The organism is Ferrimicrobium sp. (assembly GCA_022690815.1).
Classification (GTDB): domain Bacteria; phylum Actinomycetota; class Acidimicrobiia; order Acidimicrobiales; family Acidimicrobiaceae; genus Ferrimicrobium.
Genome location: JALCZJ010000011.1, coordinates 1 through 57671, shown reverse-complemented (window position 1 = coordinate 57671; position 57671 = coordinate 1). Strand labels below are relative to the sequence as shown.

The window sequence follows — 57671 nt, the reverse complement described above, 5'->3', positions numbered from 1 at the left end:
GTGCCACCAGCACGGCCAAGTCCACCAGCACGTCTACTGGCACGGCCAAGTCCACCGGCAAGCCCACGTCCACTGGTACAGCCAAATCCACGGGCACTTCGAAGTCGGCCGGTGCCAAGTCGTCTACGGCGAAGTCGTCGACTAGTAAGAAGTAGAAGTAGCAGGAGGGGAGATGCGAGCAGTCGTTCTCGTCGGAGGAGAAGGTACTCGACTCCGTCCTTTGACGTTCCACACTCCAAAGCAGATGCTGAGGGTGATTGGGTTCCCGATGTTGGAGCGTGTCCTACATCGACTCCGCGGTTTTGGGGTCGATGAGGTGGTTCTTTCGCTTGGTTACCAACCTAATGCATTCCGTCTCGCCTATCCGACTGGAGAGGCTGCTGGGGTTCGCCTGACCTATGCGATCGAAGAGGAACCCCTCGACACTGCTGGTGCAATTCGTTTTGCAGCCGAGAGTGCCGGCATCGATGAGACATTCCTGGTGGTAAACGGCGATATTCTCACCGACTTAGATGTGAAGGATTTAATGGATTTCCATCTCGATCGTCGGAGTTTGGCAACGATCGGTCTGGTTCGTGTAGAGGATCCGAGCCAGTTTGGTGTGGTGGTAAAGGATGAGCATGGGCGTGCTTTGCGTTTTGTCGAAAAGCCCCCGATCGAATCCGCTCCCTCGCACGACATCAACGCTGGTATCTACATTCTCGAGCCCGGTGCTCTTGAGATGATCCCGCAGCTTGGCAGGATGTCTATCGAGCGTGAGTTGTTTCCCCGGCTCGTAGAGCAAGGTAGCCTTTATGCTCGGGCCTACGAGTGCTATTGGCTCGATGCAGGTACCCCGGAGAATTATTACCGAGCTATTCGCGATATCCTCTTCGGTGCACGCATCGGCGAACTTGTCCCTCCTCGGGCGTGGTACCCAGCCCCAAATCAGCCTGATGACGCCAATGGACATTGCTACATCGGCTCGGCAGTTGAGCTGAGTTCCCGATCGCAGGTGGCTGGCTCCGTGATTGAGGATGGTGTCGAGATCGCTGACGGTGCAACCGTCATTGACTCGGTCGTTCTCGAGGGGGCGCACGTTGGCCCCGGAGCGGTCGTTCGGGGCTCGATCGTCGGAGCCCGGACAATTATTCCAGAGGACGTATCGCTTGATGACCTCGCCATCGTGGCCGAAAGCACGGAGCTGCGCCCGGGTGATTCATTGGTAGGGGCCGGACGGTCGTAGATGACGCCACCCATACTTGTGACTGGTGGGGCTGGCTTCATCGGTTCGCACCTCGTTGAACGGTTAATCGACGCTGGTTACGAGGTAGACGTTGTCGACGACCTCTCGACGGGTTCGCTGGCTAATTTGCGTGTGGCGCGTGGGAAGGGTAATCGCGGATTGCACTTTCACAAGCTGAACATTGTCGATGGAGACCTTGGCGCCCTCATGAGTCGCCGCAAACCTGCAGCCGTCATCCATCTTGCTGCCAGAGCAAACGTGCGTGAGTCGATGCTCGACCCACTAGGTGACTTATCGACTAATCTCGTTGGGTCGCTCCGCGTGTTTGAGGCGGCGAGGCAGACTGGTGTCGCGAAGGTGATCTTCGCGACCAGCGCAGGTGTCTATGGGGCCGTCGAAGCATCAGCGTTGCCCATCAAGGAAGACGTCATACACTGCCCTGATTCCTTTTATGGGCTGTCCAAGGATGCTGTCCTCGGCTATCTACGACTGTATCGAGCAAACTTTGATCTTGAGTACACTGCCCTGATTCTGGCGAACGTCTACGGACCACGACAAGGAATGATGGGTGAAGGCGGTGTTGTCGCCAAGTTCGCCCAAGCGATTGCCTCGGATCGAGCGGCGACCATCATCGGTGACGGCACCCAAACGCGTGATCTTATCTACGTAGAGGACGTGGTGGATGCGTTCTATCGTTCACTCGAGCACGGCGGTGGTTTGACTTTGAACATCGCGACTGGTGTGGAGACATCTATCACCGCGCTCCACAAGGAAATGTATCGCATTGCCGGGTGTGATTATCGTGAACCTCGTGTTGTTGACCCTATCCCTGGAGAGATCCAACGATCTGCGTTGGATCCCCGGCGGGCAGGTTGGTACCTGCGATGGCATGCCACTACCACGCTGGAGCAGGGCCTCGAGGGGGTTCTCGACTGGTATGGTGCGTTACATTCGTGATCGTCTGCTGCGTGCTATCGAAAAAGGTCGAAACCGTAGCCTCTGACCACATCGGCGCTGATTGACCCTTGCGAGTCTGGGCGCCAGCTGTATCCCCTGACGACTACGAAGGGAGTCCGACCGTCTTTGCGTTTCACAAGGTCTGCTGCCCCAGCGATCTCGTCGGCGATGCAGATCTCTGTTGCCTGTAAGGTGTCGCCGTTGTGATCGCAGGTGCCACGTAGGTCGAGGATTGGGGCTAAGCCGGCGACCCCAATCGCGACATCGGTCACTCCGGACCTCCAGGTTCTGCCAAACGTGTCGGTGATGATGACAGCTAGTGTTCGTTGGGTGCGATGCCCCAGTTTGGCCAGCAGGCCTCGAGCACTGCGATCAGGGTCGAGCGGCAAGAGCGTTACCGTCCCGGTGTCGGTGTTGGACCGGTCGATGCCAGCGTTTGCGCAGATAAATCCGTGGCGGGTCTCCGTAATGGCGAGCGAACCTCGCCGACGCAGAACGCGAGCTGATTCTGATCGCACGAGTGCGTCAAAGGTTTGCTGATCATCCGGAGCACAGGCGACGACGCGCCCTTCGGCTTTTGAGACGACCTTCTGGGTCACGACGACGATATCGCCGTCGATCAGCTCGAAATCGCGGACGATGAGATCAACGAGGTCCTCACCTTCGGTGATGTCTTCGCTCGTCTGGATGGTGAAGAGCTCAAGACCTTTGGGTGTCATCGGCTCGCCGTCACGAACGTAGCGAGATCGACGGCGGCGGCAAGGTCGGTCATCAGTGTATCGGTGGTGCGCACGGTGAGTCCCAACGCACGGATCGACTCGGCGAGATCGGTGTCGGCGGTGTCCAAGATGAGCTCACTCGCGACGCCGAGGTAGAGGTTCGCGACGGTTCGCGCGTCGTGCTGATGCATGAGGGACTCGAGTAGGTCGGCGAGAGGTCCTTTGACCGCCTCGCCGGCGATGATTGGGGAGACGGCAATGACATCGCCAGCATGAGCTCGTTGGGATAGCTGTTCTTGGATGCCGTGCAAGGCGAGGATCGGCCCGATGGAGAGGATCGGATTCGACGGTGCGATGATGATCAGCCGGGCGTCAGCCAGGGTTTGGATCACAGCCTGGGTTGGTTGTGCCCTATCGATCCCTGCATAGCGCACTCGCAACACTCGTGGTTGATGGGAAAAGCGCACAAAGTACTCCTGGAAGTCGAGCTCGACGATCTCGTCCGCTCCAGTATCATCAGTAGGAAGCTGGACCGTGACCTTGGTCGCTACTTCATCATCGGTCATCGGTAACAAAGTGGCGTCGATCCCAAGACGTTCGACGATCTGTTGCGTGACGGTGGTCAACGATGCTCCGGAGCGGAGTAGTTGGGTGCGCAACATATGGAGTCCCAGGTCTCGATCGCCTAGGGTAAACCACGGATCGTCACCGAGGAGTTCAAGCGTTGTGCGAGCGGCGAAGGTCTCATCGCGTAGGCCCCAGCCAGTAGCTGGATTGACCATGTCAGCCAGCGTATAGGTGACGGTATCGAGGTCGGGACAGATCCTTAGGCCATAACGCCACCAGTCATCCCCGGTATTGACGATCGCCACAATCTCCTCACCCAGTTGCGCGTTGATCAAGCCTCGCAAAAATTTCGCGGCCCCGACGCCACCGGCCAGTACTGCTATCACGCTGTTGGTCTCCTGATCTTTTCTACAAGCGCCCCCACGCCGTCAAACGGGGCGATATCGCTTCAGTCTATCGAGCGTTGGATTCAGCGTGTGAGATCAGCCGGTTCCGCCAGAGACGTTGCAATGGCTTTGTTGATTCGCTACTAGCGTGGGTCTGCGCACTCGATGACGGCCAACGTCAGCAGCGCATTGGAAGTCGAGCCGACCGAGAGCTGGAGGTAGATCGTCCGAGTTGCAATCGAATTGACTGCGGTGGTGGGTCGCCGTAGCGGTATTGGTGAGTTTGCCTATCATATGGCGGCATCGGTCACGGAGCACGTCGACGCTAGCGGCTTCATGATATCCATGCGTGGTCGCCAGCAGTTACGCGCACTGCTTCCACCCGGAGTTTCCCATCTCGACCGGGTGTTGCCAGCGCGTCCGCTCATGGCAGCCTGGGAACGCTGGTATCGTCCGGATCTTCGCTACTTGTTCCGTGGCTTTGATGTGGTGCATGGAACGAATTTCGTCGTCCCTCCGATCGCTGGGATTGGTCGAGTCGTGACCGTTCACGATTTGACACCCCTGCTCTCGCCGCGATTCTGTCGCTCGGACGTGCTTGCCTTCCCAACCCTGGTTCGTCATGCCATTCATTCAGGAGCCTATGTACACACCCCGTCTGCGTTTGTGCGCACGCAGGTTCTTGACTACTTCGGTGCTGACCCGTCGATGGTGGTGGCGATTGCCCATGGCGTCACGCCGCTTCCCGAGAGCACGTCGGTGACATCAGCTATATCCTCGAGACTCGCCGGTCGCCCCTTTGTCTTGGCACTCTCAACGCTTGAACCGCGTAAGGGGCTCGCCTACCTGGTAAAGGCTTTCGCCTCGATCAGTGCCAACAACCCGGATCTGCGTCTGGTCTTGACTGGACAGGCTGGTTGGGGTATCGATGAACTCTTAGGGCAGTTACGTGAACCTTCGCTTAAGGATCGCGTCATTTTGGCTGGATACGTGTCCGAAGACGACAGGGCGTGGCTTCTTCGCAACGCTTTGGTGTTTGCCTACCCAAGCCTCTATGAAGGCTTTGGGCTCCCTCCCTTGGAGGCGATGAGTGTTGGCACGCCTGTGGTTACGACGTTGGGAGGCGCCATTCCTGAAGTAGTGGGTCCGGCTGCTGTCCTGGTTGCACCCGGCGCGATCGATGAGCTTGCCGATGCGTTGGTCGAGGTCATGGATTCTCCGTCGAAACGTGCATCCTTAATCGAGTTGGGATATGAGCGAGCAAGCCAGTACTCATGGGAGACCAATGGTCAAGAGATGGCGAAGCTTTATGCTCAGGTGACTCGGCGATGAAGTCCGGACTTTTGCTCGTTGATCAGCTGACACGTCCGGTTTCCGGTGGCATTGGCGTCTATATCGGCGGTGTGCTGCAAGGTCTCATGGAGCTCGGCTTCGATGATCGACTCACCCTCTTGACGTCGCGAAGCAAGGAACGTGTGGTCCCTAAGGTTTGGCGTGGAGGCCACCGTCAGATGCCCTTCGATCACCGGATTCAGCAACGATTGTGGGATCGCACGCATCGATTGCCGCAGGGGGATTGGGGATTCTATCATGCGTTCTCTCTCGGTGGACCTCGCATGTCGAGGTCCACCCCCACTGCGGTGGCGATTTATGACCTGCTCTTTCGCACGGCTAGGGAGACCTTCCCTGCGCGAGCTCGTGATTGGCACGAACGAAGATTCGATCAAGTGCAACAAAGCGAGGCCCGAGTGGTGACGTTGGCCACCGAGACGGTTGAACTACTCGTTGGGGCGGGCATCGATCGGCACCGCATCGTCGTTATACCCCCGGGCATCGACCATCTCACTCCAGCGGATCCTGAGGCCACCACAGCACTCCTTGATCGGCTTGCTATCGATGGGCGCTATCTCATGGTGCTTGGAACGATTGAGCCACGGAAAAATCTCCCCCGCATTCTCGTGGCGTATCAGCAGTACCGTGCACGGGCCTTCGACCCAGCCCCCTTGGTCATCGTAGGCCCAAAGGGATGGGGTAGCGAGCTAGTCCTGCCCCGAGGCGTTGTCGTCGCCGGTCGAGTCAGTCCCGGCGTGGTGACCGGACTCTTGGCGCGCGCGCAAGCCCTGATCTATGTACCGCTTCAGGAGGGTTTTGGCCTGCCGGTGATCGAGGCTCTCGCGTCAGCAGTGCCGGTCATCACCTCCGCCAACATCCCGGCTGCGCGTTATGGTGGGCTCGGCGTGGAGCCGACCGATGTTGACGCGATTGCTGAGGCGATCGATCAGATCAACGAGGACGAGCCCTTGCGATCGAGGCTCGTGACCCATGGGTTACTGGCCGTGGACGGGCTATCCTGGGTTGAGGCTGCTCGACAACATGTTCAACTATGGGAGGAGCTGGCGGAGTGAACCCTGTAGCTATCGATGCGACATCAATACCCAGCGACCCAACCGGGGTCGGGCGGTATGCAAAGGAGCTGGTCTCTGCCATCTACCATCTCGATGATCGGCCACCCATCTCCTTGTTGACGACTCGAGCATCGCTTCGGTTGTTTGCACTGCCACCTCGAGGAAACTACGAGAATCTGATCGCCGCCCCTAACAGCCGGCCACTTCGCCTGCTCTATCAGGAGCGCAGTCTCGGTACCATTGCGATCAAAGGAGGGGCTCGTGTCTTCCATGGCCTGCACTATCAGGTTCCTTCCTCTCGCAATCGCCTCAAGGTTATCGCTACCATCCATGACCTGACGTTCTTTGACAATCCAGAGTGGCACGAGCCCGCAAAGGTGCGTTACTTTCAGCGGGCCATTCGGCTCGCCATCAAGCGTTCTGACGCACTGATTGTCCCTTCGCAGGCGACGGCAGAGCGACTCACCCATCACTTTGCTACGACACCACCGATTCACGTCATCTACCATGGGGTCGATCCACTGCTGGTGCCGGAGCATGGAGGTGACGAGGACGACGCGGTTGAGCTGTGCTCGTTGGGCACGATTGAGCCAAGGAAGAACCTTGCCAAGGTGCTGGGAGCCTTTGACATCGTGGCTGATCGACACCCGGATTGGCGACTGCGCATCATTGGCAAGCGCGGCTGGAAAACGTCGGACTTTGACGAAGCCTTGGCAGCGATGCGCAATCGTGGCTGCGTCACGGTCGAAGGCTATTTGGATGAGAAGGATCTCCGCCATGCCCTGCGGCGAGCACGAGCAATGATCTATGTCTCCAACGCCGAGGGGTTTGGCCTGCCAGTCCTTGAAGCCCTTGCATCCGGGCTGAACGTAGTGACGAGCAATCGTTCGGCGATGGCCGAGGTTGCCGGCGAGTATGCGTGGCTTGCCGATCCCGACGATATCGATTCGATCGCCTCGGGCATTGAGACGGCAGCCATGACGGCCCGCACTCCGGATGAGATCGAGCGCCAGGTGGGGTGGGCACGGAGCTTTACCTGGGAGCGCGCGGCCCGCGAGACGACCGGACTGTATCGCCAGCTGCTCGAGGGTTAGCGGCGGATGCGGGCGCTCGTGACAGGTAGTCGTGGTTTTGTTGGGGGTTGGCTCTGTCAACATCTGCTCGATAGTGGGGATGAGGTTATTGAAGTTCCCGACGGGGTGGATCTCTGTGACCAGACAGAACTTGCTGGGTCGCTTGCCGATGTCGAATTCGATGTCTGCTACCACTTGGCGGCCCTGTCTCACGTCGGTCAGTCGTGGTCTGATCCGGAGCTCTATTATCGCAACAACGTGCTGAGCACGGCGAACCTCGTGGCTGTTTTGGCACGTAAAGCGGGACCACCCCGATTGATCCATGTCTCTTCATCCGAGGTCTACGGGCGGGTGCCGGTTGGCAACCTTCCGATTCGTGAGACGCAGCCGCTCCGACCGGTCTCTCCGTATGCCGCCTCCAAGGCTGCAGCGGAGCTGGTCGCTTTGCAGGGCAGCTGGGGCCACAGGATGCCGGTTGTCATCGCTCGTCCGTTCAACCATACGGGGCCTAAGCAATCGAGCGACTTTCTCATTCCAGCGCTCGTAACTCGGATACTGGCGGCCAAAGCTAGCAGGCAGAGGATCCTCAAAGTGGGTAACGTTGGGGCCCGGCGCGACTTCTTGGACGTGCGCGATGTTGTACGTGCCTATCGCGGGCTCGCGCTGACGGGCATCGCTGGCGAGGTTTACAATGTCTGCAAAGGGCAGGCGGTGAGCGTTCGCGACATCGCCGAGCTGGCGGCTAGTGTCGTCGGTTGGGAGGTGGTTCTTGAAGTGGATCCGCAACTCTTGCGGCCAGACGACGTGGAGTTGGTGGTTGGAGATCCCACCAAGTTGCACCTGAGCACGGGGTTCACGCCAGAGCTGTCGTTGCGCTCAACCGTCGAGTCCCTGGTCGCCCAACTCCTTTAGGAGAGACGTAACTGATCGCTAGCGCGAAACCGGCGACTAGCGTGTAGCTTCTGATGCAAGCACCTCCTAACGTGGCAGTGGTTGTCGTCGCGCACGATCCTGGCGGCTACTTCGAGGATTGCCTAGCGAGTATCGCCTCGCTGAGCTATCCGGACCTCGATGTCGTCGTGGTCAATGTTGATCAGTCTGAACAGGTACGCCTGCTGACGAACCGACTGCTCCCTAGCGCCCGCGTCCTCGATTTGCCTGGCAATCCGGGTTACGCTGCGGCAGCGAACGCCGGTGTTGAGCAGGTCGCTGACGCTGCGTTTTTGCTCCTGTGTCACGACGATGTCGCGCTGGCGCCGAATGCACTAGCTGCGATGATGGAGGTGGCCTATGCCACCAATGCTGGCCTGGTCACCCCGAAAGTGGTCAGTTTTGATTCTCCTCGCCAGATTCTCGAGCTGGGGAGCGATTTGGATTTTCTGATGGGGACCACGCCACGGGTGGAGGTTGGCGATCTCGATCAGGGTCAATACGACGAGATCAACGACGTGGCGGTCGCCGCCAGCTGTGTCATGCTGATTCGAGCTGATCTTTTCGCCACGGTGGGGGGCTTTGACGCCGACTTTGGGGGTGTCTACCAAGAGGTCGACCTCTCGTGTCGCGTCCGTATGGCGGGTGCGCGGATCTCCACAGCGCCACATGCCAAGGTCCGACATCGGGCGGTTTCGACGTCGGGTAGGCGATCGCCAAGACTGCGTGCGCTCGAGCGTGGGGTCGTTGTCGACGAGCGTGTTGCACTCTCGCATGCCGAGCGAACCAGGCTCAAGCGCTACCATCAGGCTCGAAGCATCGCCAAGCTCGAACAAGGGCCAATTCGGGTCCTCGCGATGTCAGCCTTCTTGATCGAACGATTGCTTGAAGCGTTGTTCTTCCTGGTCACGGCTCGCCCGCGGGTGGCGTGGGGCTGCCTGAGTGCTTTTGGCGTGCTGGGTCAGCGCAATGAGCTACGTCACGCACGCGAAGCGATCACCGAGCAAGGGCTCGACCCCAGTCTGCTCGTCTTCTCTGGTTCGTGGCTGACGTTGCGTAGATTTGTCTCTCACGCAAGGACACACCCCGATGTGGTAACGCCTGGGGCTGGTGGTGATTCGGAACAACCCGTAAGTGATGATCGTCCTAGCTCTCTTGGGCGTTGGGCGCTGTGGGTGGCTATTGCGTTGAGCATTATTCTGGCGCGTTCCACGCTATTCGAGGCGACGCCATTGTTCGGTTCCTTTACGCTCTACTCGTCGCCACTGCGTCTCCTCGGAGACTACTTCTCGGGTCATGGGGCGAGCCATCTCCTCGGCGTTGCCGTTCTGCCGACGTCGGATCTTCTCTTTGGCCTGATTGGTTTTGTGTTTCTTGGGCACACGGCCTTTGGGGTCTGGCTGTTGCTCATTGGCGCGATGATTCTAGGGCCGAGGGGTGCCTATCGGGTGGCACGTCGCCGGTTACCTGATGGCTATGCACGGGCTGCGGGTGTACTCTATGCACTCTCACCGGTCATCGCTATTGCGTTGGTTCGAGGTTCGATTTATGTGATCTTTGCCTATGCCCTGGCCCCACTGCTGCTCGGCGCCTCCATGGATGCGATCGCCGCCCAACGAAGGTCGCGTCGTGTGATGCGAAGGTCGAACCTTCGGGTTGCGGCGGTGTTTGGGCTTACGATCGCCCTCGCTCCCCAGCTGGCGGTCGTCTGGCTGGTTGCGACGTTGGTGCAGATAATTGCCTATGCCGTGGCGTCTGGCTTCGATCGTGCACGGAGGCTGGTCGTCGTCCTTGGCTACTCTCTGGGTATCGGGTTCCTCGTCAACCTGCCATGGATCGTCGCACTCGTGTGGGTGCATCCGGGCACGGAATATCTCTTCACGGGGTTTGTGACCTCCGCAAGCTCTACTGTGGGCACGATTTTTGGTGCGTCTGTCGTTGCAGGGCTGTCGAGCTGGCTCCTCGGAGCCATGGTGCTCGCGCTGATGGTGGCTGTCTTCGGATTTGGTCAAGGACGAGACACTTCACTTCTTGTTGCGACCATCGGCGTGGTCGGATACCTGATCGTTGCCGTGTTTGCTGGAAGAGGCCTCTTTGGTGGCTCCCCGGTTGCACCGGCCTATCCGCTGATCATGGCGGCACTCGTCGCCTCCATTGCTACTCCTGGAGCGATCCATCGCATGCTCGGGCGGCTCCGATCCTCCGGACTTGGTTTCCGTCACGTGATGGCCGGGGTCGTAGCCCTCGCCCTTGTCGTCACCGTCCTTGGCTCGGCCTTGGGGGCCTTGCGTGGACAGCCGAGCTCGGGGCGCACCACGCGAAGCACGCTGCCCTTAGTGGAGGGACTGGTACGAAATCCTGGGTCGGTGCTTTGGGTCGAATTGGGTACTGGACCAAGGATCGTTACGGGCGAAAAACTTACCAATGGCGTCTACGTGGGATTGACGAAAGGGGTCGCGCCGACGATCGTCACGGCGGGTGCGCCCCCGGTCACCCACGGCCAAGCCGTACTCGATCACCTCGTGAGCTTGGCACTTGCCGGTAGGACGGTGCGTCTTGGTGATGATCTTGTCGCCGATGACGTCAGGGAGGTCGTTGTCGTGGGCGCACCCGGCACCGTAGCGGCGGACGCCTTCATGACCGCCTTTGGTCGCCAACTTGACATGTCGCAACTATTTTCCCAAGGCGGCATTTCTGTCTATCGACTGACTGCACGTCTTTCAGAGCCTACGGTGGCTCCTGTCTCCTCAAGTCCTTGGCTGACGCTGGGCCTCGTGATCCAGATGGGTGCGATCCTTGGGGTGTTGCTGGGTCTCTTTGGACGACGTTCGTGGCTTCGTGTGGGTTCTAAAGCACCAAAACGACGTCCTTCGCCTGCGCCGACTGGTGCACCGGTGGACGCGACGGTGGGAAGCTAGCGCCCATGAAGACGCCAAAAACTATCTTGGTCCTCATGTTGGTGATCCTGCTGGCGGCCGTCGGCTTGACCACCTCGTTTGCGAAGCGCCGGGCGAGTTTTGCCGTCGCAAATGTGCCCTTTGGAGTCGGAAGCCTGGCGGTTCCGACGGCAGTGCCAGAGGCGACGTCTGTGAGCTGGTACTGTACGATACCGCCATCGATCGGCGCCATCACGACGGACGGCGTAGTTCTCGAAAACCCGACACGCTTTGAACGACACATTCTCATCAGCTCCGAGGTCGGTAAACACCTCGAGCATGGCATCATGTTGGCACACTCTTCATTGCGACTGCTGCTCACGCCAGGCCATGGAAGGGTGATCGTCTCTTCCGGTGGGGTTGTGGCCTTTGTCGAGACGCGGACGACGCCGTCAGCCGTTCCCCAGATCCGTCCGTGCAGTTCGTCTCCTAGCACGAATTGGACTTTTGAGGGTCTGTCGACGCGTACCGGGACACAGTCGGCGATCTCGGTCTACAATCCATTTAAGGTTGAGGCGGTCGTTGATTTCAGCTACTACTCGTCTCAAGGCGTCATCGCGGTGCCCTCTGTCGAGGGACTGATCGTCAAACCGGGGAAGGTTATGACGCTCAACGTCGAGCGCTTCGCCCCGAACGCCGCCGACATCGCGGCGACGGTCACCGCTCGGTCTGGAAGCGTCGTTGCCGTGGCGAGTACCGCTGCGCCAAACACGCAGGAGGTGCTCGGGGATGCCGCACCGTCGACTCAACTCTATTTACCCTACATACCGGTTACTGGCTTAAAGGCACTCGCGCTCCATCTGGTGAATACCTCAGCGGTTGCTGACCCGGTGACGATCTCGTTAGCTGGCTTCGATGGAACGAGTGATGTCGCTGATATGGGAACCATGCATGTGGTGGAGCGGGTGACGATCCCCGCGAATTCGCCATTGACGATCGATCTCACCTCGATAGCGACCGCGACCAGCACCGGTGCGGTTGCAATCAAAGTCGCGGCGCGCATTGCGATCGACGGACTTGGTTCGATCCAGACGTCGAATCCAGCGACGCCATTCTATGAGATCACTCCCGTCTTCTTCCATGCTGCGCGTTGGTGGCTTAGCTGTATTGCGAATCCCCCAACAAATAATCCTGATGTGGTCTCGAGCCGGGCGAGTCTCCTCTCTGTCATCGGTGGTAGTTTGGCTGGCGGTCATCGACAGCGATCGACCTCGACCAATATCCTGAGGCCATCGGTTGGACCAATCGGGTTTACATCGACGACACCATCCCTCTATGAGCTGCACTTCTCACATGTCGTCACCGCAGGGGTGGTTCCGTTCATCGAGGGGTGTGCGACTCTCCCGGCGACATAGTTGCGAAACCGGATTGTCCTTGCCGGGGTTGTCTTCGAACACGTTCTCGTTGGTTTGGACCGCTCACGTGGACGATGCCAGATGTTTGCCAATCACTCGATGGCTGAGAACCCGATCGCCCACAGCTTTTCGTAGCCGATGCGCCCGATGGCCTCGATGATCGCAGGAGGCTCTATTACAAGGTTTGGCTCGGCCTCGAGGAGGGCAAGAGCCATGGCGTTCGGCATTGGATAGGTCCCGCCCTCCTCGGCGACACTGATGAACAGGTCGGTGAGATTGGGTGTCTCGTTGCTGAGTGGACCATGGGCACCCCAGCAGCGTAAAATCACAGTGATGATCGCGATGCGAGAGAGGCGGCGCTGTACGTTGAGGGTGGCGCTCCTGCGGTTCGGGTTGAGCGTAAAAGGCGCTCCGAAGTAGTCGGCTTGTTCGATGGTGACGAGCCCAACACTGTCAACGAGGTAGGCGTTAAGGGCCGCAAGCGTGGGCCCATCCTCCCAGGCGAGGACCGGTGATCCAGAATCGTCAAGCTGGGTTTGGGATTCGAGGAAGGCTTGTGCTTGCTGATAGACGCGGTCATGGTCTCTGGCGATGCGACCTAGTTGCATGTCTCTATGCTAGTTGGGTTTGGTGAGTCTTAAAAAAGTCGCTTGCTCGCTGGTGATATGGGCCACAAGGTTGAAATCTATTGGGGTGGTCAACTTCTGATCAACGAGGGGAGGAGAGCTGGCGCCGACAACGAGGTGGCGAAGCGTCATGCAGAACTCATCGACGAGCCCGCGGTCGAGTAAGTTGCCAAAGAGTGTCGGACCTCCTTCGCAGAGAATCCCTCCTGGATGATCAGGATCGACTCCGAGCAGGTTTGCAAGCCCTTCGCCGTCGATGGAGGGCGGGATTTGGCGATAGTCAAAAGCGGTTTGCTCGCGAGCTGCTTGCGCACTAGCTGGCGCTGCTCTTACCGTAGTCGCTGTGGCCTGGGTCGATGGCGTCGAACTTGGCGCTCGTTGGTTCGAGGCGATGACGATCCGCAAGGGTCTGACCATACCCAAGCGTTGTCTCAGCAGTTCGAGTTCACGGCTGAGTTGTGGTGCTCGATATTTTTCGGTTCTCGCGGTGCCGGCACCAACGAGAATGACCTGCGCGGTTGCGCGCAAGAAGTGAAAAATCTGTCGATCCAGCGGGGTCGAGAGGCCATGTGAGCGCCCTTCAACGGCGATCTTGCCATCAAGGGATACCACCATGTTGATGCGAAGCGCTTGAGGGCTGATGAGCGGATAGAGCTCAAGAAGCTGATCGTAGCTGAGAGGCTCGCGGCCGTCGGCGTGATGGGATATGGTCATCGGGGTTCGCACGATCCATGTTGTGTGGGAATCACTACTAGCGCACCCTAGCAGGTCGCCCTAGGTACAGCAGTCAGAGCAAGGGTCGGGTGCTTGGCTGGTCCACCGCGGCCATAGCATGGTTTACATGGAGAAACTTCTTGGTCACCCGGCAACGGCGCCGACGCAGGACGAGCTCGTCGCGTCGCTTGTTCCACCCAAGAACTTTGCTCATGCCAGCTTCGCCTCCTATCGACCGGATCCAAAGTTCCCGGCACAACAACATGCCAAAGACACCCTGATTGACTTCGTTGACCAGCGCTCGAGGCCAGCTCCGTCCAGGTGGCATCTCCGCCGGGAAGCCAGCACCGACGCACCGATTGGTTGGTATCTTGACGGAGGCTTCGGGGTTGGCAAGACGCATCTGTTGGCCGCCACCTTCCATGCCTGGGAGGGGGTGAAGTACTATGTCTCCTTTTCTGGGTTGACCAGCCTTGTTGGCGCCCTCACTTTTGGCGGCGCTCGCGAGCTGCTTGCGGAGGCGACGCTCGTCGCGATTGACGAGTTCGAACTCGATGATCCCGGTGACACGGTGTTGATTAGCCGCCTCTGCGAGGAGCTTATGGCAGCCGGCTCGAACTTGGTTGTCACCTCGAATACGTTGCCGACACGCCTCGGCGAGGGTCGCTTTGCCGCTCAGGATTTCTTGCGGGAGATTCAAGGGCTCGCCGCTTCGTTTCAGGTTCTCACGATTGAGGGCGGCGATTTTCGGCGACGTGCGTTTCGTTTTGACACGCCGGTTGACGATCCGAAGCCGCTTGGATCCGATGCCGTCACCGTTGCACTTTCGACGCTGTGCGACGAGCTGAGTCGCGTGCACTCAATCCGATACCGTGGCGTGGTTCGTGAACTTGGTGGTGTCGAGATCGTCGATGCCCAGCCAATCAAGAACCAGGTCGACGCGCTGCGACTGTGTAGCCTGGTGGACGTACTCTATGACTTCGGTGTGCCGGTGCGGATCCGGGGTATCAGCTTGGATGAACTTTTCCCGCCGAGCTTCTTGGCCGGTGGGTTCCGACAAAAGTACGGGCGGTGTCTGTCGCGACTCTTCGAACTCGCCACTGTCTCCGAGTTAGCCGAGGGGAATCCTGAAGGTAGCACGAGACCCACCGAGGGGACTCGCCACGATTGAGAAGGTCCCCCCGTGACTGGTGGCCTTGGTTGCGAGGTTTTTGAGTCCATGGCCTTCGTGCGGACCATTATGGATGCCGATACCGTCGTCAGTGGCGATAATGGTCAGGCTGTCTGACACGGTGATGTCGAGACGGACTTCGCTGGCTCGGGCATGTTTGATGATATTGGTCACTAGTTCGCGAATGACGTTGAGGGCGAGCGTCTTGGTCGTATCCGTCAAGATGGTGTCAACTGGTCCCGAGAAGATCACATGATGGGCGAGATTAGCGATGACGCAGAGTCGTGATACCAGGTCGAGGATGGTCGCACGTGGCGAGTCGCCTCGGGTCGCCTCGAGTTCGAAGATGGTGGTTCTGATCTCGGCGATCGCAGCGTCGAGATCGCTGATCGCCTGTTGAACGAAGGTCTGAGCGCGAGAATCTTCGAGGCTTGGAAGCGCTGCTTGGAGTTGGAGGCCCACCGCGAAGAGCCGCTGAACGATATCATCGTGGAGTTCTCGAGCGATACGGGCACGATCATCCTCAACCTGTGCGCGCGAGAGCGCCTGGCGCAGCAGGAGATTGTTGATAACTGCCGCCGCACCAGTCGCCAACGTCTCAAGGATTGCCAGATCGATCTCGTCATAGGATTTGCCATCGAGTCGGTCGGTAACATAGATGTTGCCAAAGACCTGTTCGTTGGTGATGATTGGCACGCCGAGGAACCGATGCATCGGAGGGTGATGGTCCGGGAAGCCGACAGACCTGGGGTCGTCGGCGATGGCGTCGGAGGAGATTGGTGACCTCGAGCTGATCACAGCCCCGAGAAGGCCATGTCCAGATGGGAGTGCACCGATACGATGGCGATCGGCGTCCTCGATGCCCGAGGTGACAAAGTCGAGGAGCCTCTCACGATCTTCGGGATCTAAGACGCCAATTGCTGCGTAGCGAGATCGTGTGAGGTTTCGAGCGTGATCGGCGAGCAGCGACAAGGTCTCGTCCATGTCGAGCTTGCTGACTACGTCAATCAGCGCGGCAAAGATGTCCTTGAGGCGGGGTTCGTTGAGGAGTCGGTCCACCACGACTAGGTTAGTCTCCAAGTATGGGTCTGGCGCGGAGGAGAAAACTGGATGATTTTATTTCAGGAGCACGAACTGCAAGCAGAGGTACCCGACTTCGAACACGGTGGTTTCCGTCCGGCGCGGTTGGTCCATCGGGTCGATCCACTCTTTGGACATGGGACGAGGTTAATTGAGGGCGCCAAGTTGACACCTGGTCCGGTTGAGCTCGGTTCGGTGGTGGAGCGCAGCGGCTTTTGTCCATTCTGTGCCGATACGATCACAGAGGCGACCGCCCCATTTTCGCCAGAAATCGCAAGGAATGGAAGAATCATCGTAGGCAATGCTTGGGTCGTCCCGAACGTGATCGCCTACTCTAGCGTGTCTGCGGTAGGGGTCTACGACGTCAGCCGGCATTTTCTCCCACTCACAGCCATGACGTCAGCGATCGTCTACGACGTCTTGCTCGCGATCGCCCAACACGGCAAGGCGGTTCGCCAACAGAGGCCCGAGTTGATCTACTCGTCGATCAATGCGAATTATCTTCCACCCGCGGGTAGCTCGTTGATCCACCCTCACATCCAATCGTCTCACGATAGCGTACCCCTAGGCGCACAGGCGAAGCTGCTTGCGGCCTCGAAGGAGCATCTATCGACGTATGGGACGCCGTATTTCGAGGAGCTGATCGCGCTTGAAGATGCGCAGAGTCAGCGGATCGTTGCCCATATGGATCCGTTTGCCTGGTTGGTTCCCTTTGCTCCATCCGGATTTTACGAGGCTTGGGCGATTGCGCCATCCATCGGCGATATTGTAGAGTTGAGCGATCCAGATATCTACCAGCTCGCCACCGGCTTGGCCCTGGTGCTTTCGACGTATGAACAGATCGGCGTGCAGTCGTTCAATTTTTCCTTGATCGGGGCAACACCCGAAAGCAAGGAGTTTGGCGCAGGGCTCCTGTTGCGGATCGTCGCGCGTGCCCCAATGGATTCCTATTACCGAAGCGATGTGACCTACTTTGAGCGTCTGTGCCTCGAGTCGATGATCGACTACTCGCCAGAGGAGTGGGCACAGACGCTACGTAGTAACTTCGGAACTACGATGACGGGCTGAGTGTCCACGCTTGATCCACCAGTGCTGGCGCAGTGCTCAATAGAGCATGCAGGGCGTTGATGAGACCAAGCACGCGCTCTGATCGAGCGAGACGGTGGATCGAGAGCAACAATGCAGGTTTCGGTGCGCACTCATGGGCGACTCAGGTGCGAGGCTCCGCATACGGGTCGCCGTTGGGTAGCTTGAGGCCGTAGGCTCAAGGTGGCCGTTGTGTGACTACCGCGGGATCGACGTGTACTTAAATTCGTTGAACTCCGGGTAGTTCGTCATGGTGTCGAGCACGCGGTCGATCGTTGCTCGAGCTACTTTGGCGTCGCCGTTGGGTCGATGCATGACGCGAACGAAAGCCGCCTGGTCATTGACGAAGAAGGTTGGTACGCCAAAGACGTGGTGCTCCTCGACTGAGCCGAGATGAAGGCGCTTGAAGTCGGCCAGAATCCCTTCGGATTCGATCAGATCGCGAACTTTTTCTGGTTCGACGCCGTGGCTCTCGAGAATCGACGCCAGAACCGTCCAATCGGTAATGTCGAGAGCGCGATCATGGCGTGCGGCGAATAACGCTAGGTGAGTGGCTCCGAACCGCTCCGGAAAGAAGCGCTGAACCGTCATCCCCGTCATGACGGCGAGCAGCTCGTTATAGCGGGCAGGGTTTGACCAAACATCGGGCTCGCCCTCCTCGATATGCACCTGGTTGAGCGAGAAGGGGATGAAGTCGACCTGGTAGTCAGCGCCATCCGCCAGGGCCGTAATGAGGTGCTCGTGCATATTACGGGCGAAGGGGCAGCGGTAATCCCAGTTGATTGCGAATTGCATGGTCGTCTCTCCTTATGGTTGCTTTTACAACCAGTCTATGGGCTTCTCGCGAACTCTTGTTCTTTGGCCAAATCCGGCCCTTGCGTCATTGGTTGCGATCGGCCGATAGCGGCCATAGATGTCGGACGAGCTGAGCAAAGGCCAATCCGATGATTGCACCGCCGATGACGTCGGAGGCATGATGGATGCGCACGTGGATCCTTGAGAGTGCGACCAGCGTCGCGAGTGGGTAGAGCGCAAAGCGTTCCCAGGTGCGTCCTGAGAGCAACGATGCCGCTGCGAAGGCTGCGGTGGCGTGGCCGCTTGGAAAGCTTGACGTGCGCGGATATCGGAGATGGTGAGGGTGTTCAAAGGAGGCATCGATCGGACGCCGCCGCGAAAAGAGCGACTTGATACCGATGTTGATGAGAACAGACTCTACCCCAAGGGCGATCCCGGCACGTAACGCGCGTGGGCGTCGGCGTGACGTGATGGCCAGTGCCGACGCGATGAGCTCCCAGATGAGCGAGTGGTCGGCGAGTGTGGAAAGTGAGTAAAAAAGTCGGTTCAGCTGTCGACGTTGCCTGAGAGGCTCGAAGGCGTTATCGATGGCCGTGTCAAAGCGATCGAGTCCGGTCAATCTCGGAGCGTCCTCTCATGTGGAGATGGTCGAAGGTTTGCGTCCTTCGCGCCATCGACCTCGTTGGCTGTGTTGAGAAAGCATGGGCATTGGCACCGATAGGCGCACAAGTTGCAAAGCCTCGATGGTCGAGGACGAAAGTTCCCGGTCTCACACGCCATGCGAACCGCTGACCAGATCGCCGTGGTCTTCCCCTCGACGGCATGAAGTCGGTGTGGCGTCGCATCCGACTCAATTACCATGCGGTCACGCAAATACATGAGCTTCACCCGTTTGGGCATCACGCCGAGCACGCGTTCGACTAAGAGGGCGTAAAATAGCACTCCAGCCAGCTTGTCCTGCTCGTGGGTGTGGTTTGGGGGACGGCCTGTCTTGTAATCTACCACGACAAGATCACCGTTCTCGTCTCGATCCAGGCGGTCGATGACGCCACGGCCTAAGACGTCGCCAATTGGAGCCTCCAACATTAGCTCAGCCCCGAGCACGGTTGTTCTCGTCGGGTCTTCAAGCGTGAAGACGTTGAGCACAAGCTGCTCAACCTCTCGACCGAGGCGGGCTAATGCTGACTCTGGAAGCTCTGCCAAGAATGTTGCGGCATATCCGCTTTGGATGTTTCGGACAAACTCATCATGGACAATGCTTCGAGCTCGAGCAGGCGTTCGGGCTACGGCGGGAACGTCGAAATAGAAGCGCTCCAACGCTCGGTGCGTGAGCACGCCTTTGACGGTCCAGATCGACAGCGGTTGGGGTACCTTGTCGATCACGGAAAGACGGAACGCGTAGGCACAATCCTTGAAGGCAGTGACTTTCGTCGGCGTTAGCGAGCAAGGTAGGGGCAGCTCCATCCTTTCAGGCTAGCACTCCCGCTGGTGGGCTGGCCGGGGTGTTAAGTCCTTCTCAATCGATGTTTGGCCCCAAACCACCAGGTCAATTTGCCTTGGAGGGTGCATAGGAACACGGTAAGAATTTCTGAATTCGCATGTGAGAGGGGATTGCGGAAGCTACGCTAGGGCCCATGAATTCCTTTGTAGACACGTACGTCGTGAGTTATGGATTACTCGCGATCCTCGTGCTGATGACGCTTGAGTCGGCCCTGATACCTATCCCTTCCGAGCTAGTAATGACGCTTGCAGGCGTGCTTGCGGCTTCGGGAAAACTCAGCCTTATCGGCGCCATGGTTGTCGGCATTGTCGGCAACCTCATCGGAAGCGTGGTGCTGTGGGCAATCGGAAGAACCGGTGGGAGAGCGCTGGTTGAGCGCTTCGGTCGATTTGTCTTCGTCAAACCAAAGGATCTTGATCGAGCGGAGCGTTGGTTCCAGCGCCATGGTGAGGCGGCGGTGATCATCTCCCGGCTCCTGCCGGTAGTGCGTTCGGTGATCAGCCTGCCCGCCGGAGTGGCCGAGATGCCGGTTGGTCGCTTCTCGCTTTACACCTTGATCGGTACCGTTCCGTTTGTTGGGCTTTTGACGCTAGCTGGATATTGGCTAGGCGCAAATTACACCGTGCTCGTCAAGATCGTATCGGACCTCGGATATGTTCTGGGCGCGGTCTTAGTGGTGGCCATTGTCGGGTTTATCTGGCTGCGGTACCGTCATCGCACAAATTTAGAGGCAATTGGCGAATGAACAGCTAAACTCAGCGGTTGCGGGAAGTGGCGCAGTTTGGTAGCGCACCTGCTTTGGGAGCAGGGGGTCGCGGGTTCAAATCCCGCCTTCCCGACGGGACTTTGCGTTCCTTTTGCGGGTGTAGCTCAATGGTAGAGCTCCAGCCTTCCAAGCTGGCCATGCGGGTTCGATTCCCGTCACCCGCTCTGTATTCTCCCCTGATGTGGACGATCGGCATGCGCCATCATGGTTGGGACGATAACCCCCTACGGTATCGGTGGGGCTAGGTCGCTAGACTGCTTTTTGATCAACGGTGGTGACAAGCCGATGGCTGCACGCTTCTCTGCGATCGAAACCATGGTGATGGCCGATGCCTTGGTGATTGTCGGTACTTCAGTGGCAGACATAGCAACCAGCAAGAGGGCAATCCTCAACACAGGGCGCTCATGGTTGGGGTACAAAGAAGCACTGGTGTTTCGCGTCGAGGATGAGTGAGGGTTGCATGGAGATTGAATCGATGTCGGAGCTACTCGGAGAGGTAGCGATGGCCCAGGTCGGTGAGGCGAAGGCCACTGCGATAGATAATCATTGGGCTATCGATTCTCAAACCATAGCCACCAGTGATTCGGATGCGGATGCTGGAACAGCAAAAGTCGGTGCAACAACATCCGAGAAGCCTGTCGTTAGCTTCACTGATCTCGAGCAGGAAGAGGCGGACCTCGATCGGCGGTTATCCCGGATCGAGGGCCAGGTGCGTGGTATTCGGCGTATGGTGGCCGAAGGCCGTGACTGCAAGGAACTCTCCATGCAGTTTGCCGCGGTTGCGAAGGCACTTGACCGGGCCGCGATCAATTACTTAACGGCACATCTTGTCTATTGCATTGAGAACCCTGAACAAGCGTTGCAAGATGGGACTTCACTGGAGGAGTTGCGCAGGTTGTTAGGACGACTTCGTTAACACCTTCATGACCTTGAGCCAAGACCTTGTATGCTTTGGTTGCTATGCGCTCATCTGCTGAATTTCATCAAGAGTCCAATTCTGCCATCGTAACGATCGAACTCCGTGACGAGGAGCTTCGCCCGTATCTTGACCAAGCGGTGCGCAGGTTGCGCTCCGAGGTCCGTATTCCGGGATTTCGCAAAGGTCACGTTCCGAACTCAGTGCTTGTAGCCCGACTCGGTCAGGAGACGGTGCGACGTGAGGCCGTTGAAGAGGCGGTTCAAGAACACTACGAGGAAGTCGTTGTCGAAAATGGCCTTGACGTCATTGAGTCTCCGAGTCTTCGCATCGTTGCTGGTGCCGACGAGGGTGACGTGAAGGTTGAACTCGATGTTGCGTTACGCCCGGTCGTCAAGGTCGAAGGTATCGGTGGAATCGAAATCGAATTACCACGCGTCGAGCTGAACGAAGACGATGTTGACGGAGTCATCGACAATCTTCGAGAGCAGATGGCGACGGTCAACGAAGCCGATCGCCCAGCTCGGGATGGTGATCAGGTTACCTTCAACGTCATCACTGTCGATGGCGACGCTGAGGAGGTGGTGACACCCTACCTCACCGCTCGTCTTGGCAAGGGCGAGGTTGCGCCAGAGTTCGAGGCCGCTTTACTTGGTGCCACCGTTGGCCAGAAGGTATCGGTTGCTTCGACCTCGGGTCCGGCGACACCAGTGGTTGCGGATGATGTCGACACAGATGACACCGACTCAGGCAACCAAGAAGATGCACGAGGCGAAGACATAGAGGATGCGAAGGAGGCCGCCTCGACGGTTCTTGAAGTACTTGCCGTTCGAGAGTTGGTGTTGCCCCAACTCGATGAGGAGTTTGTCCGTCAGGTCTCGGAGTTCGCCACCGTCGAGGAGCTACGTTCCGATTTGCGCACGAGCATGACGGCGCGCCGGGTCGCCGAGGCCCGATCGATTTTTGAGAACCAGCTGTACCGGAAGGTTCTGGACCTTGTGCAGCCGAAGACGGTCCCGGAGTCGTTGTTGAACTCAGCGTATCAACAAGAGCTCCACGAGTTTGGTCATGCATTGGATGGGTCGGGGATCTCGCTTCGTCGGTATCTTGACATGAGTCAGATCGATGAGAACATGCTTGCCGGACAGTTGAGCTCTAAGGCTGCCCAGTCGGTCTTATGGGATCTTGCACTGCGAGCGATCGCGATCGACGAAGCGGTCAGTGTCGATCCCGCAGAGGTACAGGCGGAGATTGCGAGGCTCGCGGCCGCTGGGGCACTCGAGCAGCGATCTGGGGGAGTATCGCCCCTCCAGGAGCTGTCGGTGCGCGCGTCGCTCATCAAGCAAAGGGCCTATCGGCGGCTCGCCAATCTCGTCGCGATAAAAGATGTCGATGGCAACGAGGTCACGCTCTCACAGCTCGGGCTTGACCAGCTGATTGAGCAGACGGAAGATGCAGTATCGGCTCATGTCGGCGATGAAGCCGCAGAGCCCGTCGGCGCTCCCGAGGAATAACCGTCGCCGCGCCGCTAGAATGGATGCATTGCTCGCTATCGCGCTTACGTGATACGCAGAGATTGGAGATCGAGAGGTTGCATGCAAGCGTATAATTATTTGGTTCCTACCGTCATTGAGACGTCCTCTCGGGGCGAGCGAGCGTATGACCTTTATTCGCGGCTTTTACGTGAGCGGATTATCGTTCTTGGAACGCCGATCGATGATGCAGTCGCTAACCTTGTCTGTTCACAGATGCTCTATCTTGAGTATGAGGACCCTGATCGGGATATCAACCTCTACATCAACTCGCCAGGCGGCGAGATCACGGGGTTGTTCGCTATTTACGACACGATGCGTTACATTCGCCCTGATGTCTCCACGCTGTGCTTTGGCCAGGCAGCCTCTGCTGCCGCCGTTGTTTTGGCGGCTGGGGCCAAAGGCAAGCGTTACGCTTTGCCACACGCACGGATCCTTTTGCATCAGCCCTACGGTGGCGTTGGTGGGCAGGCGACCGATATCGAACTTCAAGCAAAGGAGATCCTTCGCATGCGTGACCTCTTGAATCAGATGCTGTCGGACGCGACCGGTCAGACGGTTGAGAAGATCGCGCACGACACCGATAGGGATTTTATCCTCGAGGCAGATCAGGCGCTTGAGTATGGAGTCATCGACGAGGTATTTTCCAGTCGAGATGTGGCAGGAGCATAAGAACTCTCTGCGAACTACGTCAATCGTTGCTGCGATTGCGATATGGTAGCGGTAGAGGGCAAGGAGAGGGTTGGCCATGGCGAAAATTGGTGAAGGCCAAGAGATGGTGAAGTGCAGCTTTTGCGGGATGTCCCAAAAGCAGGTGCGCAAGCTGATTGCTGGACCTGGCGTCTATATCTGTGACAAGTGCATCGAGTTGTGCAACGACATCATCTCTGAGGAGCTTGGGGCCAAACCCGAGCCTCAGACGGACGATAAGCTGCCAAAGCCCAAAGAGATCATGGAGTTCTTGAATAACTACGTGATTGGGCAAGAGTCGGCGAAGAAGATACTTTCGGTAGCTGTCTATAACCATTACAAGCGTATCCGCAGTGGCGTCAAGGACGATGTTGAGCTCGCCAAGTCCAACGTGTTGTTGCTAGGGCCGACGGGTTGTGGCAAGACGTTGCTCGCCCAAACCTTGGCCAGGATGCTCAATGTACCGTTTGCCATCGCCGACGCCACGGCGCTGACCGAGGCGGGATACGTCGGTGAAGACGTTGAGAATATCCTTCTCAAGCTCATCCAAGCAGCGGACTTCGACGTCAAGCGTGCGGAGATGGGCATCATCTACATCGATGAGATCGACAAGATCGCTCGCAAGAGTGAAAACCCCTCCATCACGCGCGATGTTTCGGGAGAGGGTGTACAGCAGGCGCTGCTGAAGATTCTCGAAGGAACGGTTGCGTCGGTTCCGCCGCAGGGGGGCCGCAAGCATCCGCATCAAGAGTTCATTCAGATCGATACGACGAACGTCCTCTTTATTTGCGGTGGTGCGTTCGTCGGCCTCGAGGAGATCGTGGCGAGTCGGCTTGGGCGACGTGGCATCGGCTTTGCCGGCGCGATGACGCAGTCTCGGCGTGAGACCGAGGTATTGCGTGAAGTGCAACCTGAGGACTTGCTGAAATTCGGACTTCTGCCCGAATTTATTGGTCGACTGCCGATCATCGGCACCATCGATAACCTCGATCGCCCTGCGTTGATTGAGATTTTGACCGAACCCAAGAATGCCCTTGTCAAGCAGTACAAGAAGGTCCTCGATCTCGACGGTGTGGAGCTTGAGATCACCGATCAAGCCCTGGATGCGATCGCGGACCAAGCGATGCTCCGAGGGACCGGAGCTCGTGGACTCAAGGCCATTCTCGAAGAGGTGCTTCTCGATGTCATGTACGAGGTTCCATCGCGCGACGATGTCACCAAATGTGTGATAGACGAGCAGGTGGTGCTCGAACACGTTGCCCCAACACTGATCCCCTCGGCTCCCGATCAGGATGGGTCAACCACGAGGCAAGCTTCGTAGTTGCGCGGAATCGAGTGGCTCCAGGGCCTGGAGAATTTTGAGCATGACCGTTCGGTAGCCGTCTCGTCGGTCGATGTGGTGCGTCAGGCGTCAGCGGTTGTCGGCGGGACGCTGTCGGGGTTGCGCTTTATTCACGTCGCTGGGACCAACGGCAAGGGTAGCGTCGCTGCCACGGCAGCCGTCTTACTCGGGGATATGGGATTTCGAGTGGGGCTTTTCCGGTCTCCCCACCTATGCCGACTTGAGGAACGGGTCATGATTGACGCGGTCCCCGTCACGCCTGAACGACTCGATGAAGAGCTTTCACAACTCGCCACTTTAACTAACGAGGGGCTCGTAGGGCGTCTGACCCATTTCGAAGCGCTCTTCGTGTCTGCGCTCTCGGTATTTGCGCTCGAAGGCTGTGAGTTTGCCGTCATAGAGACCGGCATGGGGGGTCGAGATGACGCCACCAACATTATCGATGCCGAGGTGGCGGTTATTACCTCGATTGGACACGATCATCTCACAGAGCTTGGTCCGACCCTGTCCGATGTCCTCGAGCACAAGCTCGGAATCGTTCATGGTGGCGCGACGGTATGTCTGGGACCCCTTGAGGCAGCGTTGCGGGCGCAAGCCGCCCAACGGTTAGCGCTGAATCCGACGATCTGGATTGATGACCTAGCCTTCGATCGCTTCCCCGGTGTAGGGGGCCAGGAGATTGTCGAGCATGCGCCCCTTGGGGAGCGTTCGTTTTTTGTGCCCCTCTTTGGCGAGGCAAGTGCATGGAATGTGTTGTTGGCCATCTACGCGGTGGAGGCTCTCCTTGGTCGACACCTCGACAGTGAACGTATCGAGGCTGGGCTGGCACGGCTGCATCTGCCTGGCTGCTTCGAGGTACTCCGGGGTGAGCCGATTGTGGTTGTCGACACTGCTCACAATGTGGAGGCGGCACAAGCGTTTGGGTCCGCGTTGCGAGAGGTCTTTGGCATTGAGCATTCGATCGGTGTGGTCTTTGGAATGAGTCATGGACGCGACCCGGAGGCGTTTCTTCGCGGACTTGGCATCGACAAAGTCGATGCGGTGGGTCTCCTGGACTGTGGTGTCGCGACCTCGCTGCTTCGGGATGCCGTCGGGTCGCTGTACCCACGTGCAGTCATTTACGACTTCTCTTCTGAGCTGCGCCCGGTGGGCGAGCTTCTTGGGTTGCTTGGGACTGAGATCGTTCTCGTTACAGGATCGCACCGCGCCTGCGGGACGATTCTTTGTAAAGATCGGCCAACGCTGCTGCTCCAAGCGCCGTGAACGAATAGCCTATACCCCTTGTATGGCTACTACCTTTATCATCTTAAAGCCCGATGCCCTTGAGCGTGGGTTGGTCGGCGAAATCCTTGGTCGTTTTGAGCGACGTGGGCTGCGGTTCCAGTCGTTGGAGCTTCGGCAACTGGAGACCTCACTCGTCGAGCGCCACTATCTCGAGCACAAGGATCGGCCGTTTTACCGTGATCTCGTAACATTCTTGACTCGTGGACCGGTTGTCGTTGGTGTGATTGAGGGCCCGCCCCAAGTTGTGGAGATCGTGAGAGCGATGATGGGTACCACGGACTCTGGTAAAGCTGCACCGGGCACCATCCGTGGAGACCTTGCTATGCTCGTTGATGAGAACTTGATCCATGGCTCTGATTCTTTGGAAGCGGCGGAGCGTGAGATCGGGTTGTTTTTCCCAGAGTTTCGTCAGACGTAAGCGATCTTGCGGTAGTGTGACGATTTTACGGCAATAGGAGGTCCAGTGGCAAAAGGTAGCAGCGGTCTGTTTGGCAGAGATATCGCCGTGGACCTTGGAACGGCAAATACTCTGGTGTACGTCCGTGGTAAGGGTATCGTGTTGAACGAGCCTTCGGTTGTCGCTATCAACATCAAGGATGGGCGCCCGCTCGCGGTCGGAGCAGAGGCGAAGCGGATGATTGGTCGTACGCCGTCCAACATCCAAGCCATTCGTCCGCTCAAGGACGGAGTCATTGCTGACTTCGAGATCTGCGAGAAGATGCTGCGCTATTTCATTCACAAGGTCAGTCAATCCAAGATGGGCAAGCCTCGCATGGTAATCTGCGTGCCAAGCGGTATCACCGGGGTCGAACGACGTGCCGTCCAAGAGGCGGCCGAATACGCGGGCGCCCGCAAGCCGGCCTATATCATCGAGGAACCCATGGCGGCGGCGATTGGAGCTGGTCTTCCGGTCCATGAGCCGGCCGGCAATATGGTGGTCGATATCGGCGGTGGCACCACTGAGGTCGCGGTGATCTCTTTGGGAGGCATCGTCACGTCACGTTCGATTCGCGTCGGTGGCGACGAGATGGATGAAGCAATCATTGCCTACATCAAGAAGCAATATTCGGTTGCCCTCGGCGAGCGCACCTCTGAGTCGATCAAGATGACGCTAGCGTCGGCGTATCCGCTCGAGGAGGAGCTGCGCGCGGAAATCAAGGGCCGCGATCTTGTCACCGGGTTGCCAAAGACCATTTCGGTGACCACCGAGGAGATTCGTGCCGCGATCTCTGAGCCGATCAATGCGATTGTCGATGCCGTCAAGGTCACGCTGGACAACACCCCACCCGAGCTGGCTGCAGACATCATGGACCAGGGCATTGTCTTGACCGGTGGCGGTGCGTTGCTTGCCGGCCTCGACCATCGTTTGCATGACGAGACGGGCATGCCGATTGTGGTTGCGAAGAACCCGCTGCAGTGTGTCGCCCTTGGCTCTGGGCAGTGCCTTGAGGAGTTCGAGGCGCTCAAGCAGGTCCTGATCACCTCCTCACGTTAGGTCGTCCAACGACTTGTCACGGCTACTCGAGCGTCCAAGGGTAACCCTTGTTGTCCTCATTCTGCTGTCAGTATCACTGATCACCATCAACTTCAACGCGACGCGGTTTCACATCGGGTCCTTAAAGGGGGTGGTAGCCGATGTTGTGAATCCAACCCGCTCGGCGCTGGATGATGCTTTCCGTCCGTTGGCAAATAGCTACCACGGGATCGTCAGCTTCCCATCGGATCAGCGCGAGATTGCCAGGCTACGGTCGAAGATTGGAGCTCTTGAGCGTTCTCATTATGAGGACATCGGTGCCGTGAATGCGTTGAACCAACTCTCGAGGTTGACGAATCTGCCGTTTGCAACCACCTTGGGCTCCATCCCTGCCGAGGTAGTGCAGATGACGCCGAGTAACTTACAGCTCACGTTCGTCATCGACCGAGGGTCGGCGCAAGGAGTCAAGGTGGGTAATCCCGTGGTTGGGGATGCTGGATTGGTCGGTCGCGTGGTGCAGGTGACCTCCAGTACTGCCACCGTGCTGATGCTTACCGATCCCTCATCGACGGTGGGTGTCCGTATTCCCAAGTCTGGTCAGGTCGGTGCCGCGGTCGGACAGGGCACTGGCGCTCCACTCTTGATCAATCTGGTCGTTCCGGGAACCCCGGTTCGAAAGGGTGCGGTGCTGGTGACCTCGGGACTCCAAGGTGAACTGTTCCCTCCTGGCCTACCCGCAGTTCGGGTGACCCAGGTGTCGAATCCGTCGGGTGATCTCCAGGAGAGCATTCGGGCGGTTCCGTTGGTCAACTATGGCGAATTGCAGTACGTTGCGGTTCTCAAATGGGTACCGGGTGGTGGCGCATGAGATGGATACGGGCGCTCGGACTCCCGCTTCTCGTCTTTACTGCAGTGGTGGTGCAGCGCTCTGGGGCTGGGGATTTGACCCTGTTAGGGGTACATCCTGACTTTGTTATGTTGATGGTGGCGGCAGTCGGGGTTTACCGTGGCCGCGAAGTTGGTGCCTTAACGGGGTTTTTTGCCGGTCTTGTGGTGGATTCGTTTTTAACTACCCCATTTGGTATCTCGGCGCTAGTGTTGTGTGTCGTGGGTTACCTGGCCGGTGAGATCGAGCGGGTGGGCCCCACCGCTCCGTTGGCTCTCAAGATTCTTATTGTTGGAGCCATTAGTGTCGTTGGAGAGGTGTTGAGTTCGCTCGTATTGTTTCTTCTCGGCATCGGCAACCCCCTTCATGCACGGATGGTCGATGAGGTGATTATCGTTGGCGGTATCAACCTGGTGCTGGCAGTGATCGGCCTTGGGCTGTGCCGGTTGGTCTTTGGACCTCAAGAGCGAACCCCGATGCTCGAACGGAGGTAAGGGTGCCAGAACGGTCAAATAAAGTTTCACTGAGCTTTAGGGCTCGATTGTTGGGCTTAACAGGACTGGCTCTTCTCGGGGGTCTGGTAGCGCGACTCTATGCGCTACAGGTGCTTGAAGCTCCGACCTTCCAACAGGCAGCAGCCCAGAACTCGACTCGAACGGTATCGGTGCCGGCACCTCGCGGTTTGATCCTCTCGAGGGAAGAGAATGTGCTCGCCGGCAACAAAGTGGTCGACGTCTTGGGCCTGTCTGCGTATGAGGCGTCGCTGCATCCAAAGGTTGAAGGTCGTGTTGCGCGACTCTTGGGGATACCGACATCGCAGGTGGCTGCCGACTTGCGCAACTCTGAATACTCGGCCTACGTGCCGACGCCGATAGGATCAAACATCTCACAGGAGACCGCCCTGTACGTTGCTGAGCATGCAAGCCAGTTTCCAGGGGTTACCACAACATTTGAAACCCAGCGGACCTATCCCTATGGCTCGACTGCCGCTCATATACTGGGCTATGTTGGTGCAATCAACCCTCAACAACTTGCCAAACTCGCATCCAAAGGCTATGCACCGGGTGATCAGATTGGTCTCTCCGGCGTTGAGGCAAGTTATCAGAACTACCTCCATGGCACTCCAGGGTTGGAGAAGCTGATCGTTAATTCCTACGGACAGGAGGTGGGGGTTGCATCCAGGACCCGTGCAAAGCCAGGGGGAAACGTGCAGCTCACGATCTCGTTGCCGCTCCAACAATATGTGGACAAATTGCTAGCCCAGCGGGTCAATCATTTCCAAGGAACTTATAACAGCTATTTTGGTCGCTACTCCAACGATGTGACTGGGGCGGCGGTTGTGGAGAACGTGAACGATGGATCGGTGCTCGCCATGGCCTCGTATCCGACCTATCAACCAAGTCAGTGGGTTGGTGGTATCTCCACTGCCAACTATGCGAAGCTAACGGCTCCGAACTCACGAGATCCCCTCTTGAATCGGGCTATTTCGGGGGTCTATACCCCGGGCTCGACCTTTAAGCTGGCGACCTCGTCGGCAGCCTTGCAGGATGGCTTGTTGACTCCGACCACCATCATCGACGACACTGGCCATTTCGTGATTCCCAACTGTACCGGATCATTTTGTAGCCTCCACAATTCGGGCGGGGAGACCTTGGGGCCGATCGATATCAGCACGGCTATCAGCGCTTCCGACGATGTGTTCTTCTACACCTTGGGGTATCGCTTCTACACGCAGCAATCCAAGTTTGGCCCCACTCCGATCCAGAATATGGCTGCAAAGTATGGTTGGGGATCACCGACCGGTATCGCGCTGCCGGGGGAGGCTGCTGGCATGGTGGACTCGCCGGCGTTGCGCAAGAAGTTGCATGCCTTGTATCCGCAGGCATACCCATACGACACCTGGTACGTTGCTGACCAGTTGGAGATGTCCTTTGGTCAGGGACTCACTGAGATCACGCCGCTGCAGATGGCGAATGCCTACGCGACCTTTGCCAACGGTGGAACTCGATATGTACCGAGAATAGCCGAGGGGATTGTGAATGACAATGGAGAGCTGATCAAGCGGTTTGCTCCTAAGGTCGCCACGCATGTGCCGTTGCGCCCGTCGGTTCGTGCGGCCATCCTCGCAGGGTTCGAAGGTGTGATCTCGAATCCACTGGGAACCGCACACGGCATTTTTCTGGGATGGCCAGAGAGCACCTATACGCTTGCCGGTAAGACGGGTACGGCTTCGGTTCACGGTGAGGTGCCCAACGCTTGGTTCGTAGCCTTTGGTCCTGAGCCGCATCCCAAATATGTGGTCGTGGTGGTCATTAAAGAGGGTGGTTTCGGCGACAGCGGAGCTGCCCCGGTCGTGCGGCAGATCTTTCAGTACCTGAAAGACCATCCCGTTGGGGCTCCGACCTATGGTCTCAAGCATCTGGCGGCCGGATCAACGGTGGCACTCAATGCGCCGAGTACCAAGCGGTCTTCGGGTGCCAAGGATTCAGCGGCGAGCAAGAAGAGTGGAACCAGTACCACAAGCACGTCGACTGAAACTTCAGGGTCAGCGACCACACCGCCAACCAAGTCCGGTGTGAGCTCTGGGGGTTGACGTGTTGGCCACCGATCGAGGTCATGCGGTGGACCTCGGGCGTGGCGAGCGAGGCTCCTGGCTTGCCTACTACACTGTCGAGTGAGATGTTGCAGTGCCTGCCTACCCGATTGACGAACAGTGATGCGCTGTTGATCGTCGACGGATGTGGCTTCACCGAGTTGGTGTGCTGTAACGTGCGTTCTACTCCGCGCGATCAACGCCAGTTGCAACGAGGAGCATCGGCTTTGCCTCGACGCCAATTGCACCGCGAGACTCGCGCGAATAATTTTGAAAGGTTTTTACATGGGAGATATCAATCCGGCTGCGTCCGGATCCGACGGGGTAGCGAGCGAACCTAAGCCTGCTACCAGCCAACGATCTACAAATCGGCGTTCGAATACCCGGTCTCGGCAGGCCGCGACGGCACCGGGAGAGGGGGCGGCAACCAAGCCTCGTCGTTCACAGTCCAGGAGACGTCCAGCCAAGCCGCAGCCGGCACCGGTGGAGATGGAGATTCAGGGTCAGGTCGCAGAGACGCTCGACGCAGGAGCCAAGATCAAGCGCCGCTTTGCCCAGCGTGCCCCGCGCGAACGCCACGGGCGTCCGGTGGGCCGGTACCAGATGGTGGTGCATGTCGCCGGCGATGTGACGCAGGTGGCCATCCTGGAGGGGCGAACGCTGATCCAGCACTTTGTCTCACGGGCATCGGATTCGCAGTCCAACATCAGCGGCAATATCTACCTTGGGCGGGTTGCAAACGTGCTCCCTGGCATGGAGGCGGCGTTTGTCGACATCGGCACCAACAAGAACGCGGTTCTCTATCGTGGCGATGTCCGCTACGATCGGGAGGATCTTGAGTCTTTCGACCGCAGTGTTCGCATCGAGCAGCTCCTGAGGCCCAAGCAGGTGGTGATCTGCCAGGTGGTCAAGAATCCGATCGCCCAAAAGGGTGCTCGCCTCACCCAGGAGGTTTCGCTGCCAGGTCGCTTCGCAGTGCTGTTGCCTGGTGGGGGTAGCTTTGGGATCTCAAAGCGACTGCCCGACGATGAGCGGCGCCGACTGCGCCGTATCCTCGACGATGTGGCCCCGGAGGGGTTTGGCGTGATTCTGCGGACGGCGGCTGAGGGCTCCACCAAAGAGGAGCTCAAACGCGATATCGATAGCCTGATGGAGTCGTGGAAGAAGATCGAGGAGATGGGCAAGTCAGCCCACGCGCCAGCGTTACTCTACCGTGAACCACCATCAGCGGTGCGCGTGATCCGGGAGGAGTTCAACCGGGAGTTCCGTGGCATCACCATTGACGATCGTGCTCTCTACGATGAGATCGCGGGTTACGTCGCGGCGATCTCCCCCGAGCTGGCTGATCGTGTCGAGTATTTCGATGCTAGTGCCGAGAAACTGGCTATTTTCGACCATTTTCACGTTCGCGAGCAGTTGCAGAAGGTCCTCGAACACAAGGTCTGGCTACCCTCTGGAGGTTCGATCGTGATCGACCGCACGGAGGCACTTACCGTGATCGACGTGAACACCTCAAGGAACGTCGGCACGGTGTCGCTGGAGGAGACGATTCACAAAAACAACCTCGAGGCGGTCGAGGAGATTGCGCGTCAACTGCGTCTACGTGATATCGGTGGGATCATCGTCATCGATTTTGTGGACATGATCGAGGCCCAGAATCGTGAAGACGTCATGCGAGCGTTTCGAGCGGCGCTGACTCGGGACAAGACCAAGACTCACGTGTACGAGATGTCCCAACTCGGCCTCGTGCAGATGACTCGGCATCGGATTGCAGAGGGGCTCGTCGAGGCGTTGTCCGAAATTTGCCCGACCTGTGGTGGTAGTGGGTATTGTATCGACCCGATGATCGCCCAATAAGTCCTATACTGGTCCCGATATGTATGCAGTTGTTGATGTAGGCTCGAAGCAAGCCAAGGTGTTTGAGGGTAGGACGGTTCTCGTTGAGCGCCTTGATGCGCAAAGCGGTGATGAGGTCACCCTTCGTCCTGTTCTCTTTGTCGACGATGATCGGGTGCTTTCGCGCTCGGATGAGCTTTCACGTGTTGTCGTGCGAGGCGAAATCGTTGAAGAAGTTAAAGGCGTGAAGGTGATCGGTTTCCGGTATAAGTCCAAGGCGAACGAGCGGAAGCATTTTGGTCATCGCCAAAAGTACACCCGCGTGATGATCACGTCGATCGTCGCTGAGTAGCCATGGTGATGGACGCCCATTGAGGTTGAGCGTCATCGTCGCAACTGCTCGATCGGCCCTGACCTAACGACAGGTGGTCAGCCGGTTACTTGCTGTGAGCGAATCATTGTAAGCAGATCCTTGGGCATAGGTAGGTTCGAGCGGCTCAGCGATATCGCTGGGGGAATCAGCATCGGGAGCGAGATCGACATCGCTAGGAATGCGTGTGGCGAGGCGAGCGTGAGCCAAGCCCGCGGTTCGCGCAGGTGCTATTCTCTGTAGTGTTTTAGGAAGTGAGGAACGTATGTCAAAGACTAAGGGTGGCGGTTCGACGAAGAACGGTCGCGATTCTAACGCGCAGCGCCTGGGTGTAAAGGTATACGGCGGCCAGACGGTCCAAGCCGGTTCCATCCTGGTGCGCCAACGTGGCACGAAGTTTTATCCAGGCACCAACGTGGGACGCGGCAGTGACGATACCCTCTTCGCTAAGGACTTCGGGCAGGTCGTCTATGGAGTGCATCGAGGACGCAAGGTGGTGTCGGTGGTGCCTCGTGAGGATGACTCACCCGCAAACTGATTTGTGTGGTCACGCTTGGGGCCTGTCGGTCGCGAGCGTTGTCCTAGCTAGGGGTGTCTCCCGAGATTATCCCAGCTACGATACTCTCTCGAGGCCAACGGTCGGTCATTGACGAGGATAACTCCGCACTGGGCGACGTGGGCGTAAAGCTCGTGACCGCCCTCGGGGTTGATCACAACCTTAAGGTAGGCGGCGGAGCGTGTCTGACGCCAGTCGGGGACGCTAAGGACGGTTGATGGCGCAGCAGACGGCATTGCACTGACAGGGCGTGGTCGCCGCTGTTGGTGGTGATCGGCCAGTCCGGAAGGCGTAGCTTGGAACGCCAAGCCAGAGAAAGACCAGTAAATTGAGAAGGTGGGGTCTTTGACTCCGCCTTTTTTCTGTTTGTGACGAGGTAACGATGGCTGAGTTTGTAGATGCTGCCCAAATCCATGTGAAGGCTGGTAACGGAGGAGCGGGGGCAGTCTCTTTTCGGCGAGAAGCTCACGTGGATCGTGGGGGGCCCGACGGTGGCGACGGTGGCAAGGGTGGCGATGTGATTCTGACGGTCGACCCGCAATTTGCCTCGCTGATCGTATTCCGAGACCAACCCTTTCGACGCGGTGGCGACGGTGCTCATGGCCAGGGTAAGAAGATGCATGGCGCTGGTGGACGTGATCAAGTCGTTGGGGTACCGCTGGGGACGGTGGTACGGGATTTCGATGGAACGTTGGTCGCTGACCTCGCGGAGCCAGGTGCCTCGGTCGTGGTGGCTCGTGGAGGGCGGGGAGGGGCGGGGAACGCTCGCTTTTTGTCGAATCGACGGCGTGCTCCAGGCTTTGCCGAGCAGGGCGAGGTCGGGGAGGAGTACTGGTTTAATCTAGAGCTCAAACTCAAAGCCGACATCTGTCTGATCGGCGAGCCCAATGTCGGCAAATCTTCCCTTATCGCTAATATCTCCCGTGCTCGTCCAAAGATCGCCGATTATGCCTTCACAACGTTAGTGCCGAATCTTGGGGTCGTGCGTCCAACCGATGCGACGGAGTACATCGTCGCTGACATCCCGGGGTTGATCGCGGGTGCAAGCGAGGGGCGCGGGCTGGGACATGCGTTCTTGCGACACGTTGAGCGAGCCGTCGCTTTGGCACTCGTGGTGCCCGCTGATCTGGATGAAGCCCAGATGGCGGAGCAGGTCGCACAGCTTCTTCATGAGTTGACCAACTACCAGGAGTCGCTGGGTGATCGGCCAAGGGTATTGGTTGGCACCAGACTTGATCTTGTTGAAGATGAGGATGAGGCAAGAGCGCGGATGTCACGCGTTGGTGAGCACTTCGCCGTACCGCTGGTTGGCGTCGTTTCCAACGTCGATCGTCGTCACATGGCGTCGGTCATTTACGGTTTCGCCAGGATCGTGGACTCGGCTCGAGCCGCGCAGCCAAGGGCCGTCGAGCGAACGATCTATCGCCCTCGCCCAAATTTTGAGGTTCAGGTGGAACGCACGGGGGATTCCAGTTTTGTAGTGCAAGGACGTGATGCTCTCCACGCCGTTGGGTTGAGCGACCTTGGTCAGGCCGATGCTCTGGCGATTGTTCATACCCGACTCGAGCGGATGGGCGTGTTTCGCATGCTACGGCGTCTGGGATGTCGAGAGGGCGATTTGGTCACAGTCGGTAGCTTTGAGTTCACCTTCGAGGAGGACTGATGCCAATTGGCCGGTTGGTGGTGAAGGTCGGCACGACCTCGCTGACCACCGATTCCGGTGAGTTCCGTACTGATGTCGCCACCGCGTTGGTGCGAGGCATCGACTCGGTGCGCCGTAGTGGGGTAGAGGTCGTCTTGGTGGTCTCGGGGGCGATCGCCCTCGGTGTGCGTCGCCTCGAGATCCCTCGGCCGAGCGAGGCTTCGATGCTCCAGGCGCTGAGCGCCCTTGGACAGATCGAACTGCTTGGCCAGTTGTCCACTCTCTTTGGAGCCCACGACATCCGGATCGGTCAGATACTCCTTGCACCGCAGGACTTCGGTGATCGACGGCAATATTTGCATGCTCGATCAACGCTGAATGCGTTGCTCAGCTTCAACGTCGTTCCGGTGATCAACGAAAATGACGCAATAGCCAATGAGGAGATTCGCTTTGGCGATAACGATCGACTTGCTGCATTGGTTGCACATCTGGTCCATGCCGATCTCTTATTGTTGTTGACCGATCTACCCGGCGTCTACGATGCCGATCCACGCCTTGTTCGGGGTGCGCGTCTCGTGGAACGGCTCGAGGTTGACCAAATTGGAACCGTCCAAGCCGAGGGGTCGATTTCAGGCCGTGGGAGCGGTGGCATGTCCTCGAAGCTGGCCGCTGCCAGCATCGCTGCGCGTTCGGGAGTCACCTGTCTGATCGCATCTGCCGAGACGGAGGCGGTGATCGAGGACGCGGTCATGGGACGTCCATATCCTTCGACGTTGATTCCTGCACTCGGTGTGCGTGAGTCAGCACGACGTCTTTGGATCGCTTATGCCACCGATCCCGAGGGCAGGCTGGTGATCGACGAGGGGGCCCAGCGCGCCTTGCGTTCTGGCACAGCTTCGCTGCTGGCGGTCGGTGTTCGAGAGGTCGAGGGTCGGTTCATGTCTGGTGCGAGCGTGGAGATCGTAACGGCCAACGGGGAGATCTTCGCTCGTGGTCTGAGCCGACTCGATTCTACGGCGATTCTCGGCACTCACTCGATTGTGGTACATCGTGATGATCTGGCCCTCCTGACACCCGTCGTCGCCGACGATGCTTCGGGGCCTCTACGCTGATGAGATGGTCACTCCCCAGGTTGTAGTGGATGAGGGCATCGTCGAGGCCTTAAGGGTGCTTGCTGAGCGCGCACGCCAAGCCCAACGGACGCTGGCGACGAGCACCGGAGCCATGCGACAACGACTCTTGGAGGCGATGGCTGTCGGTATCGAGGCGAATCGTGACGCGATCCTGGCCGCCAACCAGCAAGATCTTGCCGAGGCTAACGCGCTCACCAGTGCCCAGCGTGATCGCCTTACACTGGACGAGTCGCGTCTTGGGGCGATGGCAGCCTCGATTCGATCGGTAGCACACCAACCCGACGTCGTTGGTGCGGTCGTCGATGGTTGGGTGTTGGACAACGGGTTGCGCGTGCGTCGTGTTCGGGTCCCGTTAGGGGTTGTCGGGGTGATCTATGAGAATCGTCCGAATGTCACCTCTGATGCGGCTGCGCTCGCGCTCTATGCCGGTAACGCCATTGTCTTGCGAGGATCTTCGCTCGCAGTGCACTCCAATCGAGCTATCGTCGACGCGCTTCGAGGGGCGATTGGCGAGGTTGGCATGCCCCAGGATCTGGTGGCTATGGTGAGCCAGACGACTCGGGAGAGCGCCATCGCCTTCATGCAGCTCGGCTCCGCTATGGACGTACTGATCCCAAGAGGAGGGCCGGAGCTGATCAACACGGTTCGCACCTATGCCAGTGTTCCCACCATCATCGATGGCGACGGTAACTGCCATGTCTATGTCGATGAGAGCGCTGATCTTGCGATGGCGGTGGCAATTATCGAGAACGCAAAGCTACAACGCCCAGGTGTTTGCAATGCGATGGAGACGTTGCTCATCCATCGCGCGGTCGCCAGGGCCCTCTTACCCCGTTTGGATGTTGCCCTCGCCAACGTTGAACTTCGAGGGGATGAGCAAACGCGAGCGCTTTGTCCGCGAGCCCACGTGGCCACTGAGGACGATTATGCTCGCGAATTCTTAGATCTTATTTTGGCGGTCAGGGTGGTTGACGACCTAGATCAGGCGATCGATCACATCAGACACTTTAGCTCGGGCCACTCTGAGGCTATCATCACCAATAGTTTTGCTCATGCACAGCGCTTTGAGCGAGAGGTCGATGCCGCCAGCGTACTGGTGAATGCCTCCACACGTTTCGTTGATGGAGGTCAACTCGGGATGGGCGCCGAGATCGGCATCAGTACCCAGAAGCTCCATGCCCGTGGTCCGATGGGAGCTGCGCAGCTTACCACCACGAAGATCCTCATCGAAGGAGAGGGCCAGACTCGTCACTAACCTGGAGTGGTGTTGTTCCTACAAAATCAAGACGAGGTCGACCAGGCGCTTAGTCGGGTTGGCTACCTTCCCAGTACCGAGATCACCACCACTGTTTTTCTGGCAACCAAGCTTGAGAAGCCAATTCTGGTGGAGGGACCCGCTGGAACTGGCAAGACCGAGCTAGCGAAGGCACTCGCGAGGGCTTTTGCGTTGGAGATGGTGAGGCTTCAGTGCTACGAAGGTCTTGATGAGTCGCGCGCTCTCTACGAGTGGGACTATCGCAAGCAACTGCTGGCCCTCCAGGGCAGCGCAGATCAAGAGGTCTCATCGATTTTTTCAGCCGACTACTTATTGGAGCGACCGTTGCTCGCGGCCCTTCGGGGTGGTGGCGAAAAGATTCTTCTCATCGACGAGGTGGATCGGCTGGAGGTCGAGACCGAAGCGCTGTTGCTAGAGGTGCTGGCGGAGTTCCAAGTTACCATTCCAGAGTTGGGGACGGTGCAGGCAACGTCTAAGCCGGTGGTCATCTTGACCTCCAATGGCATGCGAGAACTCTCAGAGGCCCTCAAGCGACGGGCACTTTACCTGTACTTGGACTACCCCAGCCAAGAGCGCGAACGCGCCATCGTGAGCGCGGCGCTCCCCGAGATCGATGACGAGTTGGCGGCTCGTCTTGTCGAGGTAGTCGCCCGGCTGCGCTCGATGGATCTGAAGAAGATCCCTTCGATTGCAGAGACGCTCGATTGGGCCCGATCGTTGCTGGCCCTTTCGGTGTCCTCGCTTAATGATGACGTTGTTGCCTCCACGCTACCGATCTTGTTGAAGAACCGTTCGGACATCGAGCGGGCCCTCAAGGAACTGCTTCCTCGGGTTTGAGATGCTGCTAGCGACGCTGCTTGATTTCGTGACCGCCCTACGGGCGGCTGGCGTGAGCGTGAGCCCGTCGTCGGTGATTGATGCCGCAGCGGCCTTGTCGGTCATCGACCTGCTCGATCGCGTGAGCGTGCGTGCGGCGCTTGCGGTTACCCTTATCAAGGACCCGTCGTCGCTAACGATCTTTTATCGTCTCTTCGATGTGTTCTTCGTTGCAGGCGCTCATCAGGATCCATCGGTCGAAGAGGATGAGCTCTTCGATGCGATCCGGGATGCACTCCTGAACGAACGGTGGGATCGACTCAGTGAACTGGTAGGTCAAGCGGTCGATCGATTTGGCGGGGTGTCACCAGAGCGCCCGGTGTCTGGGGTGTACTACGCCTATCGCACGAGTCGTGCGTTGGACTTGGATCGACTGCGCTTTGAATTGCTCGCAGGGCTCGCAACCCAGGCCGAGGGCGAACCGGCGTCGGCCTTCGACGATCCTGACTACCAGGTGAACCGACGCCTTGGCGAACTCGCTGCCACCATCGACCGTGAGGTGCTCGCTCGCATTGTCGAGGCCCGTGGAGCGACCGAGGTCGCAAGGACCCTTGGGCTGCATCTGGCGGAGGACGCAGAGATTATGCATGCCTCACGCGAAGAGCTGCGCGAACTGCGCCGCATCATCACGCCGTTGGCTGTTAAACTGACGGCCAAGCTAGAGCGGCGACATCGCTCCAAGAACGCCGGCCGACTGGATTTTCGGGCGACGATTCGCCACTCGCTTTCGACCGGTGGCGTACCCCTTTCGCCCATCACCCGTGAGGATCGTCCGATGCGGCCAGAGGTCGTCCTGCTTGCCGACGTCTCCGGGTCGGTTGCCTCCTTTGCTCGATTCACGATGCAGCTGTTGTATGCTCTCGCACACGAACTGCGAAAGCTGCGCAGTTTCGCCTTCATTGACGAGATCGATGAGGTGACCGAGCTCCTTGGTGACAACCAAGATATCGAGGCTGCACTCCGCAGTGTTGCTCAGTCGGCCAAAGTGGTGGGGCTCGTCGGGCATTCGGACTACGGAGCCACCTTTCGTCATTTCGATGAGCGCTATGGGAGTTCGATCTCGGCCACGACGACCTTGATCATCTGTGGCGATGCACGGTCTAATTACCATGATCCTGAGCAGCAGCATTTTCGCAGTTTTGCTGAGCGGGCCAGGGCTACTTACTGGTTGAATCCAGAGCCTCGTGGGTATTGGGATACCGGTGACTCGGCGTTAGCCAGTTACGCACCCTGGTGTCGCGCCGTGGTCGAATGCCGAACACTTCGCCAGCTCGAACACTTCGTCGAACAGGTCCTTTAGCAGCTCTGATCGGTATCGATGGCTCCACCAAACTGGTCGGTCACGCCATATTGGACGTAGTGAATGGCTCCGCCGCCAAAGGGTAGGTAGCTAACCCCAGCCGCTCCCTGGCAAACTGCGGTTGGATTCGCACCCGGATCAGGTATCCAGAGTGCAGTGTTGGTGGGCAGTGCTGCGCCGTTAGGGGCTCCAGCGGTGACCTGTGACCATTGGTAGTTGGTCGAGTAGATCCCAACGCTGGAGGCACCGAGCGATTCCAGCGCGGCGATGGAGCCGAGGATGGCATCGTAGTTGCCGGCACCATCGCCTGTCCAACTTCCAGAGGTCTCGACATCAAGCCACCAGGTGTTGTGCACGATGTTTGGAAGGTTGGCTGCGTCGGCATTTACCGTCGCCGTATCAAATCCAAAGATGGCCTGTTGCCATCCGAAGTTGAAGTTGGGCCCCGGTTGCGCACACGAGTGGCCCGCGTTGACGTAGAGTTGACAGCCTTGTGTAACGTCTGGTGCCGTCGCAAAGGCACCGGCGTTTGCAGGTTCGTCATATTGACAGGTAGTTGAGTCCCATCCTGGCAACGAGGTTCCCGTTGTGGTAAGTCCTACATCTTGGGGATCGGTAGCACAACCGCTCGGTACATAGTCGGTGACCGTTGGGTTTGCGTTGGAGGAGCTGGGGCTATCGCCGAGAAAGAGATAGGGTTGGGTGGCGTTGCCAGCGATTTCCAGCGCAGCCATGAGACCTTGAGAGATGCCGTTATTCGCCGTCCCGCATGCAGCACTTGTCGCAGGTTCATAGTCGAAGCTAAACGGATAGCCGTTGGTCTCAACGAACATCAATCCCTGTGGGGAGTTGGGCAGATCCTGACAGTTGTAGTTGGAGACGTCGTAGCCGTGTACCTGGGGGACCATGACCATTGCGACAATGGGTGCCGGTATCCTTTGACCCCCCAGTGAGTTGAGAAATGGGGCCGACCCAAAGTTAAAGACCCCGCCATCGGCAGCTACCATCCAGTACCCGTGACCACCCGGGGTTGAGGTGATGCCAACGACCGGCTTGTTCAGCGGATGGGCACCAGTGAGTCCGGTCAATCCGTCGCTGTAGGTCGAACCATAAAATCCAGCGTTGCCAAAGTCAAAGACGCCGCCATCGGCGGCTACCATCCAGTAGCCCTTGCCATTGGGCGTGGCAGCCATCCCCACGATCGGGGCGTTGAGTGGGTGAGCGCCACTGAGCCCGGTGATGCCATAGGTATAGGTCGAACCATAAAATCCAGCGTTGCCAAAGTCAAAGACGCCGCCATCCTTTCCGACCATCCAGTACCCCTGCCCGCCCGGCGTCGCAGCCATCCCCACGATCGGGGCGGCCAGCGGGTGAGCCCCTCCGAGTCCTGTCAAACCGTCGGTATAGGTCGAGCCGTAGGTGTCAGTTCCAAAACCATAGACCGAACCATCGGCGCCCGCAAGGAGATATCCCGCGTTGGCACTTGCGAGATGCGATGCGGGGAGAGACCGCTGGGTAATGTGAGCATACGACGGGACCACGATGAAGGCCAGTGCGAGAATGATGCTGATGGCAAGAGAGCGCAGGCTCACAATGCGGTCGTGTCTGAACATGGTACCCCCAGGCAGCAATAAAACGACGGTGATTATGTTACCCTCTATCGTCCATCCACACTCTTGTATTAAGGTATTACCTCCAACAAATGTTCAATAAAATATGTCGGAAGCAATAAACGCTGTTCAAGAGGTGGCAGAGTCAGCCGACACTAAGCATGGGAGGTGGTGTATGGGACCGTTGCAACCACAGAATGTTCGGCGACTGTTGGACCGTCGTATGGATGTCTTGATGGCGGGAGATCGACATCTGCTTGGGAGGCTCTTAAGTGTCTCGGGAGGCAAGCATCCGACGATGTGGCTGACCGAGGTGGATGGAGAGCTCAGCGATGTGGTGCTCGCACTTGACGCGGTGCTCGACTGTCAGCTCATCGGGGAGCCAGGCCCAACGATGCGGTTTGCCAGAGCGCCGATCCCTTCGACGCTGGACTCCATCAACTCTCCGGGCTGAAGAAATCGTTGAGGATTGCGGCCGGCACCCACGCCCGAGGGTGTCCCCATGCTGAGAAGATCGCCTGGCTCGAGCGTGAGTATTTGCGAGACGTAGGCGATTGTCTCAGCGATCGAGAAAATCATCTGTGAGCTGCGACCCTGCTGCATGATCTCTCCATCCACGCTTAGGGTCATGGCTAAATCGTTGGCGTCGTCGACCTCGTCACGAGTTACCATGTGCGGACCCACGGGTGTCGTTGCCTCGAAGATCTTGCCCTGAAGGAACTGGCTGGTTCGGTTCTGGTAATCGCGGAACGAGACGTCGTTGACCACGGTGTAACCGGCGACATGGTCGAGTGCTTGTGCCTCAGAGACGTTGCGTGCGGCTTTGCCGATGACCACTCCGATCTCGACCTCCCAGTCCATTGCGTTGGAGATCGAGGGTTTGATGATCGGTGCAAAGGGGTCGGTCAGGGTGAGGGGGTATTTGGCAAACAGCGTTGGGAAGGGGGGGCGATCATGGCGCATCTCAGCCACGTGGTCGGTAAAGTTAAGCCCAAGGCAGATGATCTTGTTCGGGGTTTTGGTGGTCGCGAGGAGGGTGGCGTCCGCTGTCTCGATGCTTTCAAACTCGGTGATGTCGGCGAGCGCCATCACGTCGCCGTCGAAGGCGCGGAGTGCTTCGGAGAGATCACCAAATGGTGTTACTCGATAGTGGCTGTGAAAGTCGATGGCCGCTCGTGGCTCGCCGTTGAAATCGATGGTCGCAAATCGCATGCTCGCTCCTTATCGTTGGTGGTTAGCTACCGTTTTGGTATTGGTCGTCAGGCGGTCTTGATCACTGGGTTGTTCTGGTCACTGGGGCCGTGATCGAGGGGGAATCGATCGTGAAACCCCGAGGAGGAATGGCACATCCCTACCAAGAGGCAACGATGCTGTTGCTGACTAATAATGCTGTTGTAAACTAGGCGATCGCCAGCGATGCCGCCGCCTCGATGGCACTGTCTCTGATGGTTGCTCATGTGCTGTTTGATCTTCTTAAACCCAGTCTATCTGTCACAACCCCGTGGAGGGTGTCGCCGCACCGGCTAGCCTATCGGGGTAGTCCAAGGCGACCAGTAAACGTGGGTGACCAAAGCAAACTAATGACGGGAGCGTATGGTGGCTGACCAGTTGACCGAAGAAGAACTCGATGCCCTTGCCGAGTTTCTTGATGACCCAGAGGCGCCACCGGAGCGCCTGACTCTGACCGCCTTCGATGGTTTTGCAGCCGGCCTCGCGGTCTCACCCCAACAGGTCGAGCAGGCTGAATGGATCGAGCTCGCGCTAGGTGTGATCCGAGAGGATGAGAAGATCGACCCCGCGATTCTTGATGCGATGGCCCGCCATTGTGAGGTGACCCGCGAGGTGATTCACACTCGTCCCGAGGAGTTCCTCCCCATTTTTGACTCAATTGTCGAGGTGGACGGTGACGAAGAGCTTGAGGAGATCTCGCCGGTCGAGTGGTGTGCCGGGTTCCTGTTGGCGACCGATCTGTTCCCGGAGGCGTTTTCCACGCTCGCCGACGACGACGATGCCGTCAATCTCATGCTTCCAATTGTCGTGTTCGGCACCGAGGAGGGGCTTGAGGCTCTCGAAGAGAACCAAGATGGTTTCGCCGAGGAGCTGATCGACTCGATTCAGCCGTCCGTGATCGGTCTCTATCGATACCTTGCACGGGTTCGGGAGACGGATGAGCTTGCCACCGAGGAAGTTGGAGAGCCGGAGGCGTAGCCTTATGTACCGGCTCGCTAATGAGCCCTCGGATCGGGCGGTCTAGGCTGGCGCGCGTCCGGCTGCACTTTGCCTTTAGGAGCCGATCCTCCTTGCGTCATTGCGCTCGCGTGTTGGAGTCATCGTGGACGAATAGTTGATAGTTGACCCAACTGTGTCATCCTCCTGAGCCGTCGCGAGGCGACGAGGTGGGCAGTCTTGTGGTCGGATGCGCCATCGAGCGGCTTATAGGTGCGGGCGGGGAGTACCTTAGACCTGGATTACGCACTCGTTCCTGTGGTAAAGGGTGACTAAGAGCACGACGCGGCTCTACGAGGGGGCGTGATGTGATGGATTTTTCAGCTGGTGGCAGCTTGGGTATTGGACAGGTTGAGCCCGGAGGTCGTGACCCCTGGGATGTTGAGATGTGTGGCGTCGGACCAGAGTCGCTCGAGCTGGTAGAATTCGCGAGCCTCTGTGGAGAAACAATGGACGATGAGCGAGCCGAGGTCAAGCAGAATCCATTCGTCGCTCTCCTGTCCCTCCACGCGGACATGGATGCCAAAGTCGTTTCGCGCGCGATCACGGAGTTCATCAACAACCGAATGCAACAGTCGATTGTTGGTTCCACTCAAAATGAGGAAGTAACTCGCAAAGGTCGAGACCTCGGAGATATCGATTGCGATCACATCGGTGGCTGATTTATCCACCGCCGCTTGGGCAAGGGCAATCGTCAGTTCGAGAGGATCGACGTCGTTGTTAAGTTGTCTTGGCGGTGCCACGGGACCGGGGTAGATCTCGATCCCAAGCTTCTGTCCTGGTCGAAGGTTGTGCTTCACGGTGATTACCAGCCTAGTTGCCAGTGCATCGAAGCTACGCCCTGATGAACGGACACCAAAGCGCCCCGGCATCGACACGTGCTCCCAGCGCGATCGTGTTTCCCTCTCCCGTTACCGGGGTGCGCCGTGGTGAGATCTTGATGGCGATTCAATGCATGCCCGCTTGCGGGGAGGCGATGCTGTCTTCGGGCACACCACCCTCAGATGTTTGGCTGATCCCTAGGCGCTTGGCTGGTCAACGTTGGATCCCAGTGAGGTGCCGTCGAGCAAGGAGAGCTCGATGGTACCAAACTCGCGGGTCAGTGATGCTTCGTTCTCGACCGAACAGTTGGGACAGGGTTGACGGTGTCGTTGAGAACGTAGCACCCTGGAGCCATCGGCTGTCAGGCGAACGATGAATTCGCCTGAAACCGGATCAAGCGTGAACAATTCATAGTGTTCCCAGGCCGATTCGGGCAAAAGCGAATAGGAGCTTGGTAGCGGGTGAGTACGAGGTAGGCGGAGGAATCGCCTTTCCTGTGCCTCGAAAACCCACAAGCTATTGCAAGTCTCGATGGTTTCGTACCGATCATTTGATTCGTGGGTGCGTGCAACCATGCGTAATTTCCAATCTGCAAGGACATTTCAGTCCTGATCGTGTTGGCGATCCTAGGCATGATCATTCTAGTAGCGTCCGCGTAGGTCGCTGTCGGCCCGGTCGTTAGCCGCTTTCATCATCGCGATAAAGCTGATAGGCCTCGATTGCATCGATTGCAGTTTCTGGAAGTAAAAACTGTAACGGTCGATGTCCTCGCACTCGCTCACGGAGATCGGTTGAGGAGATATCCAACCAAGGCATCTCAGCCAGGATAGGTTGCTCGAAATCCAAGATATTGCTAATCGTCGGGTAGCCATAGCGGTTCACAATCACCAGGTTCGCGAGTGTGGAGAGCTCTTCGGCTCGCTCCCAGGTCGGCATCTGTGATGCGGCATCGGCCCCAACGACCAGGAAAAGCTGGTCGTTGGGGCGGAGAGTCTTCAACTCCGAAAGGGTGTCAACCGAGTACGAGAGCCCACCGCGTGCAATCTCGATGTCGCTGGGTTCGAGCCCCGGAATTGGGCGCAACACCTCTGACACGACGAGGAGGCGAAGCTTAGCATCGGTGACGGTGCGGGTTCCCTCCTTTTGCCATGGCTGATTCGCGACGATGAAGAGCACCTCGTCAAGGGCTGCGGCGTGCATGGCGTTCTGGGCTGCCACCAGATGGCCAATATGGATCGGATCAAAGGTACCGCCAAAGACGCCTAGCCGCATGGATAGCACCCTTTGGATTGGCGAGCGTCCTTCGTTCGTTGCATTCTGGCACGCTCCTCGGTCGTGTGGCGTTATTACCTAGCAATCTTATCGGGGGCTCAGGGTGACACGCGAACTGTTCGGAGCTATTGCATCCGTAGACTGACCTTAGGAGGTTGACATGGAGCTGCAGTGGGATCCGTGGGATTGGCAGGACTATGAGATAGCCCAGCAGCCAGCATGGCATAGCCAAGACGAACTCGAGGCCGTTCGACGTGAATTGCGATTGCGGGCCCCGCTCGTCTTTCCTCGAGAGGTCGATGCGCTTCGACGTGCGCTCGCTCGAGCCGCGGTTGGCCGGGCTTTTGTGTTGCAAGCCGGCGACTGTGCGGAGTCATTTCATGATCATGGCGCCGCCTCGATTCGAGCCAAGCTGCGGGTGATTCTCCAGATGGCGGTCGTTTTGACATATTCGTCAGGCGTGTCTGTGGTCAAGATCGGCCGTATCGCAGGCCAATACGCCAAGCCGCGGTCCTCCGAGACGGAGCTGCACCATGGAATTGAAATACCGGTGTTCCGCGGACATATCGTCCACGATGACGACCCATCACTTGAAGCTCGTCGTCCTGACCCACAACGTATGTTGACGGCTTATGACCTATCACGGGCAACCGTTGCGACGATCAAGGCGCTCACCGAAGGGGGCTTCTCTGACCTATCTCGCGCCCATAGCTGGAACCAGGATTTCGTCTCCACATCCCCGGAGGGCGAGCGCTACGCCTCGATAGCCGCTGAGATCGAACGTGCGTTGCACTTCATGGCCGCCTGTGGCATCGATCTTTCCCAGGAAGAGGTCCTGCACCAGATCACCCTCTGGACCTCACATGAGGCGTTGTTGTTGGGCTACGAGGCGGCCCTGACACGCCGGGACCCATCGTCGAATCGGTTCTACGATCTGTCGGCCCACGAGGTGTGGATCGGCGACCGGACTCGTGATCCAAGGGGTGCTCACGTGCGCTTTGCCAGTGGTATCGCCAATCCAGTTGGTGTTAAGGTGGGCCCCACAATGACGAGCGATGAGCTTTTGGCGGTCTGTGGGGCACTTGATCCGGATCGCGAACCCGGAAGGCTGTTGTTGGTGGCGCGGATGGGTCATGAAACGGTGCGCAGTGCGCTCCCGGATCTGGTGAGAGCCGTGCAGACTGCCGGTCATCCGGCGGTATGGATCTGTGATCCGATGCATGGCAACACCTTCGTCTCTGAGGCTGGTTATAAGACGCGCGATTTTGAGGACATCATGGATGAGATCACTGGGTTCTTTGAGGTGCATCACCGTTTGGGAACCTGGCCTGGGGGAATCCACGTTGAGCTGACCGGCGAGGATGTGACGGAGTGTCTCGGCGGTGGCGAAGAGGTGCTTGAAGCTGAATTATCGAGAGCCTATGACACCATCTGTGACCCTCGGCTGAACGCACGGCAGTCGCTGGACCTCGCCTATCGGGTCGCAGAGCTATTGATCCGATAGCGAGCCCAACGGTGTGGTCGCTGACCCCTGGCTGGCTGTGGTGACCGGCACGGCTTCGAGTCGGTCTGTTGCTGTTGTCAACCCGCACCCTTTTGCCACCCACATCATGGTCAGTAGGTCTCGACGTGCAAGCGACCCTCTTCGATGAGCTTGGCCTCTCGCAGATCCCAGTCGTCAATACCTTCGGTCAGGACCGACCGTATGGAGCCCTCCATTCCCTTGACACCGCAAAGGTACAGGTAGGTCGACTCCTGATCAAGGAGTACCTTCAGCTCGGCCAGTCGGTCTCGTAGACCGTCTTGGACGTGACGGGCAGGGATACCTTCTTCGCGGGACAGACAGAGCTCGATCTCGATCAGCGAGCGTTCAAGCTTCATCAACGGCCCAAAGTAGGGGAGCTCGGCTCGCGTTCTTGCCCCGAAGAATAGCCAGAGCTTGCCGGGACCTGCGGGAAGATGACGCCGACGATATTCGGTCATCGCCCGAAACGGGGCTGATCCAGTGCCGGTGCAGATCATGATGAGGTTAGACGCTGGGTCCATCGGCATGAGGAAGGTGTCTCCGAATGGACCGATGAGGCTGACGGTATCGCCTCGCTCTCGATCACACAGGTAGTTCGAGGCAAGGCCAGGCAGGCCATGTCCGTTGTCGATGACGCGTTTGACTGTCAGGGCAAGGTTGTTGTGTCCTGGCCGTTCACCGTCACGCGGTGAGCAGACCGAATACAGCCGTATTGCGGGAGAACGCTGGTCATCGGGATCATGTGGGGGAAGAACACCGACGCTCTGTCCCTCGAGAATGGGGAAGGCATCGCCTCCGAGATCGAGGACGATGTGGTGTACATCGGAGTCGGTCCCGGGAGCTGTGATGCGGTAGTTGCCAACCACGGTGGCAACGATGGGGTTGCGGCGGGTGGCGACGTTGAGGTGTGGGGTGCTAGCGCTCGCGGGCGGAGGTGTCTTTGGTGCGAACTGATGGGCGAGCGCAAGGAGCTCGCCCGCCTCAGAGTCGAGCGTATCTGCCTCTTGCTCTTCGAGGTCATCGACCTCGGCGTCGTTGGCGGGGAGCATGTCCCATTCGAACTGTGCATCGATGGGATGAGGGGTGTTGACGATCCGCCATGAGTCGATCGCCCCGGTCGGGCACGGTCCAAGACAGTCTCCGCATGCGGCACAGATGGCTGGGTCGACGACGTAGTTATCATCGTTGTGAGTGATGGCGTCGATCGGACAGGTCTCCTCGCAGGTGTTGCAACGTATGCAGACCTCGGGATCGATGAGATGTTGGCGAACGAGCCCGGCGGTGGTCATCACCCGTGGAGGCGCACGAACTCGAAGTCTCCTGGCTTGTTGTCGATCGCCACCTTCGGTGGTGCGATCCAACTCGCATAGGATCCTGGCTCGTAGATCGGTTGCATCAGCGAGGTGATGAACGCGCGATCGTCCGAGGAAGGGAGATGGCCCTCGACGATATCATGAAAGGCGACTCCCTTATGAACCTGACCACTTGGATCGATTGGGGCCATTTGGAACTCCCCAACCTGTCGGTGAAAGCCAACGTGGGGGAGGCTGAGCCGATAATCGACCCCGGCCTTCTCGAGGATCTTGTTCCAGCGCTTGACACCATTGGTACAGTCGTTGGCATAGTCGTCGCGGAGACGGGCGTTTAACACGGAGAGGGCAGGCTCGTTGCGATTCACAATGTCGGTCTCTTCGAGTCGAAGTACGGGGTATGTCGAATTCGTCAGACGATGATCGTCGTCGATCTTGTGTTCGTTGAATCGTCCCTTCAGGCCGGCCGCGAACGCATTGGCCGCGTTGGAGGAAGCCTCAGCGCCGAAGAGGTCGAGGCTAACCGAGAAGTGGAAGTTGAGATAACGCTGCAGGGTTGGCAGGTCGATGACGTTGAGGGAGCGAATGCGCTCGACATCGGTAGGGTCATCGATGTGGGCGGCGATCATCGCCGTGGCCGTCGCCTCGATCACGCGTCCGATGCCGCTCTCTCCGACGAACATATGATGGGCCTCTTCGGTCAGCATGAACCGAGTGGTGCGCGCAAGTGGGTCGAAGCCAGATTGGGCGAGCGCCTCGAGCTGGTATTTACCGTCACGGTCGGTGAAGAAGGTGAACATGAAAAATGACAGCCAGTCAGGTGTCTCCTCGTTGAACGCCCCAAGCATGCGGGGTCGATCGTCATCGCCGGAGCGCCTCGTGAGGAGCGCCTCGGCCTCCTCGCGACCATCGCGACCAAAGTAGCGCTGCAGCAGGTACACCATGGCCCAGAGATGCCGACCCTCCTCGACGTTCACTTGAAAGAGGTTGCGAAGGTCGTAGAGCGAAGGTGCCGTCGCTCCGAGGTGCCGCTGTTGCTCGACGCTAGCGGGCTCGGTATCTCCCTGGACGACGAGCAGGCGGCGCAACATAGCTCGGTACTCACCCGGCACCTCCTGCCAGACCGGTTCTCCGAAGTGCTCCCCAAAGCCGATCTTGCGCTCAGGGTCACCTGGTGCCAAGAAGATGCCCCAGCGGTACTCCGGCATCTTGACGTACTGAAACTGCGCCCAACCTTTGGGGTCGACCCCGGTCGCGGTGCGTAGGTAAACCTCGGAGTCGTTAAACCCCATGGGGCCCATCTGGTTCCACCAGTTGAGGTACCCTGGGTGCCACTGTTCGAGCGCCCGCTTAAGACGATCGTCGCTTGCGAGGGCGACGTTGTTGGGAATTTGGGCGTCGTAGTCGATGAGTTCCATTGTGATCAGATCCTTTCTTGTTGGAAGTTTGCCATTTGGCCGGTCCCATACCGGCGTAGCGCTCCTTCGGCGCCGACAGCATTGGGTCGGCTAAAGACCCAGTTCTGCCAGGCACTGAGACGACCGAAGATCTTGGTTGCCATCGTCTCTGGGCCGACGAAGCGTAGGTTGGCCTCCATGGCGGTAAGTGCATCTGGAGAGAACCCATGACGCGCTCCAAGCGCGAGGCGTACCTCGTCGTCCCAATCGAACGCGTCCGGCGTGAAGGTCACCAGCCCGAGCCGCTGTGCAGCGGCTGCATCGAGTTCACTAGTGGTGTGCGTCGAAAGCTGTTCGAGCACACCAGGCTCTCCCCACAAGCGTGAGGCGAGTCGTGAAAGTCCGTTCATCATCGGGAAGGCATCAAAGTTCATCGGGTCCACGACAAGACCGACCGTTCCGTTGTCGAGAAAGAAGGACCGGTCGGCCGCAAACACAAGCTCTGCGAGTGGGCCGGCAAAGCAACTCCCGTCGGCGATCGTGGTGATGATCGATCGCGAGGTCAGATCGAGGCGTGCCAGCGTTCGTCGCCACAGGTCGAGCCCTTCGCGGACGATCCACTGGTCGCGCCAGGCCTCAAGACCTTGGGCATAGCGCTGGGCGATTCTAAGATCTCCTCGGGTCTCAAGCCACAGGGTCCCAAGCGTTGGCTCATTGAATCTGAGGTGACAGATCAGATCGTTGAGCTCGCGAGCGGTGGCGACCAGCCATGAGGCATCGCCTTGTGCGTGGAGCTCCTCGGCTGAGGCGGGGACGGTGGTCGGGCCTTGGATGCTGATATGAGCGGCACCGAGATCCCGGTCGAGGTCGACGTGGATGTGTTGGTAGTCAACGGTGCTTTCGGTGATGTCGCGGTTGATGTCACCAAGGGTGATGCCACCCGGCCCCTGGTGAGGCTTCGCGTTGTACGTGGTGAGCGACTCAAGAAACGACGACAGGCCCGAGCGTGGTACCAGGTGGTCGACTAGATTCCAGTCCAAGGCCCGCTGACCTCGAATACCCTCCTCAAGGGTGCAGAAGTAGTCAGCACGGTCTCGACGAACCGTACGCTTGTCGGTAAGCCTCGTGAGTCCACCGGTACCGGGCAGGACCGCCAAGAGTGCGACCTCGGGAAGTGAGACCGTTGCGGAGCCGTCGTCGACAAGGACGATGGTGTCACAGCTCAACGCCAGTTCGTACCCGCCACCTGCGGCGGTGCCTTCAACGACGGCCACGAAGCGAGCGGGAGCGTCCTCTAAGAACAGCCGTGTTTCGTTGGTGAACTTGCAGAAATTCACCTTGTGATGATGGGTTGCCCCGGCCAACATTGCGATGTTAGCGCCAGCGCAAAAGACGCGAGGTTTACCGGAACGCACAAAAACAGTGGTCACCTCGGGGTAGGTGAGGCGAAGCCGCTCGATGGCGTCGGCGAGTTCGATGTCGACCCCAAGGTCGTAGGAGTTCATTTTCAGCTGATAGCCATCGCCGATGCTCTCATGCTCATCGACATCGAGGGTGAGCTCGGCAATGTGCTCGTCAGTCTTGAGTTTCCAGTGGTGGTATCGGTCCGGGTGTGTCCGAAGATCAATCATCACGCCTCCTTGTCTGCAGTATAGTTTTAGTAGCTCCGAAATGATCTGCAAAATAATACATGTTTGCCCGACGAAGGTCGTCTGATGGTGCAGGTAGCGGAGGTACCGATGAACTTGTGGCCATTAGCAGCGGTGCTCGCCGGAGTCCGTGCTCGTCGTGGGGGCGACAAAGTTGCCAATACGGGCAAGCACCTCCTCGGGGTCTGATAGGTGCGGTGCATGCCCCGCGCCTTGAATGTATGCGATGTCTACCTGTTCGCACTGCGCTGCGATGAGTTCGAGTTGGGCCCTGCTCCCGTAGGGATCCGCATCGCCCTGGAGTGCCAGAATGGGCACCTTGATGTCGGGCAGGCGATCCAGGATTGAGAAGGTTCGAAAACCGGGGTCGAGCCAGACATCATTCCATCCCCAGAATGCAGTGGTGAGGTTGGACCCATGGTATCGAGCAAGTTTCTTCGCCAGATCACCGTGGACGAAGTCGGCCTTGGCTCGACGAATGGCCGTGAGCGTCATCTCTTCAACGATGACGTGAGGGGCAATGGCGATAATACCAGCCAACAACGGATCGTGATGGACGCCAGCGTAGGCCAATGCGATGGTGGCGCCGTCCGAGTGGCCGAGGAGTAGCCGTGGCCCCGGGCAGAGCCTATCGAGGAGACGTGGCAGGGTGTGGTCGGCCTCGCTCAGCATGTAGTCGAGCGGTCGTGGGAGATCGATGGTGTCTGAGCCGCCATAACCGGCCCTCGAATACGCCACGACCCGAAGGCCGAGTCGTTCGGCGAGCCTAGAGCCGAAGTGTTTCCACATCGCCACGCAGCCCAGGCCCTCATGGAGCAACACAACGGTTGGTCCCAAACGTTCGGCTTGGGCTGGGGGAGCCCAGCTGGCGACCTCAAGAATGGTCGGACCGAGTCGTAGGTGCGAGATTGGCGTCACGGGTTGCGAAGCTTGAACCGTTGAATCTTCCCGGTCGCGGTCTTGGGCAGTTCATCGACGAATTCGATCCAGCGAGGGTATTTCCACGGCGCCAGGCTGCCCTTGACGAAGGACTGGAGGTCTTGGATCAATTCGTCGTTGGCGTCGACGCCGGGCCGGACGACCACGTAGGCCTTTGGCTTGATCAACGTATCGACATCACTCCAGGGGACAACTGCCGCCTCGAGTACCGCCGGGTGGGCGATGAGAGCAGACTCAACCTCGAAGGGTGAGACCCAGTTGCCGGAGACCTTCATCATGTCGTCGGCGCGCCCGGCGTAGTAGTAGAAGCCATCGCCGTCACGCAGGTACTTGTCACCGGTGTGCGTCCAGTGCCCCCGGAAGGTCGCTAGCGATTTATCTCGCTGGTTCCAATAACCGTCTGCGGCTGAGTACCCTCGAACCACCAGTTCGCCGATGGTGTCGGCGCCATCGATCGTCGTACCGTCGTCATCGACGAGTTGTGCCTCGTAGCCAGGAACCGGTGTCCCGCTTGATCCATAGCGGATCTGTCCAGGGCGGTTAGCGAGGAAGATATGGAGCATTTCGGTCGACCCTAGGCCATCGATGATTGGGGCACCGGTGAGCTCCTCAAAGCGACGCCCGATCTCGGGAGGGAGGGCCTCCCCAGCTGAGGTGCAGATGCGAAGGCCGGCCTCGCCCAGTTCTTGTGCGCGTGGGCTCGCAAGGAGCGAGGCGAACAGGGTCGGTACTCCGCAAAACACCGATGGGTGATGCTGGGTCAGGAGGTCGATGACCGAATCGGGTGTCGGACGACCATCGAGATATACGGCTCGAGCTCCGACCCCGAAAGGAAAGGTCAGCCCATTGCCGAGTCCGTAGGCGAAGAATAGCTTGGCTGCCGAGAACACGGTGTCGTCCGCGCGCAAGCCAAGCACGCGCTTTGCAAAGCATTCGATCGTAACGGCGACGTTTCGATGGAGATGGCGAACCCCCTTTGGACGTCCGGTGGAGCCAGACGAGTAGAGCCAGAAGGCTACCTCGTCGGAGACGGTGTCTGCGGGCGACTCGTAGGTCCCGCATGCCAGAATCTGGCTCCCGATTCCTGGTCCGTTCAGGCCGTTGTCGTGCTCGATCCACTTCACTCGCGATGATGTGCTCGCAGCGCCTTTGATCTTGTCGGCCTCTGAGGCTGAGGTGATGATGGCTTTGACACGGGAGTCTTCGATAATGTAGCGAAAGTCCTCCTCTGCGAGGAGGGGATTGAGTGGTATGGGGACGATGCCAGCGCGGATGGCACCGAGAAAAAGGGCAGGAAACACTACCGTGTCGCCGATCACCATGAGGAGTCGATCTTCGGGCTCGAGCCCGTTTTGACGAAGCGCCGTGGCGGCTCGCAGGACAAGATCGTTAAGGTCGCCGTAGGTGTAGGATCCAGATTGGTCAGTGATCGCGGTGGTCGAATCGGTCCGATGCCGATCAAGCAGGTAGTCGGCGATGTTAAACGCCTTTGGGATCGTAACGAGCCAATCCTCGATCGTTGTGCTTTGTTCGCCTTGCGTCTGCATCGTCATCCCCCTTTGTTGTCAGTACACGTTTGCGGGCCCACTGGGAGCCACATCATGTTCGTGTCTCACTGTTTCCTGCTGTGAGCATCACACCCACCGGCATGTTACGGCACAACTTGCACAATAATGCCAACCACTCGCAGAAACTCCGGCGTATGCCTGCATTATCGTGCAGCTTTTGGGGCCCTCCCAGCGATAGACGGTACCACAATGGATTCCGGGCGCCGACGGCCTATGGCTCTGAGATCTTGAGACCGTCCCTGATCTCTGAGTTGACGGTCTCCGACTCGGGGATGGTTGGTGACTCACTGGTGCTGAGACAATAATCCTTGCCGAGGTGGTTCGCGAGTAGCGATATGAGCTGGGTTAAGGAAGCCGCGACGCTTTGGTGAGATGTTGATAGATGGAGGTGGGCCAATTCATACAGAGGTGTGCGCTCGGCGAGAATCGCCCGCAGCTCATCCATGGCACGGGTATTGCCATGCATCGGTCTCAGATCGCCCTGGTCAACCACACGTTGCATGTGCTCTTCCGGGGAGGTGGAGAGCCAGACGGTGCTAAGGTGACGGCGCAACAGGGTGTAGGCAGGTTGATTCGTTACCAGGCCCCCACCGATCTCCAACACCAGTTGCTTTGTCCCGGCGTTGATGAGTTGCTCAAGCGACTCCAGCTCGAGACGACGGAACGCGGCATCACCTCCAAGGGAGAAGAGCTCATCGAGTGGCATCTGTGTTCGTTGGGTGATGAGCTCGGTCAAGCGGAGAAAGCGCCATCCGAGCCGATCAGCTAGCAATACGCCGAGCGTGGTCTTTCCGGCTCCGCGGAGTCCGACCAACGCTACACCGTCGCGGTTGGTCGCGACCAGACGCTGGAGTCGACCGATGAGGTCTTCCGCTTCATTTGGGGTCACCAGTGTTATTAGGTCAAGCAGTGCCAGCACGCTCGTGTTGAGTGCGCGTGCGAGGCGGGTGAGAACCGTCAAGGAGGGGTTGGCGGCACCGGCTTCAAGCTGGGCCAGGTAGCGTTCGGAGAGTTCGGCTCGCTGTGCAAGCTCAAGTCGCGACAGGCCCAACAGGCTGCGCTCACGACGGAGGTTTCTGGCAAGCTGGTCCACGATTTGTGCGTAATCTGATGACGGTGTATTAGGCTGCGTTGGATCCGCAAAACTGGTGAGCGACACCTTCGGTTTGCCGGAGCGTCCAGCGTAGTCATTGGGTGAAGCATGCCTATTCACTGCTTTTACGATAGCGGGTACGTCATGGTTGCTTCTCATTCTGGCTCGACACGATAGGGTGGGGATTAACCGGCCGACGAGAGGGTCGATCGTGTGCGCAACCGCAAGATCGTGACGTAGACGACGAATGCGGTGAAGACGAGGACCACTGGCACTAAAACGGTCGTCATCATGAGGCGATAGGTGGTGGCTGCCGCAATGAGGCCGAGGACCGGTGGTGCTACGATGCCGATAAGGTTACTCGATCCCATGAGCAGCGAGTTCGCGCGAGGTAGTTCCTCTGGAGGCAGCGAGCTTGAGAGGGCCGACAGTGCTAACGGGAAGATAGCACCGTGGGGCAGGCCGAGGATGATCATCCCAACCAAAAAGAGAACGAAGGAGTGGCCGGCGATGATGAAGGAGAGGCCGACGATGGTAAACAATCCTGCAACGGCATACGCTAATCCTTTACGCGGAACCGGTGACCGCCAGGCGACGAGACCCCTGCAGCTCAACGAGAGGACGAAGAAGACGGTGAAGGCGAGCTGTGCCTGTGCAGCGGTCGCTCGATCTGTGACCCGGGCCACCTCTGCTCCGAACACCGTGAGCGCAGCAAAGGGAACGGCATACATCAGCTGGGCAAAAAGGGCTTTCACGACCTCTGGTGTTTTGAGTAGGCGAATGCGCTCGGAGTTCAGTTGGTGATCGGCTGGTGGTTTGTTAGTTGCCGCAGCCTTGGCTGAGAGAGCCATTGCTTCTCGTCGTCGTGACACCATGATGACAAGAGCCAGTAGGGGTAGTGCCGTGAAGGCGATAAATGGCCAACGTACATCTTGATGGGTTGCATCAAGTAGGCCCGCTTCTAAGAGTGGGCCTACAGCGAGCGACATACTCAAGACCAGCGTGTAGATGGCGAGGATCCGTTGTGGGTTGGCCGCACTCTCGCCAGCTGCGAGCTGGACGGAGCCGGCCAACCCCGGCATTCCGAGGCCGCCAGCTACACCCAGGAGGATAGTGGCAAAGGCGGTGAGATAGATGGAGTGACTGACGCCAATGATGACAAGGCTGATTGCCAGGGCAATTAGCGAGTACAACACTGCCCGTTCGAGGTGGGCCGGTTTGAGCCGAGCGCTGATGGAGAGTGTTACGAGTACAAGTATGATGCCCGAAAGGGCAGAGACAATTCCGATGACGCCGGCACCGTAGCCAAGGTCCTCTTTGATAATGAGGGCAAGGGTGGTGAGCGCCATATTCTGGGCGCCCCGATAGAAGCCTGCGACGGTATAGAGTCCGAAGACGGTATGAGGAAACGATCGAAGCCGCGACCGTTGCTGCATGCTAGTCACCCTCTACCTCCACGTCGGAAAGCGAGAGTTGGATCGTGGAGGAGTACTGTTGTAATGATCAAGTACTCTAGTCGGTGGTCTTTGCTGATTGCCGTCTGTGGTGCTCGCGGCTTTACACTGGACTGGTGGCCCCTGTAGCTCAGCGGATAGAGCAGCTGCCTTCTAAGCAGTCGGTCGTAGGTTCGAGTCCTACCGGGGGCGCTGGTTGGATGCCATACGTTCCTGCCGCCACACAGACTGTGACACGGAAGGCAGGGTCAAACCCAGCTCTACGGGTAACAGCGACATGCGCGGCAAGCATCACTTCGCATCAGGGACACTCAAAAACGTATGGCGCTTCAAGATCTACCAAGCTGAATGCGAGAGCGCTCCCGCTTTCCGCGCCAGGTCTCAATAAGGTGATCCTCAACGAAGGGTTGGACAAGCTGTGAGAGCTAGTCCATACAAGATGTCCGACAACGTAGGAACTGTCGTCACCATCCCTGTCCATGACGTGTCACGTATATGAGATAACCACACCGAAACAGAGTAAGAGCCAGGCGCTGTTTCGGTATCAGTACACCGATGGGTAGCTGGACTGATAGCGCTGACTTCGACGCAGCCTGTGTGTTAGCTTGATGATCTCGGCGATCTCGTCATCTTGAGTGGGTCCTTGGAACCCCTGACCTTGGGGCGTCACCGAGCGATCTTACTCCAACAAGGGCGAATCTCTTGACCCACTTTGAGACCATGAAGCAAGAGACATCCAGCTCATCAGCGATATCTCGTAGCCTGACGCCTTCGTTGGCCAAGAGGGCTATCTTTGCTCGCACAACTT

Annotated in this window: 51 protein-coding genes and 3 tRNA genes (1 of these 54 running past the window's edge); 35 read left to right on the top strand and 19 right to left on the bottom strand. The window is 58.4% G+C overall.

The features are described from left to right. The 3 genes in view from MP439_05110 to MP439_05100 are tightly spaced (at most 17 nt apart) and all read left to right on the top strand, a layout consistent with a single transcriptional unit that may run on beyond the window. Positions 1-155 carry the end of a hypothetical protein gene (locus MP439_05110; GenBank protein ID MCI2975439.1) on the top strand. It extends 637 nt beyond the left edge of the window, so the window shows 155 of its 792 coding nt (coding positions 638-792); its start codon lies off the left edge, out of view; the stop codon is at positions 153-155. 17 nt (positions 156-172) lie between these two features. Then, positions 173-1225 carry an NDP-sugar synthase gene (locus tag MP439_05105; protein MCI2975438.1) on the top strand — a complete coding sequence of 351 codons (1053 nt, stop codon included), beginning with the start codon at positions 173-175 and terminating at the stop codon, positions 1223-1225. Beyond that, positions 1226-2182, top strand: coding sequence for an NAD-dependent epimerase/dehydratase family protein (locus tag MP439_05100; GenBank protein ID MCI2975437.1), 957 nt, complete (start codon positions 1226-1228; stop codon positions 2180-2182). A gap of 14 nt (positions 2183-2196) precedes the next feature. Here the strand turns inward: MP439_05100 and cofE are convergent, their stop codons facing one another. After that, a complete protein-coding gene (gene cofE / locus MP439_05095) occupies positions 2197-2901 on the bottom strand; it encodes a coenzyme F420-0:L-glutamate ligase (protein ID MCI2975436.1) in 705 nt (234 codons plus the stop codon). Further along, on the bottom strand, positions 2898-3854 hold the full coding sequence (gene cofD / locus MP439_05090) for a 2-phospho-L-lactate transferase (GenBank protein ID MCI2975435.1): 957 nt from the start codon (positions 3852-3854) through the stop codon (positions 2898-2900). Before cofD ends, cofE begins: the two co-directional genes overlap by 4 nt. Positions 3855-4109: 255 nt before the next feature. Here cofD and MP439_05085 point away from each other — a divergent pair, with 255 nt between their 5' ends. From MP439_05085 to MP439_05060, 6 genes are read left to right on the top strand one after another with little or no spacing between them, the layout of a single operon-like run. Next, entirely contained in the window at positions 4110-5186 is a 1077-nt protein-coding gene (locus tag MP439_05085; protein MCI2975434.1) for a glycosyltransferase family 4 protein, read from the top strand. Continuing rightward, positions 5183-6259, top strand: coding sequence for a glycosyltransferase family 4 protein (locus MP439_05080; GenBank protein ID MCI2975433.1), 1077 nt, complete (start codon positions 5183-5185; stop codon positions 6257-6259). Before MP439_05085 ends, MP439_05080 begins: the two co-directional genes overlap by 4 nt. Continuing rightward, on the top strand, positions 6256-7353 hold the full coding sequence (locus tag MP439_05075) for a glycosyltransferase family 4 protein (protein MCI2975432.1): 1098 nt from the start codon (positions 6256-6258) through the stop codon (positions 7351-7353). Before MP439_05080 ends, MP439_05075 begins: the two co-directional genes overlap by 4 nt. Before the next feature lie 18 nt (positions 7354-7371). Continuing rightward, the gene (locus MP439_05070; GenBank protein MCI2975431.1) at positions 7372-8244 is read left to right on the top strand and encodes a GDP-mannose 4,6-dehydratase; all 873 of its coding nucleotides are present in this window, start codon (positions 7372-7374) and stop codon (positions 8242-8244) included. Positions 8245-8297: 53 nt separating this feature from the next. Next, on the top strand, positions 8298-11180 hold the full coding sequence (locus MP439_05065) for a glycosyltransferase family 2 protein (GenBank protein MCI2975430.1): 2883 nt from the start codon (positions 8298-8300) through the stop codon (positions 11178-11180). 5 nt (positions 11181-11185) lie between these two features. Next, positions 11186-12553 (top strand): DUF5719 family protein, encoded by a 1368-nt coding sequence (locus MP439_05060; protein ID MCI2975429.1) that lies wholly within the window; start codon positions 11186-11188, stop codon positions 12551-12553. Between the two features lie 92 nt (positions 12554-12645). On the opposite strand, the gene MP439_05055 is transcribed toward MP439_05060, so the two are convergent. Both MP439_05055 and MP439_05050 read right to left on the bottom strand, forming a co-directional pair. Then, a complete protein-coding gene (locus tag MP439_05055) occupies positions 12646-13161 on the bottom strand; it encodes a hypothetical protein (protein MCI2975428.1) in 516 nt (171 codons plus the stop codon). Between the two features lie 9 nt (positions 13162-13170). Beyond that, positions 13171-13893 (bottom strand): dihydrofolate reductase family protein, encoded by a 723-nt coding sequence (locus MP439_05050; protein MCI2975427.1) that lies wholly within the window; start codon positions 13891-13893, stop codon positions 13171-13173. Positions 13894-14020: 127 nt separating this feature from the next. Here MP439_05050 and zapE point away from each other — a divergent pair, with 127 nt between their 5' ends. Beyond that, a complete protein-coding gene (gene zapE, locus MP439_05045) occupies positions 14021-15064 on the top strand; it encodes a cell division protein ZapE (GenBank protein MCI2975426.1) in 1044 nt (347 codons plus the stop codon). Here zapE and MP439_05040 read toward each other — a convergent pair. Continuing rightward, complete coding sequence (locus MP439_05040; protein ID MCI2975425.1) at positions 15005-16126, bottom strand: GAF domain-containing protein; 1122 nt, start codon at positions 16124-16126, stop codon at positions 15005-15007. The two genes, zapE and MP439_05040, sit on opposite strands and share 60 nt — an antisense overlap. A 48-nt stretch (positions 16127-16174) precedes the next feature. Here MP439_05040 and MP439_05035 point away from each other — a divergent pair, with 48 nt between their 5' ends. Then, positions 16175-17212: a hypothetical protein gene (locus MP439_05035; GenBank protein ID MCI2975424.1), complete on the top strand. Its 1038-nt coding sequence runs from the start codon at positions 16175-16177 to the stop codon at positions 17210-17212. A 216-nt stretch (positions 17213-17428) separates the two neighbouring features. On the opposite strand, the gene MP439_05030 is transcribed toward MP439_05035, so the two are convergent. The 3 genes from MP439_05030 to MP439_05020 form a co-directional block, all read right to left on the bottom strand. Continuing rightward, on the bottom strand, positions 17429-18025 hold the full coding sequence (locus MP439_05030; protein ID MCI2975423.1) for a DsbA family protein: 597 nt from the start codon (positions 18023-18025) through the stop codon (positions 17429-17431). An 85-nt stretch (positions 18026-18110) separates the two neighbouring features. Continuing rightward, on the bottom strand, positions 18111-18644 hold the full coding sequence (locus MP439_05025; protein ID MCI2975422.1) for a phosphatase PAP2 family protein: 534 nt from the start codon (positions 18642-18644) through the stop codon (positions 18111-18113). Then, the gene (locus MP439_05020) at positions 18641-19489 is read right to left on the bottom strand and encodes a PD-(D/E)XK nuclease family protein (GenBank protein ID MCI2975421.1); all 849 of its coding nucleotides are present in this window, start codon (positions 19487-19489) and stop codon (positions 18641-18643) included. Before MP439_05020 ends, MP439_05025 begins: the two co-directional genes overlap by 4 nt. Before the next feature lie 170 nt (positions 19490-19659). On the opposite strand from MP439_05020, the gene MP439_05015 reads away from it, so the two are divergent. The 21 genes from MP439_05015 to MP439_04915 all read left to right on the top strand — a co-directional run bounded on the left by MP439_05015 (position 19660) and on the right by MP439_04915 (position 39998). Then, a complete protein-coding gene (locus tag MP439_05015; protein ID MCI2975420.1) occupies positions 19660-20271 on the top strand; it encodes a DedA family protein in 612 nt (203 codons plus the stop codon). A 20-nt stretch (positions 20272-20291) separates the two neighbouring features. After that, positions 20292-20365: transfer RNA gene (locus MP439_05010), tRNA-Pro, on the top strand. 20 nt (positions 20366-20385) lie between these two features. Next, positions 20386-20456, top strand: a tRNA-Gly gene (locus MP439_05005). A 296-nt stretch (positions 20457-20752) separates the two neighbouring features. Next, positions 20753-21208 carry a metal-sensitive transcriptional regulator gene (locus MP439_05000; GenBank protein MCI2975419.1) on the top strand — a complete coding sequence of 152 codons (456 nt, stop codon included), beginning with the start codon at positions 20753-20755 and terminating at the stop codon, positions 21206-21208. A gap of 44 nt (positions 21209-21252) precedes the next feature. After that, positions 21253-22722 (top strand): trigger factor, encoded by a 1470-nt coding sequence (tig, locus tag MP439_04995; protein MCI2975418.1) that lies wholly within the window; start codon positions 21253-21255, stop codon positions 22720-22722. A gap of 81 nt (positions 22723-22803) precedes the next feature. After that, complete coding sequence (locus tag MP439_04990; GenBank protein MCI2975417.1) at positions 22804-23412, top strand: ATP-dependent Clp protease proteolytic subunit; 609 nt, start codon at positions 22804-22806, stop codon at positions 23410-23412. 76 nt (positions 23413-23488) lie between these two features. Beyond that, the gene (gene clpX / locus MP439_04985; GenBank protein MCI2975416.1) at positions 23489-24751 is read left to right on the top strand and encodes an ATP-dependent Clp protease ATP-binding subunit ClpX; all 1263 of its coding nucleotides are present in this window, start codon (positions 23489-23491) and stop codon (positions 24749-24751) included. Continuing rightward, a complete protein-coding gene (locus MP439_04980; GenBank protein MCI2975415.1) occupies positions 24752-26035 on the top strand; it encodes a Mur ligase family protein in 1284 nt (427 codons plus the stop codon). A gap of 22 nt (positions 26036-26057) precedes the next feature. After that, a complete protein-coding gene (gene ndk, locus MP439_04975; GenBank protein ID MCI2975414.1) occupies positions 26058-26474 on the top strand; it encodes a nucleoside-diphosphate kinase in 417 nt (138 codons plus the stop codon). A 45-nt stretch (positions 26475-26519) separates the two neighbouring features. After that, a complete protein-coding gene (locus MP439_04970; protein MCI2975413.1) occupies positions 26520-27551 on the top strand; it encodes a rod shape-determining protein in 1032 nt (343 codons plus the stop codon). Between the two features lie 13 nt (positions 27552-27564). Further along, positions 27565-28398 (top strand): rod shape-determining protein MreC, encoded by an 834-nt coding sequence (gene mreC, locus MP439_04965; protein ID MCI2975412.1) that lies wholly within the window; start codon positions 27565-27567, stop codon positions 28396-28398. Beyond that, positions 28395-28910 carry a rod shape-determining protein MreD gene (gene mreD, locus MP439_04960; protein MCI2975411.1) on the top strand — a complete coding sequence of 172 codons (516 nt, stop codon included), beginning with the start codon at positions 28395-28397 and terminating at the stop codon, positions 28908-28910. The genes mreC and mreD overlap by 4 nt, the downstream gene beginning before the upstream one ends. A gap of 50 nt (positions 28911-28960) precedes the next feature. Beyond that, on the top strand, positions 28961-31009 hold the full coding sequence (mrdA, locus tag MP439_04955) for a penicillin-binding protein 2 (GenBank protein MCI2975410.1): 2049 nt from the start codon (positions 28961-28963) through the stop codon (positions 31007-31009). A gap of 285 nt (positions 31010-31294) precedes the next feature. Continuing rightward, complete coding sequence (locus MP439_04950) at positions 31295-32866, top strand: Rne/Rng family ribonuclease (GenBank protein MCI2975409.1); 1572 nt, start codon at positions 31295-31297, stop codon at positions 32864-32866. Between the two features lie 58 nt (positions 32867-32924). Continuing rightward, the gene (gene rplU, locus MP439_04945; protein ID MCI2975408.1) at positions 32925-33197 is read left to right on the top strand and encodes a 50S ribosomal protein L21; all 273 of its coding nucleotides are present in this window, start codon (positions 32925-32927) and stop codon (positions 33195-33197) included. A 283-nt stretch (positions 33198-33480) separates the two neighbouring features. Then, positions 33481-33753: a 50S ribosomal protein L27 gene (gene rpmA / locus MP439_04940; GenBank protein MCI2975407.1), complete on the top strand. Its 273-nt coding sequence runs from the start codon at positions 33481-33483 to the stop codon at positions 33751-33753. Between the two features lie 400 nt (positions 33754-34153). Continuing rightward, positions 34154-35434: a GTPase ObgE gene (gene obgE / locus MP439_04935; protein MCI2975406.1), complete on the top strand. Its 1281-nt coding sequence runs from the start codon at positions 34154-34156 to the stop codon at positions 35432-35434. Further along, positions 35434-36525 carry a glutamate 5-kinase gene (gene proB, locus MP439_04930; protein ID MCI2975405.1) on the top strand — a complete coding sequence of 364 codons (1092 nt, stop codon included), beginning with the start codon at positions 35434-35436 and terminating at the stop codon, positions 36523-36525. The genes obgE and proB overlap by 1 nt, the downstream gene beginning before the upstream one ends. 4 nt (positions 36526-36529) lie before the next feature. Further along, positions 36530-37801, top strand: a complete 1272-nt coding sequence (locus MP439_04925) for a glutamate-5-semialdehyde dehydrogenase (GenBank protein MCI2975404.1) — start codon at positions 36530-36532, stop codon at positions 37799-37801. 12 nt (positions 37802-37813) lie between these two features. Next, entirely contained in the window at positions 37814-38659 is an 846-nt protein-coding gene (locus MP439_04920; protein ID MCI2975403.1) for a MoxR family ATPase, read from the top strand. A gap of 1 nt (position 38660) precedes the next feature. Continuing rightward, on the top strand, positions 38661-39998 hold the full coding sequence (locus MP439_04915; GenBank protein ID MCI2975402.1) for a VWA domain-containing protein: 1338 nt from the start codon (positions 38661-38663) through the stop codon (positions 39996-39998). On the opposite strand, the gene MP439_04910 is transcribed toward MP439_04915, so the two are convergent. Together MP439_04910 and MP439_04905 are read right to left on the bottom strand one after the other, a co-directional pair. Continuing rightward, entirely contained in the window at positions 39995-41611 is a 1617-nt protein-coding gene (locus MP439_04910) for a hypothetical protein (GenBank protein MCI2975401.1), read from the bottom strand. The two genes, MP439_04915 and MP439_04910, sit on opposite strands and share 4 nt — an antisense overlap. 363 nt (positions 41612-41974) lie before the next feature. Beyond that, a complete protein-coding gene (locus MP439_04905; GenBank protein ID MCI2975400.1) occupies positions 41975-42820 on the bottom strand; it encodes a fumarylacetoacetate hydrolase family protein in 846 nt (281 codons plus the stop codon). 396 nt (positions 42821-43216) lie between these two features. Here MP439_04905 and MP439_04900 point away from each other — a divergent pair, with 396 nt between their 5' ends. After that, positions 43217-43816 (top strand): YecA family protein, encoded by a 600-nt coding sequence (locus MP439_04900; protein MCI2975399.1) that lies wholly within the window; start codon positions 43217-43219, stop codon positions 43814-43816. A gap of 338 nt (positions 43817-44154) precedes the next feature. Here the strand turns inward: MP439_04900 and rsfS are convergent, their stop codons facing one another. After that, positions 44155-44706, bottom strand: coding sequence for a ribosome silencing factor (gene rsfS / locus MP439_04895; GenBank protein ID MCI2975398.1), 552 nt, complete (start codon positions 44704-44706; stop codon positions 44155-44157). Between the two features lie 628 nt (positions 44707-45334). Continuing rightward, a complete protein-coding gene (nadD, locus tag MP439_04890; protein MCI2975397.1) occupies positions 45335-45928 on the bottom strand; it encodes a nicotinate-nucleotide adenylyltransferase in 594 nt (197 codons plus the stop codon). 160 nt (positions 45929-46088) lie between these two features. On the opposite strand from nadD, the gene MP439_04885 reads away from it, so the two are divergent. Continuing rightward, the gene (locus MP439_04885) at positions 46089-47432 is read left to right on the top strand and encodes a 3-deoxy-7-phosphoheptulonate synthase class II (GenBank protein MCI2975396.1); all 1344 of its coding nucleotides are present in this window, start codon (positions 46089-46091) and stop codon (positions 47430-47432) included. A gap of 110 nt (positions 47433-47542) precedes the next feature. Here the strand turns inward: MP439_04885 and boxA are convergent, their stop codons facing one another. The 7 genes from boxA to MP439_04850 form a co-directional block, all read right to left on the bottom strand. Further along, the gene (gene boxA / locus MP439_04880) at positions 47543-48742 is read right to left on the bottom strand and encodes a benzoyl-CoA 2,3-epoxidase subunit BoxA (protein ID MCI2975395.1); all 1200 of its coding nucleotides are present in this window, start codon (positions 48740-48742) and stop codon (positions 47543-47545) included. After that, on the bottom strand, positions 48742-50181 hold the full coding sequence (gene boxB / locus MP439_04875) for a benzoyl-CoA 2,3-epoxidase subunit BoxB (GenBank protein MCI2975394.1): 1440 nt from the start codon (positions 50179-50181) through the stop codon (positions 48742-48744). The genes boxA and boxB overlap by 1 nt, the downstream gene beginning before the upstream one ends. A 5-nt stretch (positions 50182-50186) precedes the next feature. Continuing rightward, positions 50187-51791 (bottom strand): 2,3-epoxybenzoyl-CoA dihydrolase, encoded by a 1605-nt coding sequence (gene boxC / locus MP439_04870; protein MCI2975393.1) that lies wholly within the window; start codon positions 51789-51791, stop codon positions 50187-50189. 123 nt (positions 51792-51914) lie between these two features. Continuing rightward, positions 51915-52727, bottom strand: a complete 813-nt coding sequence (locus MP439_04865; protein ID MCI2975392.1) for an alpha/beta hydrolase — start codon at positions 52725-52727, stop codon at positions 51915-51917. Continuing rightward, entirely contained in the window at positions 52724-54295 is a 1572-nt protein-coding gene (locus MP439_04860) for a benzoate-CoA ligase family protein (protein MCI2975391.1), read from the bottom strand. Before MP439_04860 ends, MP439_04865 begins: the two co-directional genes overlap by 4 nt. 232 nt (positions 54296-54527) lie before the next feature. Continuing rightward, positions 54528-55529 carry a helix-turn-helix domain-containing protein gene (locus MP439_04855; protein MCI2975390.1) on the bottom strand — a complete coding sequence of 334 codons (1002 nt, stop codon included), beginning with the start codon at positions 55527-55529 and terminating at the stop codon, positions 54528-54530. A 65-nt stretch (positions 55530-55594) separates the two neighbouring features. After that, entirely contained in the window at positions 55595-56845 is a 1251-nt protein-coding gene (locus MP439_04850) for an MFS transporter (protein ID MCI2975389.1), read from the bottom strand. Between the two features lie 137 nt (positions 56846-56982). Between MP439_04850 and MP439_04845 the strand changes: the two genes are divergently transcribed. Continuing rightward, positions 56983-57055: transfer RNA gene (locus MP439_04845), tRNA-Arg, on the top strand. Positions 57056-57671 lie beyond the last annotated feature (616 nt).

Coding starts and splice junctions, on each gene's coding strand:
- MP439_05105 (MCI2975438.1), top strand. CDS start 173: ATGCGAGCAGTCGTTCTCGTCGGAGGAGAAGGTACTCGACTCCGTCCT.
- MP439_05100 (MCI2975437.1), top strand. CDS start 1,226: ATGACGCCACCCATACTTGTGACTGGTGGGGCTGGCTTCATCGGTTCG.
- cofE (MCI2975436.1), bottom strand. CDS start 2,901: ATGACACCCAAAGGTCTTGAGCTCTTCACCATCCAGACGAGCGAAGAC.
- MP439_05080 (MCI2975433.1), top strand. CDS start 5,183: ATGAAGTCCGGACTTTTGCTCGTTGATCAGCTGACACGTCCGGTTTCC.
- MP439_05065 (MCI2975430.1), top strand. CDS start 8,298: ATGCAAGCACCTCCTAACGTGGCAGTGGTTGTCGTCGCGCACGATCCT.
- MP439_05060 (MCI2975429.1), top strand. CDS start 11,186: ATGAAGACGCCAAAAACTATCTTGGTCCTCATGTTGGTGATCCTGCTG.
- MP439_05055 (MCI2975428.1), bottom strand. CDS start 13,161: ATGCAACTAGGTCGCATCGCCAGAGACCATGACCGCGTCTATCAGCAA.
- MP439_05050 (MCI2975427.1), bottom strand. CDS start 13,893: ATGACCATATCCCATCACGCCGACGGCCGCGAGCCTCTCAGCTACGAT.
- zapE (MCI2975426.1), top strand. CDS start 14,021: ATGGAGAAACTTCTTGGTCACCCGGCAACGGCGCCGACGCAGGACGAG.
- MP439_05035 (MCI2975424.1), top strand. CDS start 16,175: ATGATTTTATTTCAGGAGCACGAACTGCAAGCAGAGGTACCCGACTTC.
- MP439_05030 (MCI2975423.1), bottom strand. CDS start 18,025: ATGCAATTCGCAATCAACTGGGATTACCGCTGCCCCTTCGCCCGTAAT.
- MP439_05020 (MCI2975421.1), bottom strand. CDS start 19,489: ATGGAGCTGCCCCTACCTTGCTCGCTAACGCCGACGAAAGTCACTGCC.
- MP439_05015 (MCI2975420.1), top strand. CDS start 19,660: ATGAATTCCTTTGTAGACACGTACGTCGTGAGTTATGGATTACTCGCG.
- MP439_05000 (MCI2975419.1), top strand. CDS start 20,753: ATGGAGATTGAATCGATGTCGGAGCTACTCGGAGAGGTAGCGATGGCC.
- tig (MCI2975418.1), top strand. CDS start 21,253: ATGCGCTCATCTGCTGAATTTCATCAAGAGTCCAATTCTGCCATCGTA.
- MP439_04990 (MCI2975417.1), top strand. CDS start 22,804: ATGCAAGCGTATAATTATTTGGTTCCTACCGTCATTGAGACGTCCTCT.
- clpX (MCI2975416.1), top strand. CDS start 23,489: ATGGCGAAAATTGGTGAAGGCCAAGAGATGGTGAAGTGCAGCTTTTGC.
- ndk (MCI2975414.1), top strand. CDS start 26,058: ATGGCTACTACCTTTATCATCTTAAAGCCCGATGCCCTTGAGCGTGGG.
- mreD (MCI2975411.1), top strand. CDS start 28,395: ATGAGATGGATACGGGCGCTCGGACTCCCGCTTCTCGTCTTTACTGCA.
- MP439_04950 (MCI2975409.1), top strand. CDS start 31,295: ATGGGAGATATCAATCCGGCTGCGTCCGGATCCGACGGGGTAGCGAGC.
- rpmA (MCI2975407.1), top strand. CDS start 33,481: ATGTCAAAGACTAAGGGTGGCGGTTCGACGAAGAACGGTCGCGATTCT.
- obgE (MCI2975406.1), top strand. CDS start 34,154: ATGGCTGAGTTTGTAGATGCTGCCCAAATCCATGTGAAGGCTGGTAAC.
- proB (MCI2975405.1), top strand. CDS start 35,434: ATGCCAATTGGCCGGTTGGTGGTGAAGGTCGGCACGACCTCGCTGACC.
- MP439_04925 (MCI2975404.1), top strand. CDS start 36,530: ATGGTCACTCCCCAGGTTGTAGTGGATGAGGGCATCGTCGAGGCCTTA.
- MP439_04915 (MCI2975402.1), top strand. CDS start 38,661: ATGCTGCTAGCGACGCTGCTTGATTTCGTGACCGCCCTACGGGCGGCT.
- MP439_04910 (MCI2975401.1), bottom strand. CDS start 41,611: ATGTTCAGACACGACCGCATTGTGAGCCTGCGCTCTCTTGCCATCAGC.
- MP439_04905 (MCI2975400.1), bottom strand. CDS start 42,820: ATGCGATTTGCGACCATCGATTTCAACGGCGAGCCACGAGCGGCCATC.
- rsfS (MCI2975398.1), bottom strand. CDS start 44,706: ATGCCGGGGCGCTTTGGTGTCCGTTCATCAGGGCGTAGCTTCGATGCA.
- nadD (MCI2975397.1), bottom strand. CDS start 45,928: ATGCGGCTAGGCGTCTTTGGCGGTACCTTTGATCCGATCCATATTGGC.
- MP439_04885 (MCI2975396.1), top strand. CDS start 46,089: ATGGAGCTGCAGTGGGATCCGTGGGATTGGCAGGACTATGAGATAGCC.
- boxA (MCI2975395.1), bottom strand. CDS start 48,742: ATGACCACCGCCGGGCTCGTTCGCCAACATCTCATCGATCCCGAGGTC.
- boxB (MCI2975394.1), bottom strand. CDS start 50,181: ATGGAACTCATCGACTACGACGCCCAAATTCCCAACAACGTCGCCCTC.
- boxC (MCI2975393.1), bottom strand. CDS start 51,791: ATGATTGATCTTCGGACACACCCGGACCGATACCACCACTGGAAACTC.
- MP439_04860 (MCI2975391.1), bottom strand. CDS start 54,295: ATGCAGACGCAAGGCGAACAAAGCACAACGATCGAGGATTGGCTCGTT.
- MP439_04850 (MCI2975389.1), bottom strand. CDS start 56,845: ATGCAGCAACGGTCGCGGCTTCGATCGTTTCCTCATACCGTCTTCGGA.